Raw genomic sequence first — 57671 nt, forward strand, 5'->3', positions numbered from 1 at the left:
TTCAGATAAAGATTCCGAGACATTTCCTATATAATATTGTTCGTCTATATCTACTTTGGACTCTGCTTCCTTTTTTATGGGTGTTATTTTTTGTCCATCTGAAAGTATAAACTCCTCATTTTTTCTAATAGGATAATACAACGGAATTTCTTTTCCATTCAGATTTTTTGAAATATTATCCTTATTGGCTTCCATATCATTGATATCTTTATTTATTGCATTAGAAGATTCATATGCTATCCTCTTCAATTTTTCTTCACTAAATGCATTTTCTTCATAGTTTTGGTCTTTTATCCATACACCATAATACCATTGTTTATTTCCCCCTGATAAAAATTCTTTTACTCCGCATTTAGTATCAATGTTTATTATTTTCTCTACTTCTACCTCCTTTATAATTTTTTCTCCATTCTCTTCTACTTCCTGCAACTCTTTATATTTACGTTTTTCTGCTTCAGTATATTTAATAACTTCTTCCGATAATTGATTGTTTGAAAAATCTTTTGCACTATCCCAAGTCTCTATAAATATATTTTTTGATTTTAAAATTCCATTTTCAAATATAGGAAGCCTTATATAAGGATATTCTCCCTTGTAATCCATAACCTGATATTCATTATTCTTATCATATTTAAGATATGTTTTTATTACGTCATATCGCCCTAAACCTATATTTTGCTCATCATCTTTAAGTTTATTGTATTTTAATAAAGCATGTGTGTAAGCTTCTCCTTCTAAAGCAAGGAGTTCTTCCTTTGTAAGAAGATTTAATGCTTCAATATCTTTTAAATTATATATTTTTTCTATATCATCATATTCATACTTACGCTCCCTAATAAATATCGATAATCCATATTCAATCAGTATTTTATTTAATCTTTCTTTTTCTTCCTCGCTTATCTCCTCTTTTATATTATAATGGTTTCCTTCTTCACTAATTTTATAAACACTGCCTATAAATAATTTTCCTTCTTCTCCTTCCAGTTTTTCTGCCATTTTTTCTATTTTTAAATAAAGTCCTTTATTTATCTTTTTCCATTTTTCATTATCCAATGTGTAGGACACATATCCTTTATTCTCTTTCCATACCTTCATAAATTCTTCATATGAAAGTTTAAATGCTTTAGGCTGATAATTATCCAATTCATAACTTAAAACTACTTTGTTACTGTTTATTTTTGTTTTTATTCTTTTCTGCCTATAACTTTCTTCTACTGCTATCACTTCTCCAAATTCTTCTTCTTCAAGAAAAATCTTTCTATTCTTTAATATTAAAAATTTATTACCTATTTTATCTAAATAAATATCGCCGTTGGTATCTATATATCCGATACCTTTAAATTTCACCTCTCTCCTTTTCTCTTTCCCTTTAATTTCCCATGTATCTCCGGTAAATAATCCTTTATTAGGATATATATTCTCTTCTAGTCCCCTTATATATTTATTTTTATATCTTAATATCTTTTCTAAAGTTTGCACATCTATATTCTTAAATACATTCCTAAGTTTTATTTCTTTATCGATAGGATTTCTTCCAGGCCAATCTTTAAACTTATATAACAACACATCTTTATCATGTAAAATATATTTTTCACTTGTTATTTCATATGTATACATACTTATAAGCAATTTTTTTAATTCTTTTTGTTTATCATCACCTTCATAACCCGCAGCCTGTAAAATTAAATCCATGTCTTCTTTGTGTATATATTTTGGTACAAAATAGCCGTTTTTTATTAAGTAATAAGCTGCTTTTGTTTTTTCTACATTATCTTTATTTATTCCTTCATTTAATATTTCTTGCCAATCGTCTTTGACCACATATTGCCATGTATATTCATCTTCATATTCTTTTCTTCTCAATATTTCTAATTCCGTATCCTTTAGAATACTTTCTCTATCTACCCTCCATAATACTACATTTTCCATATCTGAAAAGGGTTCGATACTTTTATATCTTACCTTCACATTCCATTTTATTCTCTGACCGCTTTTTTTACATTCTCCATAAGGCACAAAATATAAGTTTCCTCTACCTTTTATACTGTCTTCATTAATACTATGGCTATATCTATTCCCTTCATTTATTATTTTGTTTGATATTTTTTTATTTCCTTTATATATTTGAAACCGTATCTCATCATAATTACTTTCACCGTCATCAAATCTTCCTTCAGTTTCTATTTCTATCTTTCCATTGTACCGGCCGATCCAATTCCGAAACGGATTTTGTTGATAAAAACTATCATTGTATTCTTTAGCTGCCGCTTTATCAAGTTTGATTTCGGCTATCTTTAATCTGTCAATATTTTCAAATTCAGTACGGACAAATCTTTTACCCGTATTCTTCAAATAATACCCCGCTCCTTCTATTACTATATCTATAAAACCGTCTCCATTAATATCGCTAAATGAAGTTTTTAACTTTGTTATCGTATCTTGTTTTGCACGTGAATATGTGAATCCTGGTGAGGGTACTCCATCAGGGGTTCCAATTCCTCCATATACATTTAGACTTGTTCCTGTACTGTCACTGACTTCTTTTTCTATTCCTTCAATATCGGCATCCCATTTTTCAGCAGGGCCAAAACCATTCCCCGTATTAAGACTAACCAAAAATCCGCCCCTGCATTGTGAAACCGCATCAGGCCTTCCGTCTCCGTTTATATCCAAATATAGCTGCTCACTTACACTGTTCCCGGAACTTTTACTTCCTCCTCCTCCTACCGTAATCCTTCCATCATACTTTCCAGTCAGATCACCAACTCCTATGCCCCCTGACCCTGAAATATTAGCTCCCTTCGAATTTCCGCTTGTTACGCGTATTCCGCCCGTATTTTTATCAAGAATTCCGCTTCCCTTATACCACCTCTCCGTTTCTCCAAAGACTCTTATGCTTCCATCTTCATACTTCCCGGCATCCTCATATTCAAACCTATATGCGTATACTCCTTCTTCTCTTCCCCTTCCCGTTACCTCTATGCTATCCAATAAGCTTTCTAAAAATGCATTATCTTTATAATTAAATTTATATGTCTTTACTTCCTCTCCTTTAACTTCCGTTTTTATCTCTCTTATCCTTTTACTTTCCTTCTTTAAATACTTTCCCCTTCCCTCTACTCTTACATCCCCTCTTCCCTCATACTCTATCTTTATTCGCCTCTCTCTTTCTTTCCCATACACTATTTCCTTTAATACTACCTCTTCCCCTTCTACGCTTTTTCCATTTTCATAGTTATATTCTATTACGTTTCCAAAACTATCCCTTATCTCATCCAAGTAATAGAGGTATTTTCTCCCTTCGCTTCCTCCACTCCAATTTCTCTTTCCATATATCTTTACTCTTCCTTCCTTTTCTCTTATCTCAAAATAGTTTTCGCTTCCTCTTCCTTCTGCCCACTCATTTTTTATTGCTGCATAACTTTGTTTTCTCTCTTCTTTCCATCCTCCTCCCTCATATTTTACTCTTATCCCGTTTATTATATACGTGTCTTTGCCGTCATATTCAGGTAAGCCCAATCTTGTATCTATACTTATGCTTTCTATTCCGCTTAAACTAAAGCCTTTGCCCAATACTCCATACCCGCTTCCGCTTGAATAGCTTACCGCCAACTCAGGTGTAAACCCTCTTACTCCGCCGGGTAATTGCAGTTTCATGTTAAATGAGGCACTTCCTTCACTTACCCCCTTTAATCCTTCTATTCTTTCTATCCCCCCTACCGCATCCGCGGCTTTTAGTTCTTTTATGCTGTTTAAGTTTATATTTACAGGACCGGGCGATTCAGGTAAGCTTAACGTCCCATTTATCATATCCGTAAAATGATTTGTGTAAGACTCTATTACCTTTTTTTCTACATCTACGCCCTTCCTTTTTAACGCTTCCCATGCTTTCTTTCTTTTATTATAATAATATGTATATATCTCTTGTGCATATTCTTCTTCTATACGCTCATCATATGCCATTTTTATCAAACATTCTTTTTTAAATTTTATCCCTGAAGGCTCAAACCTGTACCCGCCTAACCCTGCCGTTACATTTTTTACTTCCCCCTCTTCTACTCTTATTAACCGGCTTATCTTTATTTCAACTTCTTTCTCTAATGCCCCTTTCGGTACTTCAAATATTACCCCATCCCCTTCAATTATGCCCCCTTCTTTTCCTATTACCTTGCTTGCCAATAAGATAGAGTTATTTATTTTTATCCGCTCTCCACTTTCTCCTTCGGCATATAGGTTTAAAGGAAGTACTCCTACCGTCATATATACTATAAACAATATTATCGAAATGCCTTTTTCTTTTATTCCTTCCATTATCTTTTTCATTTACTTTTATCTCCACTCTTTTTATAAGACTTTATTTAAAATCCTTTACTTTACCTTGTATTCTATCCAAACAAAATCATCAGGAAATTTATCCTTCGCTGATACTACTCCTATTAACCCGGCTTCCCCTTCTCCAAGTAAATATTCACTTGAATCGTTTATCGTATATGACGGGCTTCCGGAATAACTTTCATCGTTAAAATATACTTCTATTTTCTTCCCTGCCTTTTTTACACTGATGCTGTTTTCTACACCATAGCCTTTATTTAACTTTTCACTTTGTCTTTTCCACTCTATATCTTTATACAAGCCGTCTACTACATAGCCTATAGAATACTTCCCATCTACATGTATTAAAATCACGAGCATCCTATATCTTTTTTGCCCCGCTTCACTCTTTGTGCTGTAGCATACTAATCCGTATCCGGCTTCACTCGCCCCTTCTTTTTTTACTACTTTTATACTCGGGGCATTTTTATCTATTTCTTCTCCTAAAAATTTCCATAACGTATAACCCCTCACACCCCAATATTTTGCATTGTTTGTTTTTAATATTATTTTTTCTCCTTCCTTTTTAAATAACTTATCTTCAAATGGATTTGTTCCTCCCTCTTCATCTTCATTTCCTTCAAGCTCATTACCTTCTTCAAAAATCCCGCTTTCTCCATCCCTTATCCGGTTATAAGGATTAACGCAGCCTGTTATCACAAATATTATAATTAAGATTATCACCTTCTTTATTTTTTTCATTCTTTATCTTCTCCTTCTATGTATTTTTTATATAGTCTTAATAGCCTTTCTTTCTTACCCGTTCTTTTCTCTTTTTCTCGATGTATATACGGCACTATGTAGATGACCATTTCAGTTACAGTTTCAGAGCCGTTTATATCTTTAAAAGCTAAACCGGCTATTGGTATGTCTCCTAAACCGGGAATCTTTTTTTCGCTTGAGTTTTGTTCAACCTGTAATAGTCCGCCTATTATAATCGGCTTACCGGAAGGGGTTCTCACTTTTGTTCTTACTATTTTTTCGGATGTTGGAGGTAAAACACCGCTTGTAACTCCGCCTGACCCCTGTTTTGATACTTGTGCATTTACTTCCATAGTTATCATTCCGTCTCCGGATACATTTCCTTTTATATTAAGTAATAACCCTGATGTTATCTCTCTCATTGAACCATATAAGGGTTTACCGTTTGAATCAAGTGTTTTATCTATATATCTGAATGTATTTGTATTTTGAAATTTTACTTCTTCTCCCGTTATTCCGTTTAATGTTGTATCCGCTAAAACTCTTGCCTTATTTTCAGCTAATTCAAAATTAAGTTTTGCTATAAATTGATAACCGAATTTGCTGACTATATCAAAGTTTATATTAAATATATTACTCATTATACCTGAAAACTCACTCATAGGCTTTCCCTTAGTTTTTTTTACTTCAAGACTTTTTGCCCAGTTTATGTTTTCACTTTTTTTCATATTGCACTACCAATAGCTGATACCGTATCTGTGCCTTAGGTTTATCTATCAGCTCCATTTCTTTTAAAAACTTTTCCCTCTTTATATTGCTCCCTCTAAAAAATATTAAATTGGGATTTCCGGTTACTACTATACTTTCTTTATTTACGGCAGGTGGAAGATGTTTTAACAATTCCTCCGAAGATATATATTTTAATAATATCGCTCTCTCTTCTTTTTCTATATCCAGTATCTTTATATATTCTTCCACTATTTTTTGTTCTTCCTGAGTACATCTTATTATAAATCCGTTTATATCCGTCAAAATATTTATTTTTTGTTTTTTCAGTTCTTCAGGCAATGCATCTATAAATTTTTTTACTTCAATATACTTTAATTCATATTTTTCACTTTTTATATCTTTAATTCCTTCTTGCCCATATACCATACATACCGAGAAAAATAAAATAAATAAAACGGACTTCTTTTTCATTATTTCTTTCCTATTCTATTGATAAAAGCCTTAACGTATACGGATAGCATTCTCCACCTGCACTACCGCTTACCACTATATTTCTATCCAGCGATATTTTAAAGCTTAATTCTTTTTCTCCATCCGTATCATTTTTTATTATGATAACCGCATTAGTTGCAGGCTTTTCACTGCTGCCGTTATACGGTTTTGTTATTATAAAAGGTAAATTAGCTGCATCGTATACTATTGCTATCTTGGCCTGTCTTTTTGCAGGGATTCTTACCTTATACCAATCCTCATCCTCTAAAACGGTTCCCTCATGCGACCTATAATAATATACATTTCCTTGTATATCGTTTTGCAATAATACAGCCTTTTCTTTTCTGTCGTTGGGTTCATATACATCTTTTACCTGTTTACTGTATATGCCCATGTAATGTATATTCCCTAAAAATCTTTTTTTACCTCTAATCTTATCAAGTCTATAGATATATCTTGTATCTTCTTTTAATACTCTATCTTCATATTCCGTCCCTTCTCCATTATACACTTCTTTAAACTTTAATACGTTTTTATCTTCACTTCTCATCAATATGTATTTATCGCACCTTTCATCTTCTTCCCAAATGCATTTTATTACATTTTCTTCGCTAAAAGAATCTACGTTTACATAAAAATTATCAGGATCTCTTTGATCTCTCGATACTATCTCATATACTCCGGTTCCGCACGCTCCATTAAAAATTACAATGACTATTATAAGTAATTTCAATATTTTCCCTTTCATTTTCTTTTATACTCCTTTTTAAAAACTTCAAACTCAACTCCGACCTTTCCTATATATTTACTCATTACATTTTTATAGAATACAAATTCAAATTCATTCGCAAATATTATTTTTATCTTCTCAGTTACTGCGTATTTATAACCGATACCTGTAATAATTCCAACAGCTCCCGATGTATTAACTTTACTATCCGAATATTTATCTTGATATGATACGATGTCTAAACTGTATAAGACTCCGGCTTTGGCGTAAACTCTATGAATATCATAAAAGTTTATGTACATATTTGTATATCCTACTGCATTTATATTATTTAAATAACTTTTTATCGCCTCTTTGCGGTTTACACCCAATCTATAATCCAAAGATAATCCTACCGAAAAATAAACGGGATATGTTCTTATAAAAAACACGCTGTCATCAGGTATTATCTCAAAACTGCCTCCTATTCCGATAGTTCCACTCATGTATTTTACCAAAGCCTTATTCATAAATGTCCAATACCAAATATCAGTCCCTACATTTATTCTGCTATACTTCTCCACTTCTTCCTGTTTCGGAATATAAAAAATTTCGTGTAAACTATCCAGAACTTTTTTACTTATGTTCTTTATAAATTTTTCATAATTTTCTATTCCATCTTTTTCATACACGGTAAATATATTTTTCCTTCCCTCGCCGTCAAAAATTCTTAATTCACCTTCGTATGTGTATTCAGTTTTCTTTATCCAGCCATAGATCAAATATTTTATTTTTTCTTCTCTGCATAACTTTAACGCATCATATGAAGACCTTACCTGTTTTATCTTTTTTCTCGTTTTTATTATTTCTACTCCTAAAAATTCTTTTTGTTCTTCTATGCTCTCACAAATATCGTCTTGCAATTTAGTATCTGTTTCATAGCTCTCCTCTCCTTCATCTACACTCAATAAAGGGGCTATATATACTTGTTCAGCTTCCAATCTCATAAAAATTATTATTACAGCTAATATTAAACTCTTAACTCTGTTCATCGTTTATTGCCTTTTCTCTTTTTATAAAGTTTTCTATTATTTTAAAACTGCTTTCTTCCATTCCGTTTTTTCTTAAGTATTCTATTTCTTCCAATATATAATCATAATTTTCTTTATCCATCTCATTTGAATAAAACAAACTATATACTCCGTAATATCGCGAGCTCAATCTTTCAGGATCACTTTCTTTTATTTCTTTATATATTTTATATGCTGCCGCATATTTTTTTTCTTTTAGCAAATTATACGCTTCCATTTCTTTTTTTTCCAATATCCCCTCTGCATATATCAATCTTAGATCCTTTTTCTTATCGTTTTCATTTATTCTTTTTTGACTTGAGAATAGGTTTTTAAGCTGTAATTGCGTTTCCTTACCTTGCAGTTTTAATAGTTTTTCCGTTTCTTTTATTTCGTTTAATATGTTCTCCGTACTTATCTCGATTTTCATATTTATTTCATCCCGATTATATTCTATCTGTCCCATTATATTTTTTTCCATATGTTCAAGCAATGTAATAATATTTTTTACCTCTTCTTGACCTTTTTTTACTTGAAAAAATATATAAATATTAAAACATAAAAACACTATGAGTATAACGGATATAACGGAAAATTTTATAATCATTTTTGATAAGCATTTATCTTTTTCTTTTTCCATAAATATATCAAACTTATCCTTTAATTTAATTTTCTTAAAAAGCTTTTTATGCTTTCATTATCTTTTTCTTTTAGTTTTTCCAGCAACTCGGCAGCTTCCTTTTTATCTCCTTCTTTATATTTAATCACTGCTTTTAAAAAAAGACCTTCATCCCGATATTCTTCTATCTTTATAGCCCTATCTATAGATTCTTCTGCCCGTCCATATTCTTTTTCATCTATCAAATTTTCAGCTTCTTTTAATATATCTTCTCCGCTTTCCATTCTTATATGCAATAAGCTCATCGGCTCATAATAAAATACATCCTCTATTTTTTCATAGCCTTCTTTCTCCAGCTCTATCCTTTGTTCTTTTTTATCCTTGATGTCTGCATATAAAAATTTTAAGATAAATCTGCCCTGCCCGTCCGATACGGCCTTTAGCCAACCGTTTACTTTTACACTTACTCCTGAAACCCCTTCTTCATTCCCATCATATATCATCCCGTACATAACGCCTGCATCGTCTTTGTATTTCTTGCTCCATACGCTTGAACAGCCGGTTGCAAGGATTAAAGCAGAGAATAATAAACATAAAATCTGTTTAATATTTAATTTTTTCATAAAAGTGATTTTCCTAAAAATAAAAGTATTAAGCCGTCAAATTGAAGGGAGAAAATGATACGCACACAAAACGGCCGATTTGTAAACCTATCATACATATATTAATTTGTCAAGACGTAAATTTAAAAAAAAATACATTTTTTTACTTTTTTTGAGATATTGCTTAAATATCTCTCTTTAGGCAAGCCTTAAGGCTAGCGAGTGATGCGTCTTTATCATTATAATATAATAAGTAACACTTTACCTATAAAAGTGTTTTACTAAGCAGTTATGCCAGCTTTTAAAGGAGCTCAATATGATTTTTTTTAAATTCGGTTTAAAAGTGAAAGTTTTTTTGTTTTATGCTTTTTTATGATAGGATCGGCAGTTTTTGCCTATGATCCCATGCCCGGAGGGGAAGAAAAGCCCGCTCTGCAATCCCCATCAGTTGCCGGAGGACAGGCCTCTGTTACAGGCGGACCTTTCGGGGACACTGTGCCGGGCAGTCTTGCCGTAAATCCGGCTTTAGGCGGGGCAGAACAAAGGCCTATTCTCGATGTTTCCTATTTTTTACTTGCAGGCCTCAGCAAAGAAAAAGGTGTCGGCCATGCAGCCAATGCAGGAGTCCTCTACCCCTTTAGATGGGGAAACCTTGCAGGAAGCCTTCACTTTTTAAATTCGGAATTTGATTCCTTAAAACTTGGAACAATGGGAGGCTTACGCTTTTCATATTCAAAAGATTTAACCGATAAACTTTTAGTAGGAGCCGGAGCCTATGCCGACTTTGGAAAGGACTGGGGACTCGGGCTCGATATCGGGGCTCTTTATATGTTCGGAGACCTCGGATTTTTAAAAAACTCCAAGCTGGGCGTTTCTATAACGGGACTCGGCAAAACCTATAACCCAAAGTCAACAGGCATAAAGGGAGGTTCTTCAAGCGGCAGCCCTGCAATACTCACTCCGAGGGTAGGCTTTGCTTCAACCTTGGTAGATATTGACGGCTTCCAACTCGGAATGCATGCAGACCTCTCGGCACCCTTTTTCCAAAATCTTATCTTTAATACGGGGCTTCACATGCTCATGGCCGATATGATATCCTTTAAAACAGGTTTTGTCATCAATACGGCCGAAGCAATTAACAAAAAACAAACATTTATCCCCTCCTTCAACATAGGAGTAAATATAAAGATTAAATCTAAAGGATCAAACGATTCCTTCTTAAAGAAAAACGGCTGGGAAGAAAACGAAATCCGTCCCGAATTTGCTGCAAAACCATTTCATAACGGAATTTGGGCATTCGGCGGAGGCGTAAATGTTCACTTCGGTCTAAAGGACAACGAAGGGCCTAAAATCCAAGCCGAAATGCCCGAAAACGGCACACTGTACTTTTCTCCCAATAATGACGGAGAAAACGACGCAATGGAAATCCCCCTAAAAATTACCGACAAAAGGTATGTAACGGCTTGGAACTGCGAAATAAAGGACGAAAAAGGAAACACTGTCCGCACAATTTCAAACAAAACTCCTTTACGCGAAATGAAAGATGCCGCTTCATTCTTTAAACTTTTAGGAAAATCCAAAGAAAGCGTTGAAGTGCCGGAAACCCTTCGATGGGACGGACGCACCGATTCGGGAGAAATAGCCCCCGACGGAAAATACAGCTTTGTAATAAGAGCCGAAGACGATAATAAAAATAAATCGGAATCTCAAGTTTACACAGCCTATGTGGATAAAACTCCTCCCGCTCTTACATTTAATAAACCTCAAAACCAAGAAGCCCTCATCTTCAGTCCTGACGGGGACGGAAATAAAGATGTCTTTGTTTTCGACAATAAGGGTTCAAATGAAGACCTTTGGACGGCAAGCATAAGCGATGCCCAAGGCAAGGTCGTAAAAAAAATAGAGGTTAAAAATAATGAACTTACTCCTTTAAGCTGGGACGGAAAAGACGATTCGGGAATTTTTGTGCCTGACGGAGTTTACAGCTATAAAATCGAATCTACCGACAGGGCAAAAAATAAAACCGTATCAAACCTTTCAAACATCATTGTTGATACATACAAGCCCTCGATCAACATAAATATCGATAAAAACGCCTTTTCGCCGGTCAGCAGCTCAAACAATAAGATAAGCTTTATTCCTTCTATTCCGATTACCAAGGGTCTTGAAGAATGGAAGATAGAAGTAAAAAATCAAACAGGTGCAACCGTAAAAACATATACTGGAACTCCTTCAAAGATAGAAACCAAAAGTTTTGACGGAAAGGACGAAACAGGGAAGCTCTTGCCTGAGGGCACATACAAGGCCTTTATTTCCGCAAGGTATATAAACGGGCATAAGCCTTCAACTCAAACGCCCTCTTTTACCTTGGACATTACACCGCCCAAGGCTGAAGCAAGTACGAACCAAAAACTATTTTCTCCCGACGGCGACGGAGAACTGGACAGCATTATCTTTACCCACAAGGAAGAAAAACCCGGCTTATGGACGGCGGAAATCTATAAGACCTCAAGCGGAAATACAATCAGCGGTACGCCTATTTTTACAAGCAGCCTTGGAGACAAGCTGCCTCCTCAATTTGAATGGAACGGAAGAAAGTCCGACGGCAGCTTTGCCGAAGACGGTAAGTACATCTATGTATTAAGGGGAATTGATGAGGCTCAAAACGAAGCCCTATCGAATACCGTACTTGTAGAGCTCAATACCGAAAAAGCTGATATCATTCTCCAATCAAATTATACGGCCTTTTCTCCCAATAATGACGGGGTAAAGGACAGCATGGAATTCTATCCTGTAGTAAAATCAAAAACGGCTGTAAGCTCATTTAGTCTTAACATCAAGGACTCAAAAGGCAAACTTGTTAAAGCCTACAAGGGCAATACCCCTCCAAAGAAAATAACTTGGGACGGACAGCCTGATGAACTCCTTTCAGCCGATAAAAAAACGGCAGCATCCGACGGTACCTACTCTGCCGAATTTGAAGTAGAACTCGCAAATAAAAATAAGGCAAAATCCGTTATTTCATCGATAACGATAGACACCGTTTATCCTGAAATTCAAATTTCCGCTCCCTATCTGGCCTTTTCTCCTGTTGAAGGAAACAACAAGCCGAACCTTCCCATAGATCAAATATCTTCTTCCGAAAAAGAATGGGTGGGACGCTTTGTCGATTCCAAAAATAAAACGGTAAAAACCTTAAAATGGAAGAACAAGGCCGATAAGTTTATCTGGGCAGCAGATGACGATACGGGCAATAAGGCCCCTGATGAAAAATATACCTATGTCGTAGAGGCTGAAGACGAGGCCGGAAACAAAACCTTTCAAAAACTTGAAGGCATAGTTGTAGACCGCCGTCAGGCTAAGGGCTATATAACTGCCGAACACAAGGTATTTTCTCCTACAGGTAACGGAATAAAGGATGTTCAAAATATTTCGGTACTTACAAACATTGATGCCGAAATAGATAACTGGAATATACAAATTTCGGATGTCGAAAGCGGTAAGATTTTTGCCGAATGGACTTCCAAAAAGGACGGAAGTCTTCTTAAAAAACTCGTATGGGACGGCAAAAGCGGAAACTCAAAGGCCCCGGACGGAAGATACATGGCAACCATGTACATAGAATATAAAAAAGGCGATATAGTAACGGCCTTTACCGATGTCTTCATCCTTTCAACTGAAGCACCTAAGATCGGAGTCAGCACAAGGCCTAAATATTTCAGCCCCGATAATGACGGCACCGATGATGACCTCTACATAAGCCTAAAAGCCGATTCAAAGGCCGGCATCGAAAACTGGAAGTTTGAAATTACCGAACCGGAAGAAAACGGAGGCAAACTCTTTTGGAAAACCGGCGGAAAGGAAAAAATAACTAATGAACTCATCTGGGACGGCCGCTCTCTTTCAGGAGAAACGGTACAGTCTGCAACGGATTATCCTTTTACCTTTACCGTAACCGATAAGGTCGGCCTCACCTCTGTTTACAGGGGCTACATTCCAGTAGATATCCTTGTTATCAGGGACGGGGATAAACTAAAAATAGCCGTACCTTCGATTATTTTTAGGGCAAATGCAGCCGACTTTGAAGGCCTAAATCAGGCCATTGTCGATAAGAACAATAATATCTTAAAGCGTATTGCCGTTATCCTCAATAAATTCCCCGAATATCAGGTTCAGGTTGAAGGACACGCCAATACTACGACAGGTACCGAAAAAGAAGAAAAAGCGGATCTCCTCCCCTTATCAAAACAAAGGGCGGAGGCTGTCCGCCAATTCCTTATAAAGGAAGGCGTCAGAAGCTCCCGTCTTTCTTCGGTTGGAATGGGAAGCTCCAAGCCCGTTGCCTCCTTTAACGACAGGGACAACTGGTGGAAAAACCGCCGAGTAGAATTTATTTTGATTAAGCAGTAAAATTTAAAGCTTTTTAAATAAAACAAAAGGCTGTTCCCCATACGGGTCCCCACAAGGGGCTCCCATAAGGGCGGACAGCCTTTTTACTGTAGTGAACATCTAAAAACTAACCGAGTTTTTAGATATGCCCGACACTACCTTACCAAAAAACAAGAACAGCAGTTTTGATAAATTTGTTCTGCCAATGCTTCCATAGATTTACCTAAAATCTCGGAAACGGCGGCATAGGTGTATTCTATTAAAAGAGGAGTATTTATCTTTCCTCTAAAAGGAACAGGGGCTAAATACGGGGCATCCGTTTCAAGCAAGAGCTTATCGGCAGGAATGGCCCTCACAAGCTCTGCAATCCTATCCTTATCGGCCTGCTTTTTAGCATAAGTTACATTCCCGGGAAAGGAAATATACCAACCCCTTTCCAAAAAGGTATAAGCCTCTTTAAGCCCATAGGAATAGCAGTGAATTATCCCTTTGTGATGTCCTACCTCATCAATACATTTTAGGGTATCTTCGTAAGCATCCCTTGAATGAACGATTACGGAAAGATTTTTTTCTTTTGCGATTTTTAACTGCTCTTTAAAAAGAAACTCCTCCCCTTCTATATCGCTTGTGCCTTTTTCTTCGGAATTTAAATCCCCTCCCCTTTTTTCGGCAGCAGGACCGTTCCAGTAACGGTCAAGCCCGCATTCTCCAAGGCCGCAATAAAAGGGCTTACCCGGATTAGTCTTTTCCGCTTCGGCTTTTTGCAAAAAAAGAGTATCAATATCGGTTTTTAAGGCTGCAAGAGCATTTTCTGGATCGGCAATGCTTTCGGCATGGGGCCAAAGACCTGCCGCAAAATGCATAAAATCGGGAAAACGCTCAGGCTCATGAACGGTCGCTTGCATGGTCATTTGACCGGGCATTAGCCCGGGCATTTGCCCTTGAATTTTGTCGCTAAAAACATCCGAAATAAATTTTTGCCTTTCTTTTAAATCACCCGGCTGAGTACCGATATCCATAGCAAACTTAAAATTTCTTTCTTTCATTGTATGTAAAAACGAAGTATCTCCTTCATTCCTTTGAAAAATCATAAAAAAATGCGCATGAGAGTCGGAAAACATCTTGACCTCCTTTAAAATTTATGATAGTATACCACATCCGCTGAAGTGGTGGAATAGGTAGACACTAGGGACTTAAAATCCCTTGGCAGTAATGCCGTACGGGTTCAATTCCCGTCTTCAGCACAAAAGCCCTAAACTTAAACGGTTTAGGGCTTTTTTCTAATCTTATTTTTTTTTATTCCGATACTGAATATATGAGATTTTAATTCGGGAGGAATTAAATGAAAAAAACAATCTTTATATTAATTTTGTCCTTGTCAATTATAGGTTCATTAACGGCACAAGGAGAAATTATAAGCGAGGAAACCTATGCTTCGTATTACGGAGAAGCCTTTAACGGAAGGCCTACCGCAAACGGGGAAATATTCGATATGAATACGTATACTGCAGCGCACAAAACGCTTCCTTTTGGAACTCTTGTTGAAGTTACCAACTTAGAAAACGGAAAAAAAGTCATCGTAAGAATAAATGATAGAGGCCCCTTTGTAGGTAACCGTGAAATAGATGTCTCAAAGGCAGCTGCAAAAGCCTTAGATATGCTCTCTCATGGGGTTGTAAGGGTAAGGCTAAGAAAGATAGACCCAGCCAATATGGAATCCTTTACTAATACCGAAACTTCAAAAAAACCGGTGACTAAAGAAAATATTCCAGTAAAAACGGAAGAAACTGCCGTGCAATCCGTAAAACAGTCTCAAAGTCAATCCCCGAATTACATACCTGATACAAAAAATCGCGATCTTGTTTATATACCGGCTAAGGCTTCGGAAACAGAGGGCGTTTTATGGAGAATTCAGCTGGGTTCATTTAAACGTGAAGAAAACGCTATGAGGCTTGTAATCAAATTAAGAAAAATAGGCTTTGAACCTGCCTATGAAAAAACCGAAACAACTACAAGAGTTGTCTTGTACGGTATCAGACCTCATGAACTTGAAAAAGTAAAAAAGGTACTTGAGCTAAATTCCTTTACAGATTATATCCTCCGCCAAGAAAGTTGGTAATACATAAAACCTGCCGAACTGTTTATCATACCTCCTAAAATAATTTTACCCGGGCTCCAAAAGAGCTCGGGGTTTTTTATTTAAAATTATCAAAAAAAAATCTATTTTATTATATGAAAAATAAAGCCTAAACTTATACGGCCGCAGTGCAGGGAAGCTCCGGCAGCACCTGTAGCTGAATAGCTTTTTAATAAACCTGATTTTAAAAAATAAACAAAGGATTTTCCGTTATAAGCCGTAATCGAGGTGTAGTCAACTGAAGAAAAAAAAGAAAAATACTTTGAAAGTTTTTTTGCTGCCGAAAGATATAAGTAAAAAGATATATTTTTCTTTTCAAATACATCTACAAATTTTAGTCCGCCACCATCTCTCTTATAATGAAAATCCTCTGCAAACCCAATAGCACTCGGACAAAGTTGGGTAGATAAATCAATCTTCCAGTCTCTTGGAAGCTCAAACCTAAATAGCATCCCGATATAAGGCAAGATAAAAGCCTGCTTATAACTTATGCCTATACCGCTTACGGGAACTATAGGCGTATCGGGTAAAACAGGACTTGGAGGCTCGGTATCAGGAGGATACTTGGTATAACCGTCCACGGCATCCCACGAATTTAAAATATATCTTATTCCTAAAGACGGCCCGCAATATATTTTTATATTTTTATTTCCAGACGTCTTATATATAACAAGAGACCTCACCCAACCTAAATTAAAATTTAAATCTACGCCTTGCCTTATATAAGACTTATGTTCAGAAAACTTAGTCAACATAAAAGGATCAGAATTGTTAAGGTAATCATAGTCAAATATCTGGCCGGAATAGGAAGGAATAATAAATGAAGAAAAAAAAGAAAGGTAAAGGCCTTTTTTAAACCTAAATTCGGTATTAGCCGTAAACCCTCCGGAAGGTAAAAGAGGCCAATCTAAACGGCTTCTAGTTATATCATATTTTAAAACATATTCAAAACCTGAGCCTATTATCAGACAAGGAGAAGCGGAAAAATTAAAGGAAGTCTCTTCTTCCGGACTTATAGCTTTAGCCGTAATAAAAAAAATGAAAAAAATAGCGATTAACCTATTAAATTGCCTCATAACAAGTATTAGTTTAGTTGGTCTTGCAGATTCTGTCAAGCACAGTTAGACATGTCACGGTCAAGACATGAACATTTAAAACACGATTAAGAGTTGTTGTCAAAAAAAATCATTTGTGATAGAATAAACCCGCCTATGATAAATTTTGATTGGAGCTATATAAAATGAAAATAGGAATTTTTACCGATTGCTATTACCCTCAAATAAACGGAGTTATAACCTCCACGATGAACTTACAAAAAGAATTGGAAAAACTTAATCACGAAGTATATATAATTACAACAACTTTCCCTGGGTTTAAGGATGAGGATGAAAAACATATTATACGCATTCCTTCAATTCCGTTCTTTAAATGGTCGGAATTTAGAATAGGATTATTTTTAAAACATACAAAGGCATACAATAAAGTAAAGGCTTTAAATTTCGATATAGTGCATACTCAAACGGAATTTTCTATGGGCAATTTCGGTACTTACATTGCTAAAGACCTTAATATTCCCTCATTGCACACATATCATACAGTTTATGAAGAATATACCCACTATATTTCTAATATTGGAAAAATGCCTTTAAAAAAAATAGTGCGAAAATTCTCAAAACATTATATTGCCCATTTTTCAGGAATTATAGCCCCCACAGAAAAAACAAAGGACTTGCTTTTAAGCTATGGAGTAAAAAATAAAATTTATGTTGTCCCCACAGGAATAAATCTTGAAAAATTTAAAAAAAGTTTTACTGACACCGAAATAGACAACTTATTAAAATCTTTTAATATAAAAAAAGATTCATTTAAAATTATATTTTTAGGAAGAATCTCAAAAGAAAAAAATATTGAAACTTTGATTAATATAATGCCTGAAATAATAAACAAAGATAAAAATATTCAATTAATTATTGTAGGTGACGGACCTGATAGATTAAAACTTGAAGAAAAAGCAAAAGATTTGAATTTAGAAGATAATGTTATATTTACAAATAGAATTCCAAACGACAAAGTTCCCATATATTATAAAATAGCAGATATATTTATAAGTCCGTCAAAAACGGAAACACAGGGACTAACTATTCTTGAAGCAATGGCTGCAGGGATCCCCGTTTTGGTATATGATGACACAAATGTTAAGGGACTTGTGTTTCATAAAAAAAACGGTCTATTGTTTAAAGAAGACCATGAGCTTTTAGATAATATTAAATTTGCTTTACAAAACAAAGCAGAAATAAAACACTATGCAGAAGAAGCATTTAAGCTTGCCGATAATTTTTCGTCTGCTAACTTTGCAAAAAGAATAGAAAAAATTTATAAAGAATTAGTAAATTAGTCTGGTAAAATCTTAAAAAGCATTATATAATATTAGAGAGGGGGACGTCTATGACAAAAGTTCTTTCTATAATATTAGGAGGCGGAAAAGGAACACGTCTTTATCCGCTTACCATGCATCGATCTAAACCGGCTGTACCTTTTGGAGGCAAGCATCGGATTATCGATATTCCTCTTTCGAATTGTATAAATTCCGGTTTTAGGAATATTTATATTGTAACACAGTTTAACTCGGCATCTTTGCATATTCATATTGCAAAAGCCTACACTTTTGATACGTTTTCAAACGGATTTGTAGAGATTCTTGCAGCAGAACAAACTTTTGACAATACGGGCTGGTATGAAGGAACGGCCGACTCTATCAGAAAGAACCTTCATCATTTTAGACATCAAAATCCATCCCACTATTTAATTCTTGCAGGTGATCAGCTCTACCGTATGGACCTAAAAAAGTTTTTAGAATTTCACAATGAATCGGGCTCAGATATTACCGTGGCTTGCACCCCTGTGACAAGGGAAGACGCTTCAGGTTTCGGGATTATGAAGGTAAATGCGGATTCGGTAATTACCGAGTTCATGGAAAAACCGGGAACAGACAAAAACATAGATGATTGGAAAATCCCTGAAAAATCCCCTATCAAACCTGATGATCCTAATAAACTGTACCTTGCGTCAATGGGTATATACATTTTTAGTGCAAAGATTATGGAAGAGTGCCTAGACAGTGATTATACCGATTTCGGAAAAGAAGTTATTCCTGCAGCAATAAACAGCGGATACAAGGTCTCGGCTTTTCCTCATAACGGCTACTGGTCAGACATAGGAACAATAAAATCTTTCTATGATGCAACCCTTGACCTAACGGAGATAAAACCTAAATTCGACTTTTACGATGCTGAAAGGCCGATATACACCCATAACAGAAATTTACCGCCGTCAAAGGTAAACTATGCACACTTAAGCAGATCTATCTGCAGCGAAGGCTGTGTTATAACCAATTCCACAATAAATCATTCCGTAATAGGAGTCAGATCCATCATAGAAACGGGCAGCTTTGTAGAAGACTCTATCTGCATGGGAGCGGACTATTATGAAACACATGAGGAAAAAGAAGCTCGATTAAAAGAAGGCAGCCCCAGCTTGGGTATAGGAAATCATTGCAGAATACGTTCTGCAATAATCGACAAAAATGTACACATAGGTAATAACGTATCAATAGGTATGGACCAAATTCCGCCTGACGGAGACTACGGGTTTTATCATGTAATAGACGGAATCTATGTTATAATAAAAAATTCCATCATTCCGGATAATACGTCAATATAAAACTTTCCAGCCAAGGCCGGACTTGGCCATCAACATCAGTCGGATTCAGCTTCTAATCTGGCTGATGTGCTGTAGCTGTTTTCATAATCGTTATTTTCTTTAATGCTTATAGTTATATCATCGTCTTCTGCCGAAAAGTCAACAAAGGCTGTTTTTCCTTTTGAAAATTCTCCGTTTATTATTTTAATTGACAAAGCATCTTCTATCTTATTTTGAAGAAGCCTTCTCATAGGACGGGCACCATAGGCAGGGTCATAGCCCTTATCGGCAAAGAAGTCTTCAGCTTCCATTGAAAGCTCTATAAATAACCCCTGCTTGGCGATTCTATCTTCAAATGTTTTAAGTTCAAGTTCTAATATTCTTTTAATATCATCCTTATCCAATGGCCTAAAAACCAGCATCTCATCAATTCTATTTATAAATTCGGGAGATAAAAATTTTTTTATTTCGTTAAGAGCACTTGCTCTTATTTCAGAGTATGCCATAACTCCATCTCCTGTAAGATTAAAGCCCAGCTGCTGCTCCTTTATTATCGATTTAGATCCGGCATTGCTTGTCATAATTACAACGGTATTTTTAAAATTTACAAGATAGCCTTGGCTGTCTCTAAGCTCCCCCTCTTCCAGAATTTGCAAAAGAATATTAAATACATCAGGATGAGCTTTTTCTATTTCATCTAAAAGCAAAACAGAATACGGATTACGCCTTATCTTCTCTGTCAAAAATCCGCCGGACTCAAAGCCGACATATCCAGGAGGGGCGCCTATAAGTTTGGCCGCATTATGTTTTTCCATGTAATCACTCATGTCCACACGGATTAAGGCTTCCTTTGTGCCGAATAAAAATTCTGCCAGAGTTTTTGCAAGAAGAGTTTTACCTACACCGGTGGGCCCTAAAAATAAAAATGAACCTATGGGTCTATCAGGGGAGGAGATTCCTGCTCGGGAACGCCTTATAGCATTAGCAAGAAGAGAAACAGGTTCATCCTGACCTATGACCGTTTTTTTTAATTCTTCTTCCATATGCAGCATTCTTTCAACTTCATCTTGACCTAAACTGTTTACAGGAATATCCGTCATCATTGAAACAACGTCGGTTATATCCTTTTCAGTAACGTAAGAAATAGGATTTTGATAATCGTTTATCCACTTATTTTTGACATGATATAGATCATGCTTTAAATCCAATACTTCATCTCTAATCAAGGCAGCTTTTTCATAGTTTTGCATCTCAACCAATTCGGATTTTTCTGCCAACAAAAAATTAATTTTTTCTTCTATTTCAAAAAGCTCGCTCGGTTTTTTATCAATTATAATTTTTTTCATTGCACCGGCTTCATCCAAAACATCAATAGCCTTATCAGGAAAAAATCTGTCGGGAATATATCTCTTTGCATACTCAATTATCTTTGTAACCGTTTCCGGTTCATAAATTACATTGTGGTGTTCTTCGTATTTGTGTTTTATACCGCATATTATATCAAAGGTTTCTTGTGCATCAGGTTCTTTTACGGATATAACTTGAAAACGGCGTTCAAGGGCTAAGTCATTTTTAAAAAACCTTCTATATTCATCTATTGTTGTAGCCCCAATACATTGTATTTCTCCTCGTGCAAGAACAGGTTTTAAAATATTGGCAGCATCCATAGCTCCTTGCGATCCACCCGTGCCTATCAGGGTGTGAATTTCATCTATAAATAAAATTATATTTTTATTTTCTTTTACCTCATTTATAATCTGCTTTAACCGCTCTTCAAACTGGCCTCGGTACTTTGTACCCGCAATTACCGAAGCCAAATCCAGTGAAATTATGTTTTTGTTAAGAAGATTATGCGGAACATTGTCATTGATAATTGCAAAGGCTAATCCTTCAACAATGGAGGTTTTACCTATTCCGGGCTCCCCGACCAGAATAGGATTATTTTTTGTACGGCGGGAAAGTATTTGAATAAGTCTTTTTATTTCTTTTTCTCTGCCTATTATAGGGTCAAGAGAACCCGATTTAACCGTTTCAGTAAGATTGCGGCCGAATTCCAAGAGAGCCGAATTTTTGTTTTTTATGCTGTCGGATGTCTTGCTTACTTTAGCCGATACTGTTTGATCTATTAATTTTAAGACTGCAATTCTTATATCTTCCGTTAAGATACCGTACCTCATAAAAAATTCGGAAATTATCGAATTTTCTTCTCTAACAAGTGCAATAAGAATATGTTCTGTCCCTACAACACTGTGCCGCATAGTTCTGGCTTCTATGGTAGCAAGATCAATCAAAGTCTTAATTCTTCGAGAAGGAGGAATTTCGCCTATAATTCTATCGCCGCTGCGAACCGGAATATTTTGTTCTATAAATAACTGTAAATTCAAAATGTCTATATTTAACCGTTGCAGAATTAAATAAGCACGGCCAACCTTGTTTCTGATAAGAGCAGACAAAATATGCTCCGGTTGAAAAAGGTCTGCATTAACCCGTCTTGCCTCTTGTTGGCCGAAAAGAGTAAGCAGCTTATGAGCATCTTGTGAAAGACCTTGACACATATAACACCTCACATTATAATTCGGACTTTTGAACATAGTTCTTGAATGATATGAGCCCGATATTCTTCAATCGAGTAATCATTTAAGGCCTTATCGGATAGCAGCATATTACTGTTAAGCATCAAAAAGGCAAGATGCCCCATCTGAGCTTTAAAAACCATAGAATTACATTCTTCATTAGTAATACCCGTAATTAAGCCTAAATTTAAGCCCAATTTAATTTTAAAAACTATATCCGCCGCTTCCTTAAAGTCCATAAGTTTTGCAGCTTGAGATAAGGCAAGAGACCTCCTAAGCATATCTTCAAGTTTTAAAGTATTTTCATTTAAAAAAGTTTGTCTTAAATCTCTTTCCATTTTTATTATTTCATTTAAGCTCGAAATAAAGTCCATAATTTGGGTATCCTCATTATCTCCCGTCGATACGGCAGTTGAAATCAAAAAAAGGGCTCCTATAGAATTTTTTGAGCTGGGAGAAAAATAGCCTGCAACATTAAGATTATTTTTCTTCGTTAGTTCCAAAACATAAGCTATGGAATTTGAATATAATATTCCGGGCAGAGAACATAAAACCGAAAATTTTAAGCCGGTACCTATTCCCGTAATATCGGAAGATAAAAAACCTATTTCTTTATCTTCTGAAAATATAATTTTTTTCTGCATTTCCAATTCTATGGAGGAAGACCTTGCATATACGTCTTCAGTATCCAATCCAGAGGTAAAAGAAGATATATTTATATGATCTTCAAGATTTAAACCTACATAGAGAGAACCGTTTTCATGCATTATTACAGCTTTTTCCGATTTTGCAGGCATATCCGTAAAAAGGACTCCTTTTTCTTCAAGCAATTTTACGGAAAGAGGGCCTATGGATTTAAGTTTTAATTTTTTAAAATAAGCGGCATCTTTTAAAGAATCAAAAAAAGAAAAAACAAGCGAAATCACATCAGAAGAATCTGCAGTATCTATTTTATTAGGAAATAAAAAACCCGATATATTGCGTGCCAGATTGCAACGGCTATATAGGGCAACGTCGGTATCGGGACCGCCTTCTGCATACCAGCCGTCATACTTTGAGATCATTTTTCTTCTCCAAAGCTTTAAGCTCATCCCGCAAAGCGGCTGCCGTTTCATAATCTTCAATTTCGACGGCTTCCTTGAGCTTTTGGCGAAGTTCTTCACAGCAATTTTTTTCTTTAAAAGAATTATCTGAAGAACCTTGTAAAAGTCCCAAATATCTTAGATTTTTCTTTTTTTGTCCCAATATTTCCAAAATTTCGGCTCTAAAAAATGAAAAACATTCGGCACATCCTATTTTTTGCTTAGATTTTATATCGCTTAAAGACTGACCGCAAACAGGGCATTGAGCATATTTTTTGTCTTCGGACATGCTTGTATCGCTATTTTCCAAGAGTTTGGTTATAGAAATATCAATATTTTCAGAAAACATACCGAACCCAAGACGCCGCGAGCAGCTCAGACAAAGATAAATATGTTTAGTAACACCGTCTGTAACTTGTTCCACAGAAACTTTAGCCTCATTTAACTTACATATATCGCAAATCATAACATCCTCATAACTTTCTCATAATTTCTATAGGCTTTTCTTTTCCTGCTCTTACTGCAGGAACCAAACAAACTACTACAGATAATATTAACATAGAAACGGCTATTATGTAAAGATCAAAAAGGTTTAATTTTACAGGAATATATTCCAAATAATATGCAGGGTCTAAAAGATGAATTTCAAGCGGCTTTCCTGTTCCGTTAAAGAAGCTATAAAAAAAATTTTGAAGATAGTTTAAAATTTTTTCTACATAGGCAAATATTTCGTTTATATGTAAGGCCGTCAAAATCCCTAAGGGCATCCCCAAAATGATACCGCCCAAACTTGTTAAAAGGCCGGCAAGTAAAAAAGCAAGGCTTATAGACGAAGGATGAGCTCCGGCAGCTTTGAGTATGGCTATTTCCCGCCGTCTTTCCATAACAAGCATAACAATAGCAGATGAAATATTGGCAGAAGCGACTAAAACAATCAAAAACATTATAAACATCAATATATTTTTTGTGGTCTTAAAAGAAACAAAAGAAGAACGGTTTAAATCGGACCAAGCATATATCGAAAAAGTTTCGGGTAATATCGAGCTTAATTTTAATTGAAGAGCCTGCATCTTATCTTCATCAAATGGGTCCTTGGTCGAAACTACTATTGATGTCAAAGAAGAAGTCAACGGCATAATCTTCAAGCCCTCCTCCAAAGGAATAAAAACCCATAGAGCATCCAGCTCTTGATAGCCTGAAGATATAAGGCCTGAAATTTTAAATGAACTTACGCGGGGAATTGTTTTACCTTTTTCGTTTTTGTTTAAGGTTATGATTCTGCATGTATCCCCTACTTTTAAACCGAGCTTTTCCGCTATGGCTGTTCCCAAAATTGCAGACTTATTATTTTCAAATTCGAGAGAACCGGATATGACCTTTATCAGATTACAAGCTCTACTATTTTGAGTAAAAAACTCAGGCTCTACTGCACGGATAGTACCTCCGCTTCTTCCGTTTTTACCGATAACCAAACCGTTTCCCTGCCTTTCAATCCAAGCATTTTCAACAAAGTCATCTTTATTAAAATCAAGAATCAATGAGCGCACATTTTTTTCGGTTTCGGCATTTTTATAACTTGCGATAGGCCTCATATCTATAGCTTGCAGATGTCCCGTTCCAAGCTCGATTGTGCGGGAAGTTATTCCTTGAATCATACCGTCAGAGACAACCAAAACTACAATAAGGGGAACTATACTTATGCCTATCCCTAAAACGGCACCGAATAAACTTTTACGGGCATTGGAAACCGTCTTTCCCGAACCTATACCTAAAAATCTAAATGCCATTTTTATAAAGACTAAATTTTTCATACTTCTTCCAAACTACCCTTATAAAGTTTATAAGAAATATCCGTCATTGAGGCGATATTTTGATCATGGGTAACAAGAACCAAGGTCTTTTTGTGTTTATCGACTACAGAAAATAAAAGGTTTTGAACAGTCTCGGCATTTGCAGGGTCTAAGTTTCCCGTGGGTTCATCAGCAAGAATGAGTGATGGGCTGTTTATCAAGGAGCGGGCAACGGCAACTCTCTGTCTTTCGCCTCCAGACAGCTGAGAAGGAAAATGATTTTTGCGTTCGGCTAATTTTACATCCTCCAAAAGGGAGAGAGCCTTTTCTTTTATTTCTTTTTTTGATCTGCCTGCAATAAGGGCGGGAAGCATCACGTTTTCAAGAGCCGTAAAATCCTTTAATAAATAATGAAATTGAAAAACCAGACCTAAAAACGAGCTTCGATATTCGGTAAGAGATTTTTCATCAAGGGAATGAACTTTATAAGCACCTGCAATAATCTCACCGCTGTCTGCCGATTCAAGACCGCCCAGTATATTTAAAAAGGTACTTTTACCCGAACCGGATTCACCTGTAATCGAAATCTTTTTCCCTTCTTCAATAGAAAAATTCAGTTTATCGAATATTACAAGTTTTTCGCTTGCCGAAGAAAATATTTTGGTTAAACCTGAAATTAAAACTATATCCCTACTCATAGCGTAATACCTCCGCCGGCTTTAATTTTAATATCCGTCTCGCAGCTATCATAGCCGCTGCGGATGAGGAAAAAATGCCGAACAAAAAAATCAATAAAATTTCATTAAAAAATATTCTAACCGGAACGGTCTCCATGTAAAAATAGACAGGACTAAAAACGGCAAAATCCGCATCGGACGAATTTTGAAACAATACGGACACAAAATTCAAAATCGAATTTACTGCATTTTCTATTAAATTAAAAATAGAATTTATTTGAACCGAGAGCAAAAGTCCCAATAAAAGACCGGCACTTGCACCTATCAAACCTATTGTAAAACCGTTTGCAATAAAAAGGGCCTGTATATGTTTGGAGTAAGCACCAAGAGAAGCAAGAACGGAAATTTCTTCTCTCCTCTCATAAATTGAGCGCCTCATTCCGTTATAAATATTAACTGAAACAACCAAAAAAATTAAAATGACCAAAAGCATCATCATATTTTTTTCTATTCTAAGAGCTCCGAAAAAAGCATGATTATAAGAGCGCCATGATTCCGCTTTTAAATTAAGAGAGGAAGCATTTAAGGATGATATATAGGCGGCATCATTGTTTTGGTTTTGTAATTTGACGGAGGCATAGAGCTTCGATTCTTTTCCGAATAACTTTTCTCCGTTTTCTAAAGACATAAAGGCAAAAGAAGAGTCGACCTCATAATATCCCGTTTTAAAAATACCTGTAACAATTAAGTCTTGATTTTCAGGAAAAAGACTTGTTTCGGATGAGCCTGAAACGGCTATGATATTTACATTGTCCCCTACTTTTATCCCGATTTGGCGGGCTAATTCATAACCTAAAACTACCGCATTTTCTTTTGAAATGTTAAAGGAACCTGAAGACATTTTTAACGCATCGGCAAGCTCTTTATCTTTTTGCATTATATCTTCTTCCACTGAACGGATTAAAACACCGTGCTGTTTACCGTAATTTCCCTGCATAAGAGTTTGCGATTCTTGAAACACAAAAAAGGCCTTATGGAGTTTTAAATTTTCGGCTTTTTTTAGGTCATCTATTTCGCCGTACAACCTTATATGCCCCGAACTAACTTGTAAAATTGTATCTATGTATCCCATCTGGAGACCGTTCATTATGGATAAAACAACAGTCAAGACCATTACGCCGAAGGCAATCCCCAAAACAGAAAAAAGAGTAGAGATGGAAGAGCGCCCCTTTGTATCTGCTGAATTAAATCTATTTAAAACAAAAAAAATCCATCCATAATTATTCTTTTTCATTTTATATTTCTTCCTCTATTACACCGACTTCTTTTCCATATTCGAATAAATGAACTATCTTTTTATCCGTCATATATTCCGTGTAAGAAATTTTATTTCCGTTCACAAAGTCGGTTTTAGATTTTGTTTTATTTTCAGACCCGTATTCATATTTTGAAATATATTCGGTTCCTTCTTTTTTTAAAAAGGACTCTATCAATAAATTGTTTTCGTTATAAGTATAAATATTTTTTTCAAGTTCGTTTTTACCTTCTGCATCATAAATGTTTTTTTCCGTTTCCATTCTTTTTTTATTATATTTTATTTTGATAAGTTTATCCGATAAAAAAATATCGCAAGAATCAAGATAATCTTCTTTGTAGGTATATGTTTTTTTTTCTATGAGCTTATCTTTTTCATATAGAACGGAAAGAAGAGGCCTGCCGTGGTCATCAAGTTCTTCAAAAAACCATCGGTCTCCGAAACCGGTTGTAAGCCCTGAGCTTTGAATAGAGTAAAATCCGTTATCGGGTTCTTCTTCAGCTTTTTTAGCTTCATCTTCTTCAGCAATTTTTTTTTCTTCGGATTTAGTTTTATCTTCTTCAGCATTTTCTACGGGAATTTTATTTTTAACATCATCGGCATTTTCCGTTCCGTCTGCAAAAATAAAAAGAGAAAAAACAAGTAAAAAAGGAAAAAACGTTTTTTTAAAATTCATTTATATTTTTCCGATAAATTCCTTTACATAGCTTTCGGCGGAAAACGGCGATATATTTTCATATTTTTCACCCGTTCCTACAAAAACCATAGGAAGATTAAGCTCTTTTCCTACAGTAACGGCAACACCGCCCTTTGCTGTAGAGTCATACTTTGTTAAAAAAACGGCATCAACTCCTATCGCTTCGTGAAAAACTTCGGCTTGCCTTAAACCGTTTTGACCGGTAGTTGCATCCAATACCAGTATCTTTTTATAGCAGCCTTCAGAAGCCTTTGTTTTTGCAATCCGGTCTATTTTTTGAAGCTCCCTAACCAGATTTTCCTTATTATGAAGCCGCCCTGCCGTATCTGCAAGAACAAGGCCTCCGCCTGAGGCAGCCATAGCATCTCCTGCATCAAAGATAACTGCACCCGGATCCCCCCCGTGCTGATGAGCGACAACTCTCACATCATTTTTTTCACCGTGAAATTTCAGCTGTTCGATTGCAGCAGCCCTAAAGGTATCTCCCGCAGCCAAAATAATAGGAATGCCGGATTTTTCTTTATAATAATGAGCCATCTTTCCTATAGATGTTGTCTTTCCAACTCCGTTTACACCTAAAACAAGGTAAATGGAAACCTTGCCTGCTTCAGGATTTAAGGAACAGACCTTTACATAGGGTAATAAAATTTTGTAAAGAGAATTTAAAACATCTTCTTCAGAAACAAGTTTTTCTCTTTTACAAATTTCCCGTAAGGCCTTTTCAATTTCAAGAGCGGTTTTTGGCCCAATATCACCTTCGATTAAAGTATCCGTTAATTCTTCAAAAAAGGTCTCATCAGGCCCCTTATATAAACCGAACAATTTTTTTAATCCGTCGGCAAAACTTTTATTTTTCATTTTTATTCTCCTCGGCATTAATGGTAACATCATTATCCGTTTTAACTTCAGAATAAACAGGCTCGGCATAATCTGGTTTTATTTTTCTTGGTAATGCCTTATCCGTTTTTACAAGATAAATTATCAATTGAATAAAATAATTTACACCCAAAACAATAGTAATACCTTGAAAAACATTTTGAGTCATTCCAAATCTGTTTATACGGTCAACCTCGGACTGTGTATAGGGAAGTTTACGGTTTTGAAAAGCATATATTTGGTCATCTAAACTTGCTTTTAAAATCATAGTTATGGGCAGGCTTATGTAAAAAGCGCCTAAAGACCAATACAATATTTTTCTTTGAGTTTCAATGGAATCTTTTATGTTTTTTTTGTTTAATTTTATAATCATATTTCTAACATTATTCGATAAAAGAATATCCGGAGAGGGTTCAAAAAAGCCGAAGGTATGAACTCCTTTTTCTTCAAACTCTAAAATAGACTTTGTTTTGGGCAAATCTATAATACCAGGTATCCTAATAGAATATCGGGATTTAAAAAATAAATCGGGCGCGGCACTTTTTAGATTAAAACCGATTTTTAAAGTTTCAGCTTGTTTTAAATTTATTTTCAAGGTATATGAGTCTTTATCTTTTAATTCTATTTTTTTTGTTTCTTCAACATAATTTTCCGCAGAAGCGCTTACTTGATAAACACCTTCACGCAAAATTACGGGCTTTGAAAAATCATTTATCAATTTACTGTCAATATAAACTTTTGCATTTTTAGGACTTACATCAAAAAATATTTTAACTTCTTTTGTATTTTGTATAATTGTGTATATTTGGCGGGCAATAGTTTCAACAACAGTTTCAACATCATCATATCTCCCTGCTCCTGAGAATTCGTAAACCTTCATTCCGGGAAGACCTGTATCCAAATAAGCGGTTATTACCATGTAGCCTGAAATATCTTTTACCGATCCGTAAATAATGGCCGATATGTTTTCTTTTTTTAAATTTTCACCTAAATTAGAATTTTCCGGTATTTTATATAAAGTTTCTCCATGCTTCCACAAACTTATAGCTTTAGGATCACCGGAAGTAAAAAAACGGGTATCTTCTATTTTTATGTCTATGTCGGCAGCATAAATATCTTTTTCTTTTTTTAAAATTTCTTCTTTAAGTTTTTTTTCTTTTTCGTCTTTAGTTTTTTTGTCTTCAACCGATAAAAAAAGGTCATCCCTGTCTTTGATAAGTTTTGCTCTTTCTTTTATAAGTCTAAGTTTTTTATTTGAAACTTCCATCAGAGCTCTCATTTTTTTTTCTTCAAATGGAACTATTCTTTTTGCTCCTGTGTCCATATAAATTAAAAACATTTCAGGCACTATTGTTTTATAACTTTGATAAGAAGACGGAAGGTCTTCCGTTTTAAATTCCGAAACGGCAATAGTCCAATCGGAATTGGGATTTTCACTCTTTTGGGCACACAAATCAAAAGACATAAAAAAAAGTATAAATAATATAAAAGAAGTTTTAACCCTAGAAAAAAAAATCATAAGCAGTTTATAACTCCTTTTTCGGTAAAGGGACGCAGTAAAAAATCCGCAGCTCCGCATATAAGGGATTTTTCAACCAGATTTTCATCCCCGATGGAAGCAACTGCAACAAATTGGGTCTCGGGGCTCCTTTGTCTAAAAATAGCCGTATCCGTAAAAAGGCCTGCATCAAAAAAAACAAGCCTGACATTTTCATTTATTAACGTATTTATAAGAGATGCCTGAGGTAATATCTTAACAGCCTCTTTTACATGAGAACAGCATATCATTCTTATTTGAGATGCTAAAAATTCCGACTTGCATACAATGCAGATCATAGAGCTTCGTCCTCATCAATGCTCATATCTTCGATTTTTGTGTTTAAAAAACTGTTTATAAATTCGTCTATACCGCCGTCCATTACTGCTTGAATATTTCCCGTTTCACATTTTGTGCGGTGGTCCTTTACCATTGTATAAGGCTGAAAAACATAAGACCTTATCTGGTTCCCCCATGATATGCCTTTTTTTTCGGCTGCAAATTTCATATTTTCTTTTTCTTTTTGTTCTTCATAATAATTATAAAGTCTTGATTTTAGAACATTCATAGCGGTGGCCTTGTTGCTGATTTGGCTCCTCTGTGTTTGACAGGCTACAACTATTCCGGTAGGAATATGGGTAATACGCACAGCCGAATCGGTTTTGTTTACATGCTGGCCTCCGGCTCCTCCTGCACGGTAGGTATCAATACGCAAGTCTTCAGGGCGTATGTCCACCTCTATTGTATCATCAAGAACAGGAAAAACAAAAACTGAGGTAAAAGATGTATGTCTCCTCCCGTTGGAATCAAATGGGCTGATACGTACCAGCCTATGAATCCCCGTTTCACTTTTTAAAAGACCAAATGCAAAATCTCCTGAAATTTGAAAAGTCGCAGATTTAATTCCGCCTTCGGCTTCAATAAGGTCTATTGTTTCTGTTTTAAAACCTCTCGATTCACACCAGCGTAGATACATGCGCACAAGCATACTGGCCCAATCGCAGGCCTCCGTCCCGCCTGCCCCTGCGTGGACTGTAAGATAAGCATCGTTTTTATCGACTTCTCCGGAAAGTAAGCTCAATATGCTTAATTTTTTATATTTTTCATAAATAGAGTTGTAAGTTTCTTCAACTTCATTAGATAGCTCGTCATTTTCAGATTCTTCAGAAAGCTCCATTAAAACTTCCAAATCCGAAATCTCATCCATAAGCTCCTGCCAAGGATAAATTCTATTTTTGAGAGCCTTTATTTCTCCCATAATTTTTTCGGCCCTTTTACTGTCATTCCAAAAATCAGGAGCCAGTGTTAGAGCCTCCTTTTCTGCAATTTTCGCCTTTACCGCATCAGAGTCAAAGACGCCCCCAAATATCATAAATATCGTTTTTTAAGTCTTCCAAATTCGATCTATAATCTTCCATAAAAGTTTTAATTCTCCAATTACTTTGCAGGCGGGCGGACAAGCACCCTCCTCCATTTTTTTTTATAAAGCGTAGTTACGGCAAGCACCTCTTGAATAGGGTATTGGTAAAGGCGGACTATATCATAATAGTCGGTAACGCGGTCTATATCCTGCTTTAAGGTAACAAGGCCTTCATCATTGATTGTTACCGATTCCCAACAGGCATGCTGAACCCTTTCAAAGCCGTTGGCCGTTAGGACTTCTGCGAGATGAGAAGCCGATTCCTTCCCTCCCGGGTCTATAACAACTGAAACAAACATAAGGATAGAATACGACAAAAGAGAAAAATTGTCAAACCCCTTTCAATAGTTTGTCAATAGTTTTAACATATTTTAAATGGAACCTCTAAAAACCTATGTTTTAGAGTCTTACCTTAAATTTAATTTTTCCAACCGTTCTTATCTCGCTCTTATCTCGCTCTTAGCCTCGACAAAAATTTAAAAAAGCGGTATAATGCCCGTAATGAAAAAAACACTAATTCAAACTAAACTTTTTTCTTTTGAAGATAAAAAGTACAAGGACTTTAATAAAAAGCTGATTCCCAATATTGACGAAAATACGATGATAGGAATCAGAACTCCAGTCTTGCGTAAATTTGCAAAAGATTTTTTTAGAGCCGAACCGGAACAGGTTTCGGCCTTTATGAAGGAAGTGCCTCACAAATATTTTGAAGAAAACAACCTGCACGGCTTTTTTATTGAAAACATAAAAGATTTTGATGAGGCGGTAAAAGAAACGGAAAAATTTTTACCATATATCGACAACTGGGCAACCTGCGACAGCTTCTCTCCTAAGATATTTAAAAAGCACCATGAAGAAATTTACAAAAAAATTTTGATATGGATAAAATCAAAGCACACCTATACCGTTAGGTACGCTATAGGTCTTTTATTATCGAATTATCTTGATGAATATTTTAAACCTGAAATGTTGGAGCTTGTTTCAAAAATCAGATCCGATGAGTACTATGTAAATATGATGATAGCTTGGTATTTTAGCTTTGCCCTCATCAAGCAATACAAAACGACCCTCCCCTACATCGAAAACAAAAAGCTTGATACCTTCACTCACAACAAGGCTATTCAAAAAGCCATCGAAAGCTACCGAATTACGAAGGAAGTAAAGGAGCTTTTAAGGGGGATGAAGGTGGAGGGTTAAGGCTTATGTTAGCCGTTCTTCTACTACACCCCAATCTTCAATTTTGCTTTAAGAGCATTTTGCAATTCTTGCGAAAAATTAAGATTGGCAGTTTCGGCAGCTTCTGCAAGCCATGCGGGAAGCGATACATTTTTTCGCACAGCCCTAGAATATGTCATAGCTTGATATTTTTTTGTATCAGCTTTGATAATAGAAAGTGTATCATTTTGAGTATGTATAATTTTCTGTTGAGGTGTCGCATTAGGAATATCAAAGCCTTCATCTTCTGCAACACAAAGCCAAGCTGACATTGCATCCTCCATTTGCTTTATTGCATCCTGTAAGTTTTTACCGGTTGTTATGCAGCCTTTAAGGTCAGGTACCCGTGCATACACCTTATCCTTTTCTTCCGTAAAAATAGCAGTATAAACATATTTCATTTTTTAGCTCCATATTCAATCTCTTTTTGAATGTACCGCAAGTCATTTTTATCAAAACTATGTCTTTTAAGCGGAATAGAACATCTTAACTCGGTGTTATAATATATATCGTGATTTGCTCCATGCCGTTTTAAAAAATACCCTGCTTTTTCTAATGCTTTTATCGCCTGCATTCGTTCATATTAGAAGTATACACAATTATTACACATTCCGTCAAGATTATTTTCTCACCCAAAAATTCTCAAATTCAAGACTTGACAAATAATCGTTTATATACTAGTATACCCTTATGGTAAAACTGATTTTAAGCGGCTTACAATTTGATTTTTCTCAAAGCTCAAATTTGATGCTGAAAAATACCGATAAAAATGTTAGCCTAAGTTTACCCCCCCCCATTTTCTCTATTAATTCTAATATCTCTAATCGGTAGATTTTTATTTTATTTTTGTTCTCACATAAAGAATTCTATTTGCAAAATAATTAAACTGCAAATAAGACAAGAAGAATTTAAAATATATGGTATTACTATATTCTTTTACCAACTTTTTAATTACACAAATTTTTATAATCGAAGATATGTTAGGTTGACGAGTTATTCTCTTGAAGAAAAACTTGTGCGGAACCAATTTGATATCTCTTCGGAAAAAAATAAAATCATAGGAGGATTTTATGAGTAAAGGGTTGATTGCTGCTGAAGCGTTGATTGACGCTGCAATTGAGTATGATTCTTCTGTATTGAAAAATAAGGAGATTCTTGTTGAAAAAGTGCTTAAAGCTGTAAATTCAGTTTTGAGTTCATCTTCTAAATATGTAAATGAAGGAGCTCATTTAAAGTGTTATGTTAAACAGTATTTGGAGGACAAATAATATGAAAAAAACAGTTCTATTTTTTATTATTTCTTTATTTGTAAGTTTTTCAATTTTCTCACAGAGTTCTGATTCTGATTATATCCATGAATATCTTTCAAAAGAATCATCATGTAAAAGTGGAGCAATAACTGATACTTATGGATATGTTGTATTGTCAGGAAGAAAGTATGCAGCATGGTCAGGTATTCCACGATCATTGGCAGAGTATTTGCAGAATGAACTTAATGCTGGAAGGGTTATAGATGATATTTGCTTAACCGAAAAAGGTTCATGGTATTGTGTTGGTGACAAACTTTATGGAGAAGGATGTCCACAAAGTATGCATGATGAAATTAGCGAATATCTAAAAAAAGGAGATAGGATAAACTGTGTTACTTTCAATGATTATGGTGAATGGATGGTAATTACAGATAATCATTTTTCTGCATCTGATGATTATATTCTAGATATTATGAAAGAAGTATCAAAAAAATATGGTTTTATACATGCTGCTTCAATGAATAATCAAGGATTAATCATCGTAGGAAATGATGGTTTTCAATCAAAAGGTAATATTCCAGATTCTTTAGACAAATATTTAAGGTATGATCAATCATTTGACATAAAATACATTAAATTTACAGAAAACGGATCATGGCTTGTTACTGATGGATATTCTAAATATGCATATTCCCTTTACTAAGTCTTACAAGAATATATTATCCTAGTTTCTTTGTGGTTAATTAAATAAGGGAAAATATCTTATTTAATGATAGGAAATTTATGATTTAGCTGCATAAATTTTTTACTATGCCTGTGTATAAAATGAGAGCTGGAGCTTTGACAGGAACACTAGCATGGGTTGGGTCAGCTGTTGGTGGAGGAATTGCTCTAGGTATAGCAACAGTTGCAGCTATACCTCTTGCCGTTGGAGGAGGTGTTTTTGGATTATGGTATTTGTTAGGAGCAGATAGACTAATATTGACAGAGGTACAAATAGAATAGTACTTGAAATTTTTGAAAATGAACAAAACTTTCTAAACAAAATTTGCTTTGGTACGAAGTTGGCGAGAAAAATAAGCAACAGGCAGGTAGTTTTTGAAGCAACCTTCGTACCTGTTTTTATCTTCATAAATAAGCAAACCCGCTCAAAACCAACACTTTATCCCTACCCTTGAATTTTTCCCTCGGTTCAAGTATACTTATCTAAAATCCATCGGAGCTTAAGAGGTTGTCTATGAATATTTACCGATTTTGTGTTAAAAGTAAGAAAGGCTTACACTTCCAAATACCCAAAAATGAGGAGCTTTTAAAGCAGGCCCATATTCTCGGCTTTAAAAACGTTAAAGAAATAAATACGGAAGCCCTTTATTTTGTGCGCGGAAATCTTTCAAATGAAGAAAAGAAGATATTGGCCGACTTCTTGTTTTGCGATGAGCTTTATGAGTACAGCCAAACCGAAGGCTTTACAATAGAAGATAAAAAAAATATTTTCCATATTGAAACAGCCTTAAAGCCGGGAGTTACGGACTCATCTTCACGCGAGGCCTTGAGGGCAGTCAAAGAACTCGGTATTCTCGGCGTTGAAGAAATTACCAGCGGAAAAGCCTACGATATTCAGGGCGAACTGAGCCAAGCCGAAATAGAAAAGATTGCAAAAAGCCTTTTATGCAATGACGTTATAGAACAGTATAAAATAGGCTTTGTAGAACCTTCATGGACTCACGAACATGACGGAAAAAATGAGCCTAATACGAGCGTTGAAATAATAGACATAGCATCCATGAGCGATGATGAACTTTTAGCCCTTTCAAACGAAAGACGGGCTGCTTTGGATATTTATGAGATGAGAGCTATCAGGGAATATTATAAGGAAGAAAAGCGATCTTGTACCGATGCGGAATTTGAAATGATAGCCCAAACTTGGAGCGAGCACTGCGTTCATAAAACTTTTAAGGCAAAAATAGACATTGACGGCTCTTCTCTCACTGAGGAGCAAAAAAAGGCCTATCCCGGTCTTTGTGTAAACAGCATAATTAAAACCTATATCAAAAAGGCCACCGATGACATCAATGCTCCTTGGGTTCTATCTGCCTTTGTGGACAATGCCGGAATTATCGAATTTGACGAAAAATACGAAGTTTCCTTTAAGGCGGAAACTCATAACCATCCTTCCGCCATTGAGCCCTTCGGAGGAGCCAATACCGGAGTCGGAGGTGTTATCAGAGACGTTATGGGCGTTTCAGCCCGTCCCTTTGCCGTAACCGATGTCCTTTGCTTCGGCCATCCCGACACTCCGGCAGAAAATGTTCCCAAGGGAACCCTTCATCCTAAACGCATAATCTCAGGCGTTATAGAAGGAGTTAAGGACTACGGAAACAAGATGGGCATTCCGACCGTAAACGGAGGCGTTCACTACCACGAGGCCTATGCTTCAAATCCTTTAGTCTACTGCGGATGTGCAGGTATTGCCCCCAGAGGCAAGCACCGCACAAAGCCCTCGGCCGGAGATCATATTATTTCTTTAGGCGGAAAAACGGGACGGGACGGCCTTAGAGGAGCTACATTTTCTTCGATGGTAATGGATGCAAGCACCGGTGATGTTGCAGGCTCATCGGTTCAAATTGGAGAACCTATAATTCAAAAAAAGGTAGCGGAAGTTCTTATAGATGCCCGCGACCAAGGTCTTTATTCTGCAATTACCGACTGCGGAGCGGGAGGTTATTCTTCTGCCGTAGGCGAAATGGCTTCGGCCCTCGGCTGCGATGTAGACCTCGCAAAAATCCCCGTAAAATATCAGGGCCTTGCCCCATGGGAGCTCTGGCTTTCGGAGGCACAAGAAAGAATGGTTATCGCCGTTCCCAATGACAAACTCGATGCCTTACAAAAGCTCTGCGATGCCAATGATGTGGAATTGACAAACCTCGGCCGTTTTACAGGAGATGCCGTTTTAAGGGTACGCTTCGGCGAAAAGGAAATAATAAATCTTTCATGCGGCTTTTTACATTCGGGCCCGCCGCAGAGAAAACTAAAAGCGGCTCCTCCAAAAGATGGAAAACCTTTTATAAAATATCCGGAATATAAGGAACTCGATCTGAATGAGGCTCTAAAGGCTGTGATAAATCATCATGCCGTAAATTCAAAAGAAGACATAGTAAGGCTTTACGACCATGAAGTTCAAGGCGGAACAATTCTACGCCCCTATGACGGACCTGAAGGGAATGTGCCTCAGGACGCAGCCGTTATAAAGCCTATGGAAACGGAAGGAAAAAAAGCCGTTGCTATCTCAAATGCCTTAAATCCGAGGCAGGGGCTTTTGGATCCTTATGCAGCCGCAGCAAGTGCAATAGACGAAGCTGTCCGAAACGCCGTTGCAGCCGGAGCAGATCCCGAAAAAACAGCCATCCTCGATAACTTTTGCTTGGGAGATCCCAACCGTCCGGAAACCATGTGGGCTCTGATAGAGATGGCACGTTCTTGCTATGACACAGCCCTTGTCTTTAAAACTCCCTTTATTTCGGGGAAGGATTCCTTTAATAACGAATACCTAAGCTCGGAAGGAAAAAGAGTTTCCATTCCGCCGTCACTTTTAATCTCTGCGATGGGAATAGTTCCCGACATCGGAAAGGTTCCGGGCTCGGACTTTAAAAAAGAAGGTTCGGCTATTTACCTCGTAGGTAAACCTCAATTTTCTTTCGGCGGCTCGGTCTTTGCAGAACTTTTCGGCATTCCTTCAGGAGAAAGCGATGCCGTTCCTCCCTTTAAAAAAGAAGCGGCTGAGCTTTATAAAAAACTTCACTCCAATATAATGAAGGGCTTGGTGCTTTCATGCCACGACCTAAGCGAAGGAGGCCTTGCTGCCGCCCTCTACGAAATGTGTTTAAGCGGAATAGGAGCCGAGTTAAAAGAAGACTTCCACACAAGGCTGGGAGCTTCAAAGATTGCAAGCCTCTTTGGGGAAACCACAGGCTGTCTTCTTGTAGAAATAAAAGAAGAAAACCGTTCAGCCTTTGAAAAGGAAATGGAAGGTGCTTCAATTTACGAGATAGGAAAAACCTGCGGAAAGACAGAATTAAAACTTTAACGAAGGTACTTTAAGGGCGAGGAAATATGAGCGGAATCGATTTAGAAAAAATAAAAGTAGAAACTATAGCCGCTTTAAATGAGCTTCTTGAAGCGGCCTCTTTAAAAGCCGGAGATATACTTGTTCTGGGCTGCAGCACCAGCGAGGTTTCGGGAGGAGTAATCGGTAAGGCATCAAATGAAGAAGTCGGAAGAACAATAGTCTCCGCCCTGCTTTCAGTCCTTGAACCTAAGGGAATCTTTTTGGCGGTTCAAGGCTGCGAACACATAAACCGAGCCCTCGTTATCGAAAAGGAATCTCAAGAAAAATACGGCTTTGAAGAGGTGTCCGTAGTTCCCGCCCTCCACGCAGGAGGAGCCGCTTCCCTCGCCGCCTACAATCTTTTTAAGTCTCCGGTTATGATAGAACATGTAAGGGCCCATGCCGGCATAGACATAGGAGACACCGAAATCGGAATGCATGTAAAATTTGTGCAAGTACCCGTAAGGCTTAAAACCAAGTACATAGGCTCGGCGAGGCTCACAGCCCTAAAAAGCCGCCCCAAATTGATCGGCGGTGAAAGGGCCGTGTATGAAAAATGTTAGAACATCTCGATAAAAAAGATTTTGATAAATATTCTGACTTTGCTTATTCTCTGGCCTTGGATCAAAAAATTTCTTCATACCCAACTTACACCGATGGGATAAAAACAAAAAAAGATTTTATCTTACATGCAAAACGCGGAATAAACGATAAGACTCATCAAATCTTACTTTTTAAATATGAAAAAGAAATTGCCGGCTGGATTCATTATTATGTTTTAGAAAACGATAAACTCATAGCCTTTGAAGCTTTTAATATTCAACATCATTTTGAAATTGCTTTTGATGAGTTTATAAAGTATATAATTCCGAAATATAAGGGGTATAAGATTCATTTCGGATTTCCTGAAATAAATTATTCAGCAATATCTTATTTAAAAAAATGCGAATTTAATTGTATCGAAAAAAGCTATGTAAATATTTTAAAGCTTAAAGACTATATAACAAAAGAAGAAGATAAAAATATTGTTCCTGTAAGCAAAGATAATTTTAATGAGTTTAAAAAACTTCATGATAATTATGATAATATGTACTGGAATTCTGAAAGGTTATATGATGCAATTATAAATCCAAATGAAAAACACAGGTGGTATATTTATCTTTATTATCAAAATCAAAAACTTACCGGAAATATTTATTTTATCTGCATAAATGATTTTATGGAAATATTCGGCATAGATTATGTAGATAAAAAATTTAATCCGGTTATTTTTAAAAACTTAACAATCAAAGCATTAAACAAAGCAAAAGAAATAAAGATTTCACACTTATATTTTTTTGCCGATAAAAATGAGCATTGTATTTTACAGGATTTAGGCTTTACTCATATCGGCAATTATGAATTATATGAAAAAGTATTATAGGCAGAGCTGACAAATAAACGACCTATACAAAATTTACCAAGATTCAACCCGCCAGTCTGCAATAGTCCTTTTTTCTTCATCAAAACTTGAACCGATTGCTATAATTTTTTTACCGCTTCCGGAATACTTGTCTTTGTAGCCTTTCTCTTTGATTTGTTTTACGGCATCTTCTGCCGTTTCGTTTGAAGTAAGTTTAAATTCAAATATATAAACCTTATCTTTAAATTCAACAATGCAGTCAGCCCTTCCCGTTGCACAATGAACTTCCGTATGCACAAACTGATTTATCAATGCGAACACAAGATAAACCGCAGTCTGATAGTTTTGTTCACGCAAGGCTAAATCTTTTTCGGTTAAGTTGTCGTAGGGTATTCCTGAAATTATCCCCTTCATCTTTTGCATAAAGCCGTCTACATCTCCGGCTTCTATCTGCTCGTAGAATTCCCAAATCGAAACTCCCGTTTTATCGGTTCTTATAGAAGTATAAGCCGGAAGCAAGTTATCCAAAAAGCCGTAACGCACTTCATCATTCGGAAAGCCCAAGCGGTAAAGCCTCGAAAAATCGTTATAATCTTTAATCGTTAAATACCCCGATTGAAAAAGAATAGGCAAGGGATTTATTGCATCTGCTCGGTAGGTTTCCATGCCGGACTCGTTCATCTTTACGTTTCCGTCAAGGTCGGGGATATTGTAATAAGCTTTCTTTAAGTATTCTACCAAAAATGTCGGCGTGCCGGTTGCAAACCAATAGCTTGAAAATTCTCGGGAAGCAAAAACATTTAAAAGACTGAAAGGATTATACATAGCCTTTCCCTTTCTGGCAAAAAGGTAGCCGTCATATCTTTGCTTTAACTTTGCAAGAGCTTCCTCATAAGTCAAGCTATTATTTTCTGCGAGGGCTGCAATCTCAGGCTTAAAATCGGTTTCAAGCTCTTCTTGCGAGATACCGCAGATAACCGAATAATCCGACAATAGGCTTAAATCACGTAAGTTGTTTAAATCGCTGAAGATACTCACCTTACTGAATTTTGTAACCCCCGTTAAAAAGGCGAAGCGGAGGTATTGGTCTGCACTTTTAATAACTCCAAAAAAGCCTTTGAGGATTGTGCGGTAGGTTTCGTTTAAGGCTTCATCCTTCCACATAGTTTGAAGGAGAGGCTTATCGTACTCATCGATAAGAACGACAGCCTGCCTGCCGGTTTTTTCATAAGAGCGGTTTATCACTCCGAAAAAGCGTTCGGTAAGAGTATTTTCGGAATCCTTACTGCCGTAAAGTTCTTCCCACCTGCAAAGATGATTATTTAAAAGGCTTTCCAAGTCTTCTCTTGTTTCGTATTTTGAAAGGTTAAAATCCAAATAGAGTACCGGATATTCCTGCCAGATTTCGCGCTTTCCTTTTTCAGCTTCTTCAAGTTTTTCAATAGCCAAACCTTTAAAAAGTTCTTTTTGCCCTAGGAAGTAGGCTTTTAGTGTAGAAAGCAAAAGGCTTTTCCCGAAGCGGCGCGGACGGCTTAAAAAGTGGACACGGCTTTCATTTACTAATTTACAAATAAGCTCTGTCTTATCTACATAGACAAAATTTTCTTTTCGTATAACTTCAAAACTTTGAACGCCTATGGGCATTTTTCTAATTGTACTCATGCTCATATTATATCAAAAAAATATAAAATCTGCAATCAAAAGCTGCGGAGAAAATCTATGTTAAGCCTTTTTTACTTGAATAAGAAAGTCCTTCTTCCGCATATTTTTTTAGTTGGCTTGCGGCAAGTTTTGGGTTTGTGATAACCGAAGGACCGCCTATACAACCGCCTTCACATGACATAACTTCTACAAGGTTGGGCGTGGACGAATCATGAGGGATCTCTCCGCTTTGAATTTTACCATAAGAGGCAAGCTGCTTCATTCCTTCCTTATTAAGGCCGTTTATAAGCACGGGGCGAAGGTTTTCAGGTTTTTTAAGGCGTACTCTTACAGCCTCGGCAACTCCGCCTGAGGCAGCAAATCCCCTTCCCGAAGAGGTAGGCGTAATTTTTCCGGGCAAGGCATCTTCCTTAGAAATATCTATTTCTTTGGCAGTAAGCAAGGCTCCCAATTCTTCTATAGACAAAACATAGTCTACAAACTCGTCTTCCAAGCCCTCCCTCCTCTTTGCAAGACATGGGCCTATAAATACGGTAACACAGCCAGGGTCTTCTTTTTTTGCCAACTCAGCCGTATAGTGCATCGGGCTTCTTGTATCCGAAATACAGGGAACAAGTGCCGGAACATGTTTTTTTACTGCCCTGACATAGGCAGGACAGCAGGATGTAGTCATTAAGATATGGCCGTGTTCCATTCTCTCTTCAAACTCGGAAGCTTCACGGTCAGCTGTTATGTCCGCACCTATAGCTACCTCCCAGACCTTATCGAAGCCGGCTTTTTTTAAGGCAGACTCAAGCTGTCCCGAAACAGCCTTAAACTGGGCTGCAACCGCAGGAGCATAGAGGGCAGAAACCTTTTTTCCGCTCATTAAATGCTTTATTACATCCACAATCTGTCCCTTATCCATCATGGCTCCGAAAGGACATTCCCTCATGCAGTTTCCGCAAAAGATACATTTATGGTAATCGATTCTTTCTTTACCGTTTTCGTCTTTTGAGATAGCGCCCACCGGACAGGACTCTTCACACGGAACGGGAATTTTTATAACGGCATGGTAGGGGCAGTTTTTTAAACAGATACCGCAGTTTATACATTTTTCTTCATCAATACGGGCTCTTCCTCCCGAAATCGCTATAGCGGTTTTAGGGCAGTTCATCATGCAGGGACGGGCAACACAGGCTTGACAAGCATTTGTAATCATATATTTACTTTTTACGCAGGCATTACAGGCCTCATCCAAAACGGTGAGCATTGGCCATGTCGGTTTTTTTCTTTCTAAAGCTTCTTTTGCAAATTGAGCCAAGGTCTTTTCTTCATCATAATTTTCCAAAGAACAGCCGAGCCTTGCAATTACCCTATGCCTCATTATTTCTCTATCATGAAAAATACAGCATCTTATAGGTGTACTGTTTCGCGGCACCATTTCCCTCGGAATATAGTGAACTCCTTCTTCAAGCTTGCCTTCAAGCTGGAGCTTGGCAATGCGTACAAGAATTTCTCTTTTAATATTAGATGTGTTATTATTTATGTTAAGCATACTCTCTCCTAAAAAACGGCAGATTAAATATATATAAAAAAATATTTATGTAGTCAAGAGGCAGGAATAGGGCAAACTAAATTTAAAAACTGATGTTTTTGAAGGCTCCCCATTATAAAATAAACGGGAATTTTGTGAATTTGAAAAATCATTAGTAGTATTGACAAAATATAAAAATACAGTTAGTATAAACAAAAGTAAGTTTCAAAATAAAAATTTTATAAACTTAGCACTTTTTAATATTTTTTATAGAAGGCAAAATATGAAATTTAAATATGTAATTAAAAGATTACTCATAGCCGTCCCCACTTTTTTGGGCATAACTTTCTTTACATATTTAATTCTTTCTATGGCTGGAAGTCCGCTTGATGCATACTTAGCTGATCCAAGAATAACGGTAATGGAGCTTGAAAGAAAAAGAAATTCTCTTGGGCTGGATCAATCTATATTCATTCAATACTTTATATGGTTAAAAAATTTTTTAATATGGATCTCGGATTTTCGTTTCAATCACAAAGACCCGTAACACAAATGATTTTTGAAAGAATGGGTATTACAGCTTTATTGGCTGGATCTTCACTGCTTCTCTCCTTATTGATTTCAATTCCGTTAGGAATATTCTCTGCATCTAAACCTAATAGTTTTAGAGACCACGCCAGCAGCGCATTTTCATTTATTCTAGTAGCTACACCTAATTTTTTTATGGGGCTAATATTAATATATTTTTGTGCAATTAAATTAAGACTTCTTCCATCAGGAGGCTTGTTTGATGCAAGCGGAAAGAAAACTGCTCTTATGCTATTAAAACACATGATTTTACCAACTTTGGTTCTATCATTTCAACAAATAGGCAGCTGGATGCGTTACATGAGGGGCAGTATGCTTGAAGTATTGCAAGAAGATTATATCACTACAGCAAGAGCAAAAGGCCTAAAAAGAAATCAAGTTTATTATACACATGCGCTTAAAAATTCACTTATACCTATTATAACTGTAGTAGGTATGTCAATTCCTTCATTGGTTGGAGGTGCAGTGGTTACAGAACAAGTGTTTGGATGGCCGGGAATAGGAACTTTAATGGTTCAAGCCATTAATGCTAAAGATTACCCTGTAATTATGGGTATTACAGTAAATATATCTATTGCCGTATTAATTGCGAATTTAATAACAGATCTGGCTTATGGATTAGTTGATCCTAGAATTTCATATAAGTAGGCGTACATTATGGAAAACAATATAACAGAAGACAAAACATATTTTTCAGAAAATATATCTGAAGAAAAAAAGAACACTTATTTTAATGAAGTTATGGAAAAATTATTAAATAATAAATTAGCAATGGCCGGTTTAATATTTTTTTACTTCTATCTCTTTTAGTAATTATTTTACCTTTTATTTTAAAATTAGATCCATACACATCAGATCCGGCTGCATTTAATTCTGCGCCGACAAGTTCACATATCCTTGGTACTGATGCCATAGGAAGAGATTTATTTGCAAGATTAATATATGGAGGCCGTACATCACTTATGGTCGGAGTTGTATCGACATTAATATCTCTTAGCATAGGAGTTCCTTTAGGATTAATTGCAGGCTACTATAAAAAAATCTGGGAAGTATTTATCATGAGATTGGGAGATATATTTTTATCCTTTCCTTCAATAATTTTAATTTTAGTATTAGTATCTGTAATAGGTCCGTCAATATGGTCTGTTACCATTGTATTAGGAGTTTTGCAGTGGACAGTATTTGCCCGATTAATATATGCAAATGTGCTTAGTATAAAGGAAAAGGAGTATATTGAAGCGGCAAGATCAATAGGCACTTCAAATTTTTCAATTATTTTAAAATATATTTTACCAAATGCTTTTCCTCCAATTTTAATAACAGTTACATTTAATGTTGCAAGAGCAATTTTAAGTGAATCAGCCTTGAGTTTTCTTGGGATGGGTGTTCAGCCGCCAAAAGCAAGTTGGGGTAATATGCTATATGATGCTCAATCTATTACTGTCTTATCAAGATATTATTGGGTATGGCTTCCTCCTGGATTATGCATTGTACTTACAGTACTAAGTATCAATTTCTTTGGAGATGGAATTAGGGACGCTTTGGATCCGCGTTTAAAGATCCAAGTAAAATAAAAAGGAAGGTTTCAAAATGAAAAAAGAAATCAAGAAAATGAGATGGATTATGTATGTTGCGTTATTCATAATCGCAATTATTTTATCTGCATGCGGAAACTCTGAAACTGCAGATGTACAGACAAAAAAAATTGTTTCTGTAGCTATTGCAAAGCCATGGGATTCAATGATGCCGCTTAATACAAACAGCAATTACAGTAGATTTGTTTATGATCAAATCTATGATAGATTGTTTATGTCAAAGGCAAATGGTGATTATGAACCTCGATTGGCAAAAAGTTGGAAATTGAATGCAGACAGTTCTGCAATAACTTTTAAGTTGCAAGAAAATGTAAAGTGGCACGATGGAACACCCTTTACTGCCGCAGATGTTGTTTTCAGTTTCCAAATGTATTCTAACTCTGAAGTCGATGCACTGAGCCGATATCATTTGCAATACATTAAAGGAGTTGATTCATCAGGTGTTCAAATTTCGGATAAATCCATAGCAGTATTTGCAAATAGTGATTATGAAGTTACATTTGAATTTAAAAAGCCCATGTATTTCGGAAGTGTTATGAATGACTTAGATACAGTATTTATTATTCCAAAACACATTTTTGAAGGGAAAACCCCGCAAGAAATAAATGCACCTGAATTATGGGCGAAAGCAATAGGAACAGGGCCATTTAAATATGAAAGCGAAATCAGCGGAGAAAGAATGGAGTTAGTCAGAAATGAAAACTACTTCCAAGGAACGCCTGATATTGAACGTTTGGTTATAAGAGTTGTAGATACTACAAGTTTACTGGCTAACTTGATGAGTAAAGATGTAGATATAAATGTATTAGGTTCTATTCCATTACAAGATTGGAGTGCAGCCGTAGAAGATAAAAACATCAACACCACGTCAGTTCCCACAACAAACTATACTATGCTCATTATCAACATCCAAAAGCCATATATGACAAAACCTGTACGGCAAGCAATAAATATGGCTCTAAACAGAGGAATATATGTTAATTCTCTTTATCAGGGACAAGCTGTGCCGATTGTAACACCTATTTCACCTCTTAGTCCATATTACAACGAAAAGGTAAGTATTTGGTTTGATAAAGAAAAAGCAAAGCAAATTTTGATCCAAGAAAATTTTCCGTTTGATACAACATTAAAATTCTATACTTCAGCGGGAGGAGATAATCAACGGTTAGCTGCTTTAATTATTCAGGACTTAGAAGCAATTGGTTTAAAAGTAGAAATCATTCAAGCGGACTTTTCAAAACTAATGGCTGACATGAGAAAAGGTAGTCATGATTTTGGAACAATAGGATCCGGAGGATCAATGGACCCCGGAGAAAGCCGGGAAATGATTGCGACAGATAGTGCAGTAAACTTTTCACATATTAAGGACACAAGGCTCAGCGATTTAATTGATGAAGGAAATGATAAGCTTGATTTTAATGAAAGAAAGATTATTTTCGATAAGTATCAAGAAGCTGTTAAAGATGAGTCCGCTATTGCTTATTTGTTTACAAAAAATAGTCTGGTAGGTTATAATCCAAAACTGGATAATGTTATCATTGAAGACTTTTCCAATCTTAACTGGAAAATTTGGACGTGGAAAGTAAAATAATATTATGAAGTAACAGACTTAAAAAGTCTGTTACTTCAACAAAAGGAAACAAATGCCAAAACTTTTATCCGTAAAAGAATTAACTGTAAGATTTGCAGGAAAAACAGGATATACTACAATTGTTGATAGAGTTTCATTCGATGTTCAAAATGGGGAAATCCTTTGTGTTGTTGGGGAATCCGGATGCGGGAAAAGTACTATCGCAATGTCGATTTTACAATTATTATCAATCAACGGGGAAATATCAGGAGGGCATATTATCATGGACGGACAAGAGCTGACAGCTCTCACCGAAGATGAAATGTGTGAAGTCAGAGGAAATAATATTTCCATGATTTTTCAAGATCCTATGTCCTCACTAAATCCAACAAAAACTGTTGCGTCACAGTTAATAGAACCATATATAATACATAAGGGAATGAAAAGAAAGGCTGCCAGGACTGAGGCTCTCAAAATGTTAAAAGATGTGGGGATTCCAAATCCGGAAAAAAGATTAGATGAATATCCGCATCAATTGTCCGGAGGTATGCGCCAAAGGGTAATGATTGCAATGGCCTTAGCCTGTCAGCCAAAACTTTTGATTGCTGATGAACCGACTACGGCTCTAGATGTTACTATACAAGCTCAAATACTTGATTTGATGAGAACACTAAGAAAAGAAAGAGGAACAGCCATTGTTTTTATTACACATGATCTTGGTGTTGTAGCAGAAATGGCTGATAAGGTGCTTGTATTGTATGCGGGACATGCAGTTGAATATAATACTGTGGAAAAAGTTTTTAACTGCCCAAAACATCCTTATACCATGGGATTGCTAAAATCAATACCTCCTGTGGACAAACATATTGATTTTTTGCCGTCAATTGAAGGGATTGTGCCAACACCGGGGAATATGCCTAAAGGATGCCGATTTTACCCGAGATGTAAAAATAGAATGGAAATCTGTAAAAACAGAGAGCCTAAAGAATATAATCTTGAAGATGGTTGGGTAAAATGTTTTTTGTACAGCAATTTAAAAGAGGATAAAAATGAGCTCTGAATACCTGCTGGAAACAGTAAATTTAAATAAACACTTCTCTGAATCAAGGAGCCTTTTTAATTGGAAACCTAAATCAGTAAAGGCTGTAAACAATGTAAACATAAAAGTCAGACCCAAAGAAGTACTTGGTTTGGTTGGAGAATCAGGTTGCGGCAAAAGTACATTAGGTAGAACAATACTGCGTTTACTACCTGCAACAAGCGGAAAAATATTATATAGGGGCGATGATATTTTAAAATATAATAATAAACAGATGTTTGAGTTGAGAAAAAAAATGCAAATTATATTTCAAGATGTATACAGCTCACTGAATCCGCGAATGACTGTCGGTGATATTATTACAGCCCCCCTAAATGTTTTTAAGGATGGGGATAAAAAATACAGACGAAATAAAGTTATAGAAATTCTAGAAGAAGTAGGCCTTCGGGCACAATATTTAAATCGATTCCCTCATGAATTTTCAGGAGGCCAGAGGCAAAGAATTGTAATTGCCCGCTCTTTAATAATGAATCCTGAACTGGTGATTTGTGACGAACCTGTTTCGGCATTAGATGTTTCAGTCAGAGCTCAGGTTTTAAATTTAATGAAAAAACTTAAAGAAGAAAAGGGATTAACATATATTTTCATATCTCATGATTTAAGTGTAGTAAATCATATAAGTGATAGAATAGCAGTTATGTATCTTGGAAATGTTATTGAATTGGCAGAACGAGACGAATTATTTAAAAATGCTTTTCACCCATATACTAAAGCTCTTTTATCTGCTGTTCCTATTGCAAGTATGGAAGTTAGAAAAAATAGAATTATTTTAAAAGGGGATATTCCCAATCCATATGATCCGCCAAAAGGATGTTGCTTTAATACACGATGTCCAAAAGTTACTCAAAGATGCAGAGAGGAAATTCCGGAATTAAAAACACTGGCCAATGATCATTTATGCGCCTGTTTTTATCCTGATTAAATATTTATATTTATGGAGGTTTTATGTCAACATTTAAAGCGAAAGTAAGAAGAGAGGAAAAATTCAGAATGAAATGCGAATCAGGCAATCACACTATGCTGCTGGATGAACCAATAAAAGCGGGAGGAACGGACTTAGCCATGAATCCTGTTGAAGCACTTCTATCATCTCTCGGAGCATGCAAATGTATAAATGCTTGGATTTTTGCTGAACAATTCGGTATTAATCTTAAAGATATAGTTTTTGAAATAGAAGGTGATATAGGAGCACTGGAAAAAGTAAATAATTGCCTACCCTTGATTTTTAAAAGCATTCATACTAAAGTTACCGTATTCTCAGATAATACGGAAGAAGAGATCAAAAAGTTTATAGAATATATTGAACTTCGTTGTCCTGTAAGGAATACTATTATTAATCAAGTACCATGTACAAGTGAAATTATAATAAAATAGTTTACCTTTGGAGAAAGAAAGATGATTCCATTTAGAAATTATCTAAAAAAAATGGTCTTCGTTTTATTTTTAGCGGTACTATCCTTCTACGTTTATGGGTTTGACCTCAATTCTTATTGGTCCTTGGGAGATGCAAAACTTGGAGGCATCTTCCAAGCACAAAAACCTAAGGCTGCAGGAGACATAAATATTTCCGCATTTAAGTTTTATTTTAAAGACTTGGATTCGGGATTTAATTTATCCTTGAGTCCTTTTTATATGGATATAAAAGCCAGCAATAAAGAAATAGAAACCATCAACAGTGCTGCCGACCAAAGATTAGCTTTTTTAAAACACGGACTATTTATTATGTCTTTTATAAATGCAGAATTAAGCTTCAATACTTTAAATTTTATATCCGATACTTTTGAACTAAATCTTTTTACGAGTATTCATGCCGCCGATCCTGTCATAATCTCAAGGTTTCAAATAAATGCAGGCTTGGAGTTTGCAATTACAAAAGAAATATATCCGTTTGCAGGAAGAAAATATCCTTTAAAATCAAAACTTTTAAGTACAAGGACAGGATTTAGATACACCGATAATAAACCTTTTTTCTTTTGTGATATAGGTTTTGACTTAGGTTCCATTTTATTTATTTTTAAAGGCGACTACGAAAAGGCAAAAGAAAAGGCTCAAAAAGAAACCGTAAAGGATATTTTTGATAAGGATTAAATTAAAAATTACTTGATTAGTAGAAAATTATTTGGGATGATTATAATGTACCAATTTGATATTTCTTTAATAAAAAAATACCACAATAAATCTCAGATAGTGAGAGTTTTAACCGAGGATTGGGTACTAAAAAACTTTAATTGCCCGATTTGCGGTAAATTTAAAATTGAGGCATATCCAAATAACTATCCGGCAGGAGATTTTTTCTGTAAAAACTGTAAATCGGATTTTGAGCTAAAAAGTAAAAAAAGCATCTCCGGAAAATTACCGAATATAATTATGGATGGTGCCTATAAAACAATGATTGAAAGAATTACATCTTCAAAAAATCCTAACTTTCTTTTTCTAACCTATAAGGACTACGAGGTATCAAATTTCATTTTGATACCAAATCATTTTTTTACTCCATCTATTATTTTAAAGAGAAAACCTCTATCAAATACGGCAAAACGAGCCGGATGGGTAGGATGCAATATAGATATTTCGAGAATTCCTGATGCAGGAAAATTATTTATAATAAAAGACAAAATCGAAACAGATCCGAAAGAAATAATAAACAAATATGCAAAAATAAAATCCCTAAAAAAGACCAATATTGAATCGCGAGGCTGGCTGCTTGATATCATAGCTTGTATAGAAAAAATAAGCGCAGAAGAGTTTTCTTTAAACCAAATATACGCCTTTGAAAATGAGTTGAAATTAAAACATCCTGAAAATAATTTTATCAAAGACAAGATAAGACAACAACTCCAATATTTAAGAGACAAGGGATTTATCAAATTTTTAGGAGAAGGAAAGTACAAAAAATTATAAATCTCCCTCCCCTTGTCCCTCCCTCCCTATTTTGATATACTTGAACAAAACATCAGTACCTTACTTATGGAGGAAAAGATGAACATACTGCTTGTCGGATCAGGCGGAAGGGAACATGCAATAGCCTTAAAGCTAAAAGAATCTCCTTCTCTCGGTAAACTTTTTATAGCTCCCGGAAACGGAGGCACGGCTTTCTTGGGTGAAAACGTGCCCATAAAGGCCGACGACATCGAAGGGCTTGCCGATTTTACTCTTTCTGCCTCAATAGACCTTGTAATTGCAGGCCCAGAGGTTCCTTTATGTCTAGGCCTTGAAGACCTGATAAAAGAAAAAGCAAAAGCTCAAAACAAAAAAATAGCATTTTTCGGGCCGTCAAAGGCTTGTGCCCGATTGGAGGCATCCAAAGATTTTTCCAAAGAGATGATGAGCCTTCTTTCCATTCCCACGGCAAAATATTCTTCTTTTACCGATTTTCAAAAAGCAAAAAAATATATTGAAAATTTGGATTACCCCTTTGTAATAAAGGCTGACGGCCTTGCGGCTGGAAAAGGCGTTATCCTGCCTGACTCAAAAGAGGAAGGCATAGCCGAACTTAAAAATATAATGATCAAAAAACAATTCGGAACATCAGGAGACAAGGTTGTTATAGAAGAACGCCTTGAAGGGGAAGAGGTTTCAATACTTGCCTTTTCGGACGGAGAAAAAATAGCCGTAATGCCGCCTTCACAGGATCACAAGCGCCTAAAAGACAATGATGAAGGCCCCAACACCGGAGGGATGGGAGCCTACGCCCCTACCCCAATCTGCTCCTACAAAGAAGCCGAAAAATATGCAGCTCTTACGATTCTTCCCATTATAAAAGAAATGAAAAAAAGAGGCACACCCTACATCGGGGTTCTATATGCAGGCCTCATGCTCATAAAGGAAGGCAAAGGTTTTGCCCCTAAAGTGCTTGAATATAATTGCCGCTTCGGAGATCCCGAAACCCAAGTCTTAATGCAGCTTTTTGACGGAGACCTTGCCCTAACCATGAGCTCTTGCGCAGAAGGAAGGCTGGACAAAGCTATGCCTAAATGGAAGAAAGGCTATGCAGCAACTGTCGTGCTTGCAAGTGAAGGCTATCCTCTTTCTTCATCAAAACCGGTAGAATTGTCCGCTTCGGAATTGGAAGGTTCCACTGAGATGAGCGTAATACATGCAGGCACAACTCTTAAAGACTCCAAAATTTTCGCATCAGGCGGAAGGGTTCTTTGTATAAGCTCAAATGATAAGAGCTTACAAAAAGCTATGGATAATATCTATGCAAAAATAAAAACCATAAACTTTCCCGGAGTACAATACAGAAAGGACATTGCAAAACGCGGACTGGAACATCTAAACAAACTTAAATAAACATTTATTTAAATATAAAATAAAAAGGAAGAAATAAAATGAACGAAACAAAAAATAAAAACAAAGAGCTATCCAATGACAAAAGCCAAGAGCTATCCAATGATAGAAGCTCGGTATACAGCGCCTCAGGCGTAAACATTGATGCAGGAAATGAGGCCGTCCGCTTAATGAGTGCAGCGGTTAAGTCAACCTTTAATAAATCCGTTCTTTCGGATGTAGGCACCTTCGGGGGGCTTTTCGGAACCGAAGAGCTTTTTAAAATGAAAAAACCCGTTCTTGTAGGTTCTACGGACGGAGTCGGAACAAAAGTAAAAATAGCAGCCGAGGCCGGTATCTACACAACAATAGGCCAAGACATAGTAAACCACTGCATTGATGACATCCTCGTTCAAGGGGCAAAACCCCTTTTCTTTTTGGACTATGTTGCAAGTTCAAAGTTAAACCCGCAAATGATTGCCGACATAGTAGGAGGCATGGCAAAGGCTTGTAAAGAATCGGGCTGCGCCCTCATAGGAGGCGAAACTGCAGAAATGCCCGGAGTTTATATGGAAGGAGAATTCGACATAGCCGGAACCATTGTCGGAGCAGTAGATGAAGAAAAAATTCTTCCCAAAAAAGAAATAAAAGAGGGAGACCTCCTGATAGGTCTTGCCTCGGACAGTCCCCATACAAACGGATACTCATTGATTAGAACAGCCTTTAAGGGTATAGATCTTAATACCGTCTATCCGGAATTAAAAGCACCCTTACATGAGGTTCTATTAAAACCTCACCGCTCCTATCTTAATGTACTCTATCCGATCTTACAAAAACATCCCGAAATCGTAAAAGCCCTCGCCCACATCACAGGCGGCGGTTTTATCGAAAACATCCCGAGAGTTATTCCTACAGGCCTCGTTATCAAAGTAAAAAAAGGCTCGTGGCCCGTCCCGCCCCTTTACCCCCTTATCCAAAAACTGACAGGTGCAAGCGGGGACGAAATGTACAGAATCTTCAATATGGGAATTGGAATGATAGCCGTAGTTTCCCCAGACATGGCCGAAAAATACCGTGAGCTTGTAGGAGAAGAATCATGGATAATCGGCAAGCTGGAAAAAGCTGACAATCAAACCCAAAAACCCCTAACAATATTAGAGTGATTTTATGGAAAAGATACAAATGAAAACAAAAAAAGATAAGAGAAATTTTTCGATTGTAGGAAAATTTATTGCTGCAATGATAATTATAGTTATCGTTTTGGTTCTATTTATTTGTACCATTATAGGAATACAAATTTATAAAATGAATGTTGCAAAATTTGACCATGTTATTCAGCAAGAATTTTCAATAATAAACCGGACAATTGATCTTTTTATGCAATCCAACAAAAAGATAGTAAGCGTGCTTGCAGAACATCCGGCATCTAAAAATGCCGATGATACTTTATTCGATTACACAGATAAAACAGGAGATGTTTTTCTTAAAGATATAGATATTAGTAAAGCAGAAAATGATCTTCAATTGCTTTTTAATCAAACCATAAAAATTTATCCCGAATTTATAGTAGCCTATTTAGGAACAAAATGGGGTACTCATACATCTTCTATGGAATCAATACCCGGAGGCTATGATCCGCGAACAAGACCTTGGTATAAGCAAGCAATGGGGAACCTCGGCAAACCTATAGTAACCGAAGCCTACATCTCCACTGATTATACTCCGGTTATAACCTTTGCCAAAACAGTACAGGCTGAAAATGGAGAACAGATAGGCTGTTTTGGAGTAGATATAAATCTTACCGAACTTACAAATTTTATGAGTACTATCCGAATAGGGGATACAGGATATGCAATGCTGGTTCAAGATGACGGAATTATACTTGCAGACCCTGCACATAAGGATTTAAATTTTAAAAATTTAAAAGATGCGGACATATCGGCTTTCTCACAGTTAGAAAATATCAAAGAAGAACCCCAAATTATAAATATGGACGGGAAAAAATGGAGGACTCAAGTATTTAAAATACAGGGACTTCCGTGGAAAATTATTATTTTTATAGACTATGAAGAAATTTTTGAAATGTTTAATAATCTGATAAGAAAAATAATAAAAATAGGACTTATAATTTTAATACTGGCAACGATTTTTGTCTATTTTGTTTCATGCCGAATAGTAAAACCGATACGTAAAGCCGTTGCAGCATTAAAAAATATCGCATACGGGGAAGGAGATTTAACTGTAACTCTTCCGGTTGCAGGTAATGATGAAATTACGGATTTATCCAAATATTTTAACCAAACAATCAAAAAAATTAATCTATCTGTAAAAACCGCCGGAAAAAGCAGCGAAGAAATGCAAAAAACAGGTAATACACTTGCAGCAAATATGACTGAAACAGCAAGTGCAATTTATGAAATAAACACCAATATTGAACATGTAAAAAAACAAATTATGACACAATCCAAAAGCGTTGTTGAAATAGATTCTTCATTACAGGCTATGATGAAAACAATTGAAAAGCTGGATGAACATATTGATACACAAACAAAAACTGTTGACGATTCCAATTCTTCTATAAAAGAAATGGTTTCCAATATTCAGTCGGTTACATCGATTATACAAACCAATTTTAATACCCTTGAAGAATTAAAAAATGCTACGGGAAACGGAAAAGATATTATTGCTGAAACGGTAGAGCTGAGCAAAGCTGTAGACGAAAGCTCGGATATATTGATGGAAACAAGCGGAATCATTCAAAATATAGCTGCTCAAACAAACTTGTTATCTATGAATGCAGGAATTGAAGCCGCCCACGCAGGAGAAGCGGGAAAAGGTTTTGCCGTAGTTGCAGGTGAAATACGAAAATTAGCTGAAGAATCAAGTAATCACGGAAAAACATAAGCAGCACCTTAAAAGACTTAAAAGAAAAATAGAAAGGGTAAATGATTCTGCTGCGACAATTGCAAATCATTTTGACAATATTTCGAATATGGTAGAAAAAACAAAAACAATGGAACAGACTATTATGGACGCAATGGAAGATCAAAATGAAGGCAATAAAAAAATCTTGCAAACAATAGATATAATCAACAATGTAGCCCATGAAGTACAAAACATATCCCATGAAATGCTTATGGGCAGCAATCTCGTTTCAGAAGAAATGGGTAAATTGGCAAATATGACAGACAATATTGCAAGCAGCATGAACGAAATGGCTTCAGGAGCATTGCAAATAAATACGGCTATTCAAGATGTAAACAATATCAGCCAAAAGAACAAGCAATGTATAGAAGACCTATCAAATGAGATACGAAAATTTAAGGTAGAATAAAACCATTAAAACAAATTTCCTTTTCTGCCGATAATGAACTGATATGAACTCGATAAAAATACCGCGGAAAATTGAAATCGGCGGAAAGGGAAAGGTAAAAAAACTCACTCTCGGAGGCACTTCACCGATTTTGCTTCAGACTATGTGGAAAGAAAGCCTATTGGGGGCTGATCTCCTTTCTATTGTAAAAAGCCTAAATGAATTGGGACAATTAGGCTGTGACATTGTGCGCTTTGCCGTTCCCGACATGAATTCTGCAGAGGAATTTATAAAACTCACCCGATTAACGGAGATGCCCCTCGTAGCCGATATCCATTTTGATTATAAACTTGCCTTACGGTGTATGGACGGGGACACGGCAAAAATACGGATAAATCCCGGAAATATCGGTTCAAAAGAAAAAACGGAAGAAGTTATACGTAAAGCAAAGGATACCGGAACTGCTATCAGGATAGGGGTCAATTCGGGCTCTCTGCCTTCCGACTTAAAAAAACAAATAGAAGAGACTAAAGCAAAACAAAACCGCAGCACGGAGAAAAAAGCATTTGATGATGAAATTTCGCTTTTAAGGGCAAGGGCATTAACCGAAGCTGCGGCAAGAGAACTGGAAATTTTTGAAAAAGCCGATTTTAAAGATGCCGTCGTTTCTATGAAGGCTTCCAATGTGCGGGAAACGGTCATGGCAAACGAAATCTTTGCAAAAAAATTCGATAACCCGCTTCATTTAGGAGTTACGGAAGCAGGCCCCCTTATTCAAGGTATTGTAAAAAGTACGATAGCCTTTTACCGATTGCTGGAACAAAACATAGGAAGCACCATAAGAGTAAGCCTCTCCGATTCTTGCGAAAATGAAATTATAGCCGGAAGAGAAATCTTAACCGAATGCGGTAAAAGGCAAGGAGGAATAAGGCTCATATCCTGTCCTCGCTGCGGAAGAAAGGGCTTTGATGTTCAAGCCTTTGTAAAACGATGGCAGACAAAACTCTTATCCGAAAAGAAGGATATAAGTATTGCCGTTATGGGCTGTGTAGTCAACGGCCCCGGAGAAGGTAAACATGCAGACCTTGGAATTACCGGAGCCGAAGATTCCGTTATAATATTTAAACACGGAGCAATTACCAGACGCTTGGATTTAAAAAAATTAACCGAAGAAGAAAAAATTAAGGCAGTGGATAAAGCCTTTATAGAGGAGCTTCAAAGTCTATGAAAAAGCAATTAAAAATTATTTTTATCGTACTATACGTTTTTTATTTTTACTCAAACCTTTTTTGTTTGGAAACTATTGATGAAAAAGAACTGCCTTGGCATCTGTTAGAACAGGCAAAAATTCAAATGGAAAAAGGAGAATTCGGTCAGGCTCTCCGCTTAACAAATAAGGCAAGGGATATTCATAAAGAGCAAATGGAAGCAAAATATTCTTATATGTTCAATGCCTTAAAACCGAAAAGGGTAAAACTCGAGGGTGATAATATTTCGGATGTCTATGCAATTTTAAATAAAAGGGAAGACTATGATGCATGTAAAATTTTGGATGAAATCTTTTTAACTCATCCACCCGTATTTTTTGATAAATCTATTTCAAAATTAATGTCATGGCTTGAAAAACGCAAAGCCTTTCCTGAAACGGATTACTTGGCAGGACGAATTTATTTTGCAGAAGGAGACTATGAACAAGCCATGCACTATTATAAGGAGGCATGGAATTCCCACAATTTTTTGGAAATCCCCGATGAAAGGTTCAATATAATTTATGCACTTGCCGACACATCAAAACTTTTGCGTAAATACGATGAACAGGAAAAATACCTCTTGCTTGTTTTAACCGAAGACCCCATATACGGAACTACGAATTTGGAAAGCGATGCCCTTCAAGCTATGATTAAAACAATAAGCTCGGAAAAAACAACTGAAAAATTCTTTTTGCTATACCGAAACCGTAATCCGATAGCCTTAAAAGCCTACATGGATTTAACCGACATATATTTAGAAGCAGGCAAAAACAGAAGAGCTCTTGCAACGGCTGTCCTTGCCTCTATAATTGTCATAACAAACCTTGACGATGCTATCTCAAAAGACAATTACACTTATGAATACACCGAATTTTCAGACTTGCTCAATAGACTTAATAGAAAACCGGAAGTTGTATTATGGGCCGAAAAACAAAACTTTTGGCGGGCTTTTATGAATCTTGCTGATTGCCTTTCCAATAACGGTAATACCGAACAGGCTTCTTATCTCTATTCAAAATTAGCGGAATCAATTCCTTCAATTAAGTATGCACAAGAGGCCGTATATAAAAAAGGGCAAATGGTAAAAAATAAATAGAATGAAATCACTATTCTTCCGAAGGCACCGAAGCAAATTCAGCTATGCCCCGAACTCTCTATCGGCAAAGCTAAAAAAAATTCAAAACAGGTTTTAAAAGAAAAAAGGATTATCAAGATAAGCGCTTAAAATCATAAAGCTGTCCATATAACCGGCTCTGACTTTTTTTGTGTAAATACGCACATGAATAATCTCTTCATTGTCCTCGTCCCATTTTTTTCCGTTAAGTTCAATATAATCGTTTATACCGAAGGA

At 36.2% G+C, this 57671-nt stretch carries 52 protein-coding genes, 1 tRNA gene and 1 pseudogene (2 of these 54 cut by a window edge); 27 read left to right on the forward strand and 27 right to left on the reverse strand.

Annotated features, from left to right (window positions below):
* The 8 genes in view from JO40_RS12095 to JO40_RS12125 are tightly spaced (at most 45 nt apart) and all read right to left on the reverse strand, a layout consistent with a single transcriptional unit that may run on beyond the window.
* A protein-coding gene (locus JO40_RS12095) for a toxin TcdB middle/N-terminal domain-containing protein (protein WP_245608904.1) crosses the window boundary here: on the reverse strand, window positions 1–4323 show its beginning. 5529 nt of this gene lie to the left of the window's left edge; the window shows 4323 of its 9852 coding nt (coding positions 1–4323); the start codon lies at window positions 4321–4323; the stop codon falls past the left edge of the window.
* Between the two features lie 45 nt (window positions 4324–4368).
* A complete protein-coding gene (locus tag JO40_RS12100) occupies window positions 4369–5073 on the reverse strand; it encodes a hypothetical protein (RefSeq protein WP_044979528.1) in 705 nt (234 codons plus the stop codon).
* Window positions 5070–5801, reverse strand: a complete 732-nt coding sequence (locus JO40_RS14920; protein ID WP_245608905.1) for a type II secretion system protein GspD — start codon at window positions 5799–5801, stop codon at window positions 5070–5072. Before JO40_RS14920 ends, JO40_RS12100 begins: the two co-directional genes overlap by 4 nt.
* Window positions 5788–6273 (reverse strand): hypothetical protein, encoded by a 486-nt coding sequence (locus JO40_RS14925; RefSeq protein WP_245608906.1) that lies wholly within the window; start codon window positions 6271–6273, stop codon window positions 5788–5790. The genes JO40_RS14920 and JO40_RS14925 overlap by 14 nt, the downstream gene beginning before the upstream one ends.
* Window positions 6274–6283: 10 nt before the next feature.
* Entirely contained in the window at window positions 6284–7042 is a 759-nt protein-coding gene (locus JO40_RS12110; RefSeq protein WP_044979529.1) for a hypothetical protein, read from the reverse strand.
* Window positions 7039–8055 (reverse strand): hypothetical protein, encoded by a 1017-nt coding sequence (locus JO40_RS12115; protein WP_044979530.1) that lies wholly within the window; start codon window positions 8053–8055, stop codon window positions 7039–7041. The genes JO40_RS12110 and JO40_RS12115 overlap by 4 nt, the downstream gene beginning before the upstream one ends.
* Complete coding sequence (locus JO40_RS12120) at window positions 8042–8713, reverse strand: hypothetical protein (RefSeq protein WP_044979531.1); 672 nt, start codon at window positions 8711–8713, stop codon at window positions 8042–8044. Before JO40_RS12120 ends, JO40_RS12115 begins: the two co-directional genes overlap by 14 nt.
* A gap of 20 nt (window positions 8714–8733) precedes the next feature.
* Complete coding sequence (locus tag JO40_RS12125) at window positions 8734–9315, reverse strand: tetratricopeptide repeat protein (RefSeq protein WP_044979532.1); 582 nt, start codon at window positions 9313–9315, stop codon at window positions 8734–8736.
* 295 nt (window positions 9316–9610) lie between these two features.
* Between JO40_RS12125 and JO40_RS12130 the strand changes: the two are divergent.
* Window positions 9611–13704, forward strand: a pseudogene (locus tag JO40_RS12130) (FlgD immunoglobulin-like domain containing protein).
* A gap of 134 nt (window positions 13705–13838) precedes the next feature.
* Here JO40_RS12130 and JO40_RS12135 read toward each other — a convergent pair.
* Entirely contained in the window at window positions 13839–14804 is a 966-nt protein-coding gene (locus JO40_RS12135) for a TatD family hydrolase (RefSeq protein ID WP_044979534.1), read from the reverse strand.
* 39 nt (window positions 14805–14843) lie between these two features.
* On the opposite strand from JO40_RS12135, the gene JO40_RS12140 reads away from it, so the two are divergent.
* Together JO40_RS12140 and JO40_RS12145 are read left to right on the forward strand one after the other, a co-directional pair.
* A tRNA-Leu gene (locus JO40_RS12140) sits at window positions 14844–14927 on the forward strand.
* Window positions 14928–15025: 98 nt separating this feature from the next.
* On the forward strand, window positions 15026–15802 hold the full coding sequence (locus tag JO40_RS12145) for a septal ring lytic transglycosylase RlpA family protein (RefSeq protein ID WP_044979535.1): 777 nt from the start codon (window positions 15026–15028) through the stop codon (window positions 15800–15802).
* A 101-nt stretch (window positions 15803–15903) separates the two neighbouring features.
* On the opposite strand, the gene JO40_RS12150 is transcribed toward JO40_RS12145, so the two are convergent.
* Complete coding sequence (locus tag JO40_RS12150) at window positions 15904–16896, reverse strand: omptin family outer membrane protease (RefSeq protein ID WP_044979536.1); 993 nt, start codon at window positions 16894–16896, stop codon at window positions 15904–15906.
* Window positions 16897–17060: 164 nt separating this feature from the next.
* On the opposite strand from JO40_RS12150, the gene JO40_RS12155 reads away from it, so the two are divergent.
* Together JO40_RS12155 and JO40_RS12160 are read left to right on the forward strand one after the other, a co-directional pair.
* Window positions 17061–18215 carry a glycosyltransferase family 4 protein gene (locus JO40_RS12155; RefSeq protein WP_044979537.1) on the forward strand — a complete coding sequence of 385 codons (1155 nt, stop codon included), beginning with the start codon at window positions 17061–17063 and terminating at the stop codon, window positions 18213–18215.
* 50 nt (window positions 18216–18265) lie between these two features.
* A complete protein-coding gene (locus tag JO40_RS12160; protein WP_044979538.1) occupies window positions 18266–19540 on the forward strand; it encodes a glucose-1-phosphate adenylyltransferase in 1275 nt (424 codons plus the stop codon).
* 35 nt (window positions 19541–19575) lie between these two features.
* Here JO40_RS12160 and JO40_RS12165 read toward each other — a convergent pair whose 3' ends face one another.
* The 12 genes from JO40_RS12165 to JO40_RS12220 all read right to left on the reverse strand — a co-directional run bounded on the left by JO40_RS12165 (window position 19576) and on the right by JO40_RS12220 (window position 31785).
* Window positions 19576–22074, reverse strand: coding sequence for an ATP-dependent Clp protease ATP-binding subunit (locus JO40_RS12165; RefSeq protein WP_044979539.1), 2499 nt, complete (start codon window positions 22072–22074; stop codon window positions 19576–19578).
* An 8-nt stretch (window positions 22075–22082) separates the two neighbouring features.
* Window positions 22083–23156 (reverse strand): ATP--guanido phosphotransferase, encoded by a 1074-nt coding sequence (locus JO40_RS12170; protein ID WP_044979540.1) that lies wholly within the window; start codon window positions 23154–23156, stop codon window positions 22083–22085.
* Complete coding sequence (locus JO40_RS12175) at window positions 23140–23640, reverse strand: UvrB/UvrC motif-containing protein (RefSeq protein ID WP_044979541.1); 501 nt, start codon at window positions 23638–23640, stop codon at window positions 23140–23142. Before JO40_RS12175 ends, JO40_RS12170 begins: the two co-directional genes overlap by 17 nt.
* 7 nt (window positions 23641–23647) lie before the next feature.
* Window positions 23648–24985: an ABC transporter permease gene (locus tag JO40_RS12180; RefSeq protein ID WP_044979542.1), complete on the reverse strand. Its 1338-nt coding sequence runs from the start codon at window positions 24983–24985 to the stop codon at window positions 23648–23650.
* Entirely contained in the window at window positions 24982–25662 is a 681-nt protein-coding gene (locus tag JO40_RS12185) for an ABC transporter ATP-binding protein (protein WP_044979543.1), read from the reverse strand. The genes JO40_RS12180 and JO40_RS12185 overlap by 4 nt, the downstream gene beginning before the upstream one ends.
* Window positions 25655–26935 carry an ABC transporter permease gene (locus JO40_RS12190; protein ID WP_044979544.1) on the reverse strand — a complete coding sequence of 427 codons (1281 nt, stop codon included), beginning with the start codon at window positions 26933–26935 and terminating at the stop codon, window positions 25655–25657. Before JO40_RS12190 ends, JO40_RS12185 begins: the two co-directional genes overlap by 8 nt.
* Window position 26936: 1 nt before the next feature.
* Entirely contained in the window at window positions 26937–27632 is a 696-nt protein-coding gene (locus JO40_RS12195) for a hypothetical protein (protein ID WP_044979545.1), read from the reverse strand.
* The gene (gene ftsY, locus JO40_RS12200) at window positions 27633–28511 is read right to left on the reverse strand and encodes a signal recognition particle-docking protein FtsY (RefSeq protein ID WP_044979546.1); all 879 of its coding nucleotides are present in this window, start codon (window positions 28509–28511) and stop codon (window positions 27633–27635) included.
* Complete coding sequence (locus tag JO40_RS12205; RefSeq protein ID WP_044979547.1) at window positions 28501–30048, reverse strand: PEGA domain-containing protein; 1548 nt, start codon at window positions 30046–30048, stop codon at window positions 28501–28503. Before JO40_RS12205 ends, ftsY begins: the two co-directional genes overlap by 11 nt.
* A complete protein-coding gene (locus tag JO40_RS12210; RefSeq protein ID WP_044979548.1) occupies window positions 30045–30365 on the reverse strand; it encodes a response regulator in 321 nt (106 codons plus the stop codon). Before JO40_RS12210 ends, JO40_RS12205 begins: the two co-directional genes overlap by 4 nt.
* Window positions 30362–31484 (reverse strand): peptide chain release factor 2 gene (gene prfB / locus JO40_RS12215; RefSeq protein ID WP_245608907.1). Its coding sequence is split into 2 segments (ribosomal slippage): window positions 30362–31417 and window positions 31419–31484, totalling 1122 coding nucleotides; the frame shifts between segments, so codons are not numbered across the junction. The genes JO40_RS12210 and prfB overlap by 4 nt, the downstream gene beginning before the upstream one ends.
* A gap of 19 nt (window positions 31485–31503) precedes the next feature.
* On the reverse strand, window positions 31504–31785 hold the full coding sequence (locus JO40_RS12220) for a CRISPR-associated protein Cas2 (protein WP_044979549.1): 282 nt from the start codon (window positions 31783–31785) through the stop codon (window positions 31504–31506).
* Between the two features lie 202 nt (window positions 31786–31987).
* Between JO40_RS12220 and JO40_RS12225 the strand changes: the two genes are divergently transcribed.
* A complete protein-coding gene (locus JO40_RS12225; RefSeq protein WP_044979865.1) occupies window positions 31988–32683 on the forward strand; it encodes a DNA alkylation repair protein in 696 nt (231 codons plus the stop codon).
* 23 nt (window positions 32684–32706) lie between these two features.
* On the opposite strand, the gene JO40_RS12230 is transcribed toward JO40_RS12225, so the two are convergent.
* A complete protein-coding gene (locus tag JO40_RS12230; protein WP_044979550.1) occupies window positions 32707–33102 on the reverse strand; it encodes a type II toxin-antitoxin system HicB family antitoxin in 396 nt (131 codons plus the stop codon).
* Entirely contained in the window at window positions 33099–33275 is a 177-nt protein-coding gene (locus JO40_RS14030) for a type II toxin-antitoxin system HicA family toxin (RefSeq protein ID WP_144242290.1), read from the reverse strand. Before JO40_RS14030 ends, JO40_RS12230 begins: the two co-directional genes overlap by 4 nt.
* 496 nt (window positions 33276–33771) lie before the next feature.
* On the opposite strand from JO40_RS14030, the gene JO40_RS12235 reads away from it, so the two are divergent.
* The 5 genes from JO40_RS12235 (at window position 33772) to JO40_RS12260 (ending at window position 39479) form a co-directional block, all read left to right on the forward strand.
* The gene (locus JO40_RS12235) at window positions 33772–33969 is read left to right on the forward strand and encodes a hypothetical protein (RefSeq protein WP_044979551.1); all 198 of its coding nucleotides are present in this window, start codon (window positions 33772–33774) and stop codon (window positions 33967–33969) included.
* A gap of 1 nt (window position 33970) precedes the next feature.
* Window positions 33971–34654, forward strand: coding sequence for a hypothetical protein (locus JO40_RS12240; protein ID WP_044979552.1), 684 nt, complete (start codon window positions 33971–33973; stop codon window positions 34652–34654).
* A 534-nt stretch (window positions 34655–35188) separates the two neighbouring features.
* Window positions 35189–38035 (forward strand): phosphoribosylformylglycinamidine synthase subunit PurL, encoded by a 2847-nt coding sequence (purL, locus tag JO40_RS12250; protein WP_044979554.1) that lies wholly within the window; start codon window positions 35189–35191, stop codon window positions 38033–38035.
* A gap of 26 nt (window positions 38036–38061) precedes the next feature.
* Window positions 38062–38619, forward strand: coding sequence for a TIGR01440 family protein (locus JO40_RS12255; protein WP_044979555.1), 558 nt, complete (start codon window positions 38062–38064; stop codon window positions 38617–38619).
* Window positions 38613–39479: a hypothetical protein gene (locus JO40_RS12260; protein WP_044979556.1), complete on the forward strand. Its 867-nt coding sequence runs from the start codon at window positions 38613–38615 to the stop codon at window positions 39477–39479. Before JO40_RS12255 ends, JO40_RS12260 begins: the two co-directional genes overlap by 7 nt.
* Window positions 39480–39512: 33 nt before the next feature.
* Here JO40_RS12260 and JO40_RS12265 read toward each other — a convergent pair whose 3' ends face one another.
* Together JO40_RS12265 and JO40_RS12270 are read right to left on the reverse strand one after the other, a co-directional pair.
* The gene (locus JO40_RS12265) at window positions 39513–41120 is read right to left on the reverse strand and encodes an ATP-binding protein (RefSeq protein WP_044979557.1); all 1608 of its coding nucleotides are present in this window, start codon (window positions 41118–41120) and stop codon (window positions 39513–39515) included.
* 55 nt (window positions 41121–41175) lie between these two features.
* On the reverse strand, window positions 41176–42657 hold the full coding sequence (locus JO40_RS12270) for a 4Fe-4S dicluster domain-containing protein (RefSeq protein WP_044979558.1): 1482 nt from the start codon (window positions 42655–42657) through the stop codon (window positions 41176–41178).
* 262 nt (window positions 42658–42919) lie between these two features.
* Between JO40_RS12270 and JO40_RS14930 the strand changes: the two genes are divergently transcribed.
* The 16 genes from JO40_RS14930 (at window position 42920) to JO40_RS12335 (ending at window position 57416) form a co-directional block, all read left to right on the forward strand.
* Window positions 42920–43183 carry an ABC transporter permease family protein gene (locus tag JO40_RS14930; RefSeq protein WP_245608908.1) on the forward strand — a complete coding sequence of 88 codons (264 nt, stop codon included), beginning with the start codon at window positions 42920–42922 and terminating at the stop codon, window positions 43181–43183.
* Complete coding sequence (locus tag JO40_RS12275; RefSeq protein WP_245608909.1) at window positions 43123–43872, forward strand: ABC transporter permease; 750 nt, start codon at window positions 43123–43125, stop codon at window positions 43870–43872. Before JO40_RS14930 ends, JO40_RS12275 begins: the two co-directional genes overlap by 61 nt.
* A 9-nt stretch (window positions 43873–43881) precedes the next feature.
* The gene (locus JO40_RS14935) at window positions 43882–44034 is read left to right on the forward strand and encodes a hypothetical protein (protein ID WP_245608910.1); all 153 of its coding nucleotides are present in this window, start codon (window positions 43882–43884) and stop codon (window positions 44032–44034) included.
* Between the two features lie 152 nt (window positions 44035–44186).
* Window positions 44187–44798 (forward strand): ABC transporter permease, encoded by a 612-nt coding sequence (locus JO40_RS12280; RefSeq protein ID WP_245608911.1) that lies wholly within the window; start codon window positions 44187–44189, stop codon window positions 44796–44798.
* Window positions 44799–44814: 16 nt separating this feature from the next.
* On the forward strand, window positions 44815–46410 hold the full coding sequence (locus JO40_RS12285) for an ABC transporter substrate-binding protein (RefSeq protein ID WP_044979559.1): 1596 nt from the start codon (window positions 44815–44817) through the stop codon (window positions 46408–46410).
* A gap of 52 nt (window positions 46411–46462) precedes the next feature.
* Window positions 46463–47449, forward strand: a complete 987-nt coding sequence (locus tag JO40_RS12290; protein ID WP_044979560.1) for an ABC transporter ATP-binding protein — start codon at window positions 46463–46465, stop codon at window positions 47447–47449.
* Window positions 47439–48410 carry an ABC transporter ATP-binding protein gene (locus tag JO40_RS12295; protein WP_044979561.1) on the forward strand — a complete coding sequence of 324 codons (972 nt, stop codon included), beginning with the start codon at window positions 47439–47441 and terminating at the stop codon, window positions 48408–48410. The genes JO40_RS12290 and JO40_RS12295 overlap by 11 nt, the downstream gene beginning before the upstream one ends.
* Before the next feature lie 23 nt (window positions 48411–48433).
* Complete coding sequence (locus JO40_RS12300; RefSeq protein ID WP_044979562.1) at window positions 48434–48862, forward strand: OsmC family protein; 429 nt, start codon at window positions 48434–48436, stop codon at window positions 48860–48862.
* A 21-nt stretch (window positions 48863–48883) separates the two neighbouring features.
* Window positions 48884–49576: a hypothetical protein gene (locus JO40_RS12305; protein ID WP_044979563.1), complete on the forward strand. Its 693-nt coding sequence runs from the start codon at window positions 48884–48886 to the stop codon at window positions 49574–49576.
* A gap of 45 nt (window positions 49577–49621) precedes the next feature.
* Window positions 49622–50389 (forward strand): DpnI domain-containing protein, encoded by a 768-nt coding sequence (locus JO40_RS12310; protein ID WP_245608912.1) that lies wholly within the window; start codon window positions 49622–49624, stop codon window positions 50387–50389.
* Between the two features lie 78 nt (window positions 50390–50467).
* Window positions 50468–51781 carry a phosphoribosylamine--glycine ligase gene (purD, locus tag JO40_RS12315; RefSeq protein ID WP_044979565.1) on the forward strand — a complete coding sequence of 438 codons (1314 nt, stop codon included), beginning with the start codon at window positions 50468–50470 and terminating at the stop codon, window positions 51779–51781.
* 38 nt (window positions 51782–51819) lie between these two features.
* Complete coding sequence (gene purM, locus JO40_RS12320; protein WP_044979566.1) at window positions 51820–52920, forward strand: phosphoribosylformylglycinamidine cyclo-ligase; 1101 nt, start codon at window positions 51820–51822, stop codon at window positions 52918–52920.
* Between the two features lie 4 nt (window positions 52921–52924).
* Entirely contained in the window at window positions 52925–54661 is a 1737-nt protein-coding gene (locus tag JO40_RS12325; RefSeq protein WP_049992371.1) for a methyl-accepting chemotaxis protein, read from the forward strand.
* Between the two features lie 88 nt (window positions 54662–54749).
* Window positions 54750–55091 (forward strand): methyl-accepting chemotaxis protein, encoded by a 342-nt coding sequence (locus JO40_RS12950; RefSeq protein WP_049992372.1) that lies wholly within the window; start codon window positions 54750–54752, stop codon window positions 55089–55091.
* Window positions 55092–55134: 43 nt separating this feature from the next.
* A complete protein-coding gene (ispG, locus tag JO40_RS12330) occupies window positions 55135–56298 on the forward strand; it encodes a (E)-4-hydroxy-3-methylbut-2-enyl-diphosphate synthase (protein WP_044979567.1) in 1164 nt (387 codons plus the stop codon).
* Complete coding sequence (locus JO40_RS12335; protein ID WP_044979568.1) at window positions 56295–57416, forward strand: tetratricopeptide repeat protein; 1122 nt, start codon at window positions 56295–56297, stop codon at window positions 57414–57416. Before ispG ends, JO40_RS12335 begins: the two co-directional genes overlap by 4 nt.
* 93 nt (window positions 57417–57509) lie before the next feature.
* Here JO40_RS12335 and JO40_RS12340 read toward each other — a convergent pair whose 3' ends face one another.
* Window positions 57510–57671 carry the final stretch of a S1C family serine protease gene (locus JO40_RS12340; RefSeq protein WP_044979866.1) on the reverse strand. It continues 1452 nt past the right edge of the window, so 162 of the gene's 1614 nt are visible here — the last part of the coding sequence; the start codon falls outside the window, past its right edge — the gene reads right to left on this strand; it ends in the stop codon at window positions 57510–57512.

Origin of the sequence: Treponema putidum (assembly GCF_000755145.1) — a bacterium.
Classification (GTDB): Bacteria; Spirochaetota; Spirochaetia; order Treponematales; family Treponemataceae; genus Treponema_B; species Treponema_B putidum.

Excerpts from the sequence above, each read along its gene's own strand:
- JO40_RS14920 (WP_245608905.1), bottom strand. The coding sequence starts at position 5,801 with ATGAAAAAAAGTGAAAACATAAACTGGGCAAAAAGTCTTGAAGTAAAA.
- JO40_RS14030 (WP_144242290.1), bottom strand. The coding sequence starts at position 33,275 with ATGCAGGCGATAAAAGCATTAGAAAAAGCAGGGTATTTTTTAAAACGG.
- JO40_RS12225 (WP_044979865.1), top strand. The coding sequence starts at position 31,988 with ATGAAAAAAACACTAATTCAAACTAAACTTTTTTCTTTTGAAGATAAA.
- JO40_RS12125 (WP_044979532.1), bottom strand. The coding sequence starts at position 9,315 with ATGAAAAAATTAAATATTAAACAGATTTTATGTTTATTATTCTCTGCT.
- JO40_RS12240 (WP_044979552.1), top strand. The coding sequence starts at position 33,971 with ATGAAAAAAACAGTTCTATTTTTTATTATTTCTTTATTTGTAAGTTTT.
- JO40_RS12305 (WP_044979563.1), top strand. The coding sequence starts at position 48,884 with ATGATTCCATTTAGAAATTATCTAAAAAAAATGGTCTTCGTTTTATTT.
- JO40_RS12270 (WP_044979558.1), bottom strand. The coding sequence starts at position 42,657 with ATGCTTAACATAAATAATAACACATCTAATATTAAAAGAGAAATTCTT.
- JO40_RS12950 (WP_049992372.1), top strand. The coding sequence starts at position 54,750 with ATGGTAGAAAAAACAAAAACAATGGAACAGACTATTATGGACGCAATG.
- JO40_RS12115 (WP_044979530.1), bottom strand. The coding sequence starts at position 8,055 with ATGAACAGAGTTAAGAGTTTAATATTAGCTGTAATAATAATTTTTATG.
- JO40_RS12290 (WP_044979560.1), top strand. The coding sequence starts at position 46,463 with ATGCCAAAACTTTTATCCGTAAAAGAATTAACTGTAAGATTTGCAGGA.
- JO40_RS12335 (WP_044979568.1), top strand. The coding sequence starts at position 56,295 with ATGAAAAAGCAATTAAAAATTATTTTTATCGTACTATACGTTTTTTAT.
- JO40_RS12205 (WP_044979547.1), bottom strand. The coding sequence starts at position 30,048 with ATGATTTTTTTTTCTAGGGTTAAAACTTCTTTTATATTATTTATACTT.
- JO40_RS12180 (WP_044979542.1), bottom strand. The coding sequence starts at position 24,985 with ATGAAAAATTTAGTCTTTATAAAAATGGCATTTAGATTTTTAGGTATA.
- JO40_RS12160 (WP_044979538.1), top strand. The coding sequence starts at position 18,266 with ATGACAAAAGTTCTTTCTATAATATTAGGAGGCGGAAAAGGAACACGT.
- JO40_RS12220 (WP_044979549.1), bottom strand. The coding sequence starts at position 31,785 with ATGTTTGTTTCAGTTGTTATAGACCCGGGAGGGAAGGAATCGGCTTCT.
- JO40_RS12255 (WP_044979555.1), top strand. The coding sequence starts at position 38,062 with ATGAGCGGAATCGATTTAGAAAAAATAAAAGTAGAAACTATAGCCGCT.
- JO40_RS12135 (WP_044979534.1), bottom strand. The coding sequence starts at position 14,804 with ATGTTTTCCGACTCTCATGCGCATTTTTTTATGATTTTTCAAAGGAAT.
- JO40_RS12235 (WP_044979551.1), top strand. The coding sequence starts at position 33,772 with ATGAGTAAAGGGTTGATTGCTGCTGAAGCGTTGATTGACGCTGCAATT.
- JO40_RS12120 (WP_044979531.1), bottom strand. The coding sequence starts at position 8,713 with ATGGAAAAAGAAAAAGATAAATGCTTATCAAAAATGATTATAAAATTT.
- JO40_RS12195 (WP_044979545.1), bottom strand. The coding sequence starts at position 27,632 with ATGAATTTTAAAAAAACGTTTTTTCCTTTTTTACTTGTTTTTTCTCTT.
- ftsY (WP_044979546.1), bottom strand. The coding sequence starts at position 28,511 with ATGAAAAATAAAAGTTTTGCCGACGGATTAAAAAAATTGTTCGGTTTA.
- JO40_RS12210 (WP_044979548.1), bottom strand. The coding sequence starts at position 30,365 with ATGATCTGCATTGTATGCAAGTCGGAATTTTTAGCATCTCAAATAAGA.
- JO40_RS12185 (WP_044979543.1), bottom strand. The coding sequence starts at position 25,662 with ATGAGTAGGGATATAGTTTTAATTTCAGGTTTAACCAAAATATTTTCT.
- purM (WP_044979566.1), top strand. The coding sequence starts at position 51,820 with ATGAACGAAACAAAAAATAAAAACAAAGAGCTATCCAATGACAAAAGC.
- JO40_RS12310 (WP_245608912.1), top strand. The coding sequence starts at position 49,622 with ATGTACCAATTTGATATTTCTTTAATAAAAAAATACCACAATAAATCT.
- JO40_RS12170 (WP_044979540.1), bottom strand. The coding sequence starts at position 23,156 with ATGATCTCAAAGTATGACGGCTGGTATGCAGAAGGCGGTCCCGATACC.
- ispG (WP_044979567.1), top strand. The coding sequence starts at position 55,135 with ATGAACTCGATAAAAATACCGCGGAAAATTGAAATCGGCGGAAAGGGA.
- JO40_RS12230 (WP_044979550.1), bottom strand. The coding sequence starts at position 33,102 with ATGAAATATGTTTATACTGCTATTTTTACGGAAGAAAAGGATAAGGTG.
- JO40_RS12155 (WP_044979537.1), top strand. The coding sequence starts at position 17,061 with ATGAAAATAGGAATTTTTACCGATTGCTATTACCCTCAAATAAACGGA.
- JO40_RS14935 (WP_245608910.1), top strand. The coding sequence starts at position 43,882 with ATGGAAAACAATATAACAGAAGACAAAACATATTTTTCAGAAAATATA.
- JO40_RS12265 (WP_044979557.1), bottom strand. The coding sequence starts at position 41,120 with ATGAGTACAATTAGAAAAATGCCCATAGGCGTTCAAAGTTTTGAAGTT.
- JO40_RS12275 (WP_245608909.1), top strand. The coding sequence starts at position 43,123 with ATGGTTAAAAAATTTTTTAATATGGATCTCGGATTTTCGTTTCAATCA.
- JO40_RS12150 (WP_044979536.1), bottom strand. The coding sequence starts at position 16,896 with ATGAGGCAATTTAATAGGTTAATCGCTATTTTTTTCATTTTTTTTATT.
- JO40_RS12280 (WP_245608911.1), top strand. The coding sequence starts at position 44,187 with ATGGTCGGAGTTGTATCGACATTAATATCTCTTAGCATAGGAGTTCCT.
- JO40_RS14925 (WP_245608906.1), bottom strand. The coding sequence starts at position 6,273 with ATGAAAAAGAAGTCCGTTTTATTTATTTTATTTTTCTCGGTATGTATG.
- JO40_RS12260 (WP_044979556.1), top strand. The coding sequence starts at position 38,613 with ATGTTAGAACATCTCGATAAAAAAGATTTTGATAAATATTCTGACTTT.
- JO40_RS12325 (WP_049992371.1), top strand. The coding sequence starts at position 52,925 with ATGGAAAAGATACAAATGAAAACAAAAAAAGATAAGAGAAATTTTTCG.
- JO40_RS12145 (WP_044979535.1), top strand. The coding sequence starts at position 15,026 with ATGAAAAAAACAATCTTTATATTAATTTTGTCCTTGTCAATTATAGGT.
- JO40_RS12100 (WP_044979528.1), bottom strand. The coding sequence starts at position 5,073 with ATGAAAAAAATAAAGAAGGTGATAATCTTAATTATAATATTTGTGATA.
- JO40_RS12175 (WP_044979541.1), bottom strand. The coding sequence starts at position 23,640 with ATGATTTGCGATATATGTAAGTTAAATGAGGCTAAAGTTTCTGTGGAA.
- JO40_RS12295 (WP_044979561.1), top strand. The coding sequence starts at position 47,439 with ATGAGCTCTGAATACCTGCTGGAAACAGTAAATTTAAATAAACACTTC.
- JO40_RS12110 (WP_044979529.1), bottom strand. The coding sequence starts at position 7,042 with ATGAAAGGGAAAATATTGAAATTACTTATAATAGTCATTGTAATTTTT.
- JO40_RS12285 (WP_044979559.1), top strand. The coding sequence starts at position 44,815 with ATGAAAAAAGAAATCAAGAAAATGAGATGGATTATGTATGTTGCGTTA.
- JO40_RS14930 (WP_245608908.1), top strand. The coding sequence starts at position 42,920 with ATGAAATTTAAATATGTAATTAAAAGATTACTCATAGCCGTCCCCACT.
- JO40_RS12300 (WP_044979562.1), top strand. The coding sequence starts at position 48,434 with ATGTCAACATTTAAAGCGAAAGTAAGAAGAGAGGAAAAATTCAGAATG.
- purL (WP_044979554.1), top strand. The coding sequence starts at position 35,189 with ATGAATATTTACCGATTTTGTGTTAAAAGTAAGAAAGGCTTACACTTC.
- JO40_RS12190 (WP_044979544.1), bottom strand. The coding sequence starts at position 26,935 with ATGAAAAAGAATAATTATGGATGGATTTTTTTTGTTTTAAATAGATTT.
- JO40_RS12165 (WP_044979539.1), bottom strand. The coding sequence starts at position 22,074 with ATGTGTCAAGGTCTTTCACAAGATGCTCATAAGCTGCTTACTCTTTTC.
- purD (WP_044979565.1), top strand. The coding sequence starts at position 50,468 with ATGAACATACTGCTTGTCGGATCAGGCGGAAGGGAACATGCAATAGCC.